Origin of the sequence: Collinsella ihumii (assembly GCF_030385545.1) — a bacterium.
Classification (GTDB): Bacteria; Actinomycetota; Coriobacteriia; order Coriobacteriales; family Coriobacteriaceae; genus Collinsella; species Collinsella ihumii.
The window spans coordinates 230,303-286,522 of the sequence record NZ_JAUEIQ010000001.1; the positions used below are offsets into that span (position 1 = coordinate 230,303).

56 protein-coding genes (1 of these 56 running past the window's edge) are annotated in these 56,220 nt (G+C 63.8%); 43 read left to right on the forward strand and 13 right to left on the reverse strand.

Features of this window, described 5'->3' with window-relative positions; all coding sequences use genetic code 11:
- Positions 1–171: 171 nt before the first annotated feature.
- Both QVN30_RS01010 and QVN30_RS01015 read right to left on the reverse strand, forming a co-directional pair.
- A complete protein-coding gene (locus QVN30_RS01010; RefSeq protein ID WP_289835076.1) occupies positions 172–1,914 on the reverse strand; it encodes a DUF2075 domain-containing protein in 1,743 nt (580 codons plus the stop codon).
- Positions 1,915–1,916: 2 nt separating this feature from the next.
- The gene (locus QVN30_RS01015) at positions 1,917–2,264 is read right to left on the reverse strand and encodes a nucleotide pyrophosphohydrolase (RefSeq protein WP_289835077.1); all 348 of its coding nucleotides are present in this window, start codon (positions 2,262–2,264) and stop codon (positions 1,917–1,919) included.
- 536 nt (positions 2,265–2,800) lie between these two features.
- On the opposite strand from QVN30_RS01015, the gene QVN30_RS11485 reads away from it, so the two are divergent.
- Complete coding sequence (locus QVN30_RS11485; protein WP_435051627.1) at positions 2,801–4,171, forward strand: zinc-ribbon domain-containing protein; 1,371 nt, start codon at positions 2,801–2,803, stop codon at positions 4,169–4,171.
- A 216-nt stretch (positions 4,172–4,387) separates the two neighbouring features.
- Positions 4,388–4,786: a DUF3592 domain-containing protein gene (locus QVN30_RS01020; protein WP_289835078.1), complete on the forward strand. Its 399-nt coding sequence runs from the start codon at positions 4,388–4,390 to the stop codon at positions 4,784–4,786.
- A gap of 68 nt (positions 4,787–4,854) precedes the next feature.
- Here QVN30_RS01020 and QVN30_RS01025 read toward each other — a convergent pair whose 3' ends face one another.
- The 5 genes from QVN30_RS01025 to QVN30_RS01040 form a co-directional block, all read right to left on the reverse strand.
- Positions 4,855–5,184, reverse strand: a complete 330-nt coding sequence (locus tag QVN30_RS01025) for a hypothetical protein (protein ID WP_289835079.1) — start codon at positions 5,182–5,184, stop codon at positions 4,855–4,857.
- Between the two features lie 703 nt (positions 5,185–5,887).
- A complete protein-coding gene (locus QVN30_RS11435; RefSeq protein ID WP_353738951.1) occupies positions 5,888–6,094 on the reverse strand; it encodes a KTSC domain-containing protein in 207 nt (68 codons plus the stop codon).
- 232 nt (positions 6,095–6,326) lie between these two features.
- On the reverse strand, positions 6,327–6,530 hold the full coding sequence (locus QVN30_RS01030) for a zinc ribbon domain-containing protein (protein WP_289835080.1): 204 nt from the start codon (positions 6,528–6,530) through the stop codon (positions 6,327–6,329).
- A 654-nt stretch (positions 6,531–7,184) separates the two neighbouring features.
- Positions 7,185–8,513, reverse strand: coding sequence for a hypothetical protein (locus QVN30_RS01035; protein ID WP_289835081.1), 1,329 nt, complete (start codon positions 8,511–8,513; stop codon positions 7,185–7,187).
- 33 nt (positions 8,514–8,546) lie between these two features.
- Positions 8,547–9,530 (reverse strand): restriction endonuclease, encoded by a 984-nt coding sequence (locus QVN30_RS01040; protein WP_289835082.1) that lies wholly within the window; start codon positions 9,528–9,530, stop codon positions 8,547–8,549.
- 297 nt (positions 9,531–9,827) lie between these two features.
- Between QVN30_RS01040 and QVN30_RS01045 the strand changes: the two genes are divergently transcribed.
- Together QVN30_RS01045 and QVN30_RS01050 are read left to right on the forward strand one after the other, a co-directional pair.
- Positions 9,828–10,175, forward strand: coding sequence for a nucleotidyltransferase family protein (locus QVN30_RS01045; RefSeq protein ID WP_289835083.1), 348 nt, complete (start codon positions 9,828–9,830; stop codon positions 10,173–10,175).
- A 92-nt stretch (positions 10,176–10,267) separates the two neighbouring features.
- Positions 10,268–10,492 carry a DUF3791 domain-containing protein gene (locus QVN30_RS01050; protein ID WP_289835084.1) on the forward strand — a complete coding sequence of 75 codons (225 nt, stop codon included), beginning with the start codon at positions 10,268–10,270 and terminating at the stop codon, positions 10,490–10,492.
- A 53-nt stretch (positions 10,493–10,545) separates the two neighbouring features.
- Here QVN30_RS01050 and QVN30_RS01055 read toward each other — a convergent pair whose 3' ends face one another.
- Positions 10,546–10,980, reverse strand: coding sequence for a hypothetical protein (locus QVN30_RS01055; protein WP_289835085.1), 435 nt, complete (start codon positions 10,978–10,980; stop codon positions 10,546–10,548).
- A gap of 351 nt (positions 10,981–11,331) precedes the next feature.
- Between QVN30_RS01055 and QVN30_RS01060 the strand changes: the two genes are divergently transcribed.
- Complete coding sequence (locus tag QVN30_RS01060) at positions 11,332–12,156, forward strand: HAD family hydrolase (RefSeq protein ID WP_289835086.1); 825 nt, start codon at positions 11,332–11,334, stop codon at positions 12,154–12,156.
- Between the two features lie 338 nt (positions 12,157–12,494).
- A complete protein-coding gene (locus QVN30_RS01065) occupies positions 12,495–14,297 on the forward strand; it encodes a DUF6020 family protein (RefSeq protein WP_289835087.1) in 1,803 nt (600 codons plus the stop codon).
- A 276-nt stretch (positions 14,298–14,573) separates the two neighbouring features.
- Here QVN30_RS01065 and QVN30_RS01070 read toward each other — a convergent pair whose 3' ends face one another.
- The gene (locus tag QVN30_RS01070; RefSeq protein ID WP_289835088.1) at positions 14,574–15,227 is read right to left on the reverse strand and encodes a helix-turn-helix transcriptional regulator; all 654 of its coding nucleotides are present in this window, start codon (positions 15,225–15,227) and stop codon (positions 14,574–14,576) included.
- A 278-nt stretch (positions 15,228–15,505) separates the two neighbouring features.
- On the opposite strand from QVN30_RS01070, the gene dpaL reads away from it, so the two are divergent.
- The 6 genes from dpaL to hydA all read left to right on the forward strand — a co-directional run bounded on the left by dpaL (position 15,506) and on the right by hydA (position 22,946).
- Positions 15,506–16,720, forward strand: a complete 1,215-nt coding sequence (gene dpaL, locus QVN30_RS01075; RefSeq protein ID WP_289835089.1) for a diaminopropionate ammonia-lyase — start codon at positions 15,506–15,508, stop codon at positions 16,718–16,720.
- A 75-nt stretch (positions 16,721–16,795) separates the two neighbouring features.
- Positions 16,796–18,202: a YgeY family selenium metabolism-linked hydrolase gene (locus QVN30_RS01080; protein WP_066834042.1), complete on the forward strand. Its 1,407-nt coding sequence runs from the start codon at positions 16,796–16,798 to the stop codon at positions 18,200–18,202.
- Positions 18,203–18,343: 141 nt separating this feature from the next.
- Entirely contained in the window at positions 18,344–19,546 is a 1,203-nt protein-coding gene (gene ygeW, locus QVN30_RS01085) for a knotted carbamoyltransferase YgeW (protein WP_066834338.1), read from the forward strand.
- A 267-nt stretch (positions 19,547–19,813) separates the two neighbouring features.
- Complete coding sequence (arcC, locus tag QVN30_RS01090; RefSeq protein ID WP_289835090.1) at positions 19,814–20,758, forward strand: carbamate kinase; 945 nt, start codon at positions 19,814–19,816, stop codon at positions 20,756–20,758.
- A gap of 105 nt (positions 20,759–20,863) precedes the next feature.
- Positions 20,864–21,475: a nucleotidyltransferase family protein gene (locus tag QVN30_RS01095; RefSeq protein ID WP_289835091.1), complete on the forward strand. Its 612-nt coding sequence runs from the start codon at positions 20,864–20,866 to the stop codon at positions 21,473–21,475.
- A gap of 103 nt (positions 21,476–21,578) precedes the next feature.
- Positions 21,579–22,946: a dihydropyrimidinase gene (gene hydA, locus QVN30_RS01100; RefSeq protein WP_289835092.1), complete on the forward strand. Its 1,368-nt coding sequence runs from the start codon at positions 21,579–21,581 to the stop codon at positions 22,944–22,946.
- Positions 22,947–23,028: 82 nt separating this feature from the next.
- Here hydA and yqeC read toward each other — a convergent pair whose 3' ends face one another.
- Positions 23,029–23,736 carry a selenium cofactor biosynthesis protein YqeC gene (yqeC, locus tag QVN30_RS01105; RefSeq protein ID WP_087202018.1) on the reverse strand — a complete coding sequence of 236 codons (708 nt, stop codon included), beginning with the start codon at positions 23,734–23,736 and terminating at the stop codon, positions 23,029–23,031.
- A gap of 90 nt (positions 23,737–23,826) precedes the next feature.
- On the opposite strand from yqeC, the gene yqeB reads away from it, so the two are divergent.
- Together yqeB and QVN30_RS01115 are read left to right on the forward strand one after the other, a co-directional pair.
- Positions 23,827–24,609: a selenium-dependent molybdenum cofactor biosynthesis protein YqeB gene (yqeB, locus tag QVN30_RS01110; RefSeq protein WP_289835093.1), complete on the forward strand. Its 783-nt coding sequence runs from the start codon at positions 23,827–23,829 to the stop codon at positions 24,607–24,609.
- Positions 24,610–24,731: 122 nt separating this feature from the next.
- Positions 24,732–25,760, forward strand: coding sequence for an XdhC family protein (locus QVN30_RS01115; protein ID WP_289835094.1), 1,029 nt, complete (start codon positions 24,732–24,734; stop codon positions 25,758–25,760).
- A gap of 193 nt (positions 25,761–25,953) precedes the next feature.
- Here the strand turns inward: QVN30_RS01115 and QVN30_RS01120 are convergent, their stop codons facing one another.
- Positions 25,954–28,236, reverse strand: coding sequence for a 5'-nucleotidase C-terminal domain-containing protein (locus QVN30_RS01120; RefSeq protein WP_289835095.1), 2,283 nt, complete (start codon positions 28,234–28,236; stop codon positions 25,954–25,956).
- A 486-nt stretch (positions 28,237–28,722) separates the two neighbouring features.
- Between QVN30_RS01120 and QVN30_RS01125 the strand changes: the two genes are divergently transcribed.
- The 26 genes from QVN30_RS01125 (at position 28,723) to QVN30_RS01250 (ending at position 47,190) form a co-directional block, all read left to right on the forward strand.
- Complete coding sequence (locus QVN30_RS01125; RefSeq protein ID WP_289821092.1) at positions 28,723–29,331, forward strand: ABC-2 transporter permease; 609 nt, start codon at positions 28,723–28,725, stop codon at positions 29,329–29,331.
- A 235-nt stretch (positions 29,332–29,566) separates the two neighbouring features.
- Entirely contained in the window at positions 29,567–29,713 is a 147-nt protein-coding gene (locus QVN30_RS01130; protein ID WP_289835096.1) for a helix-turn-helix domain-containing protein, read from the forward strand.
- A gap of 117 nt (positions 29,714–29,830) precedes the next feature.
- Positions 29,831–31,042, forward strand: a complete 1,212-nt coding sequence (locus QVN30_RS01135; RefSeq protein WP_289835097.1) for a MalY/PatB family protein — start codon at positions 29,831–29,833, stop codon at positions 31,040–31,042.
- A 499-nt stretch (positions 31,043–31,541) separates the two neighbouring features.
- Positions 31,542–32,099 (forward strand): 50S ribosomal protein L5, encoded by a 558-nt coding sequence (rplE, locus tag QVN30_RS01140; protein WP_204571071.1) that lies wholly within the window; start codon positions 31,542–31,544, stop codon positions 32,097–32,099.
- 88 nt (positions 32,100–32,187) lie between these two features.
- Positions 32,188–32,373, forward strand: a complete 186-nt coding sequence (locus QVN30_RS01145) for a type Z 30S ribosomal protein S14 (protein ID WP_039910329.1) — start codon at positions 32,188–32,190, stop codon at positions 32,371–32,373.
- A 120-nt stretch (positions 32,374–32,493) separates the two neighbouring features.
- On the forward strand, positions 32,494–32,892 hold the full coding sequence (rpsH, locus tag QVN30_RS01150) for a 30S ribosomal protein S8 (protein ID WP_289835098.1): 399 nt from the start codon (positions 32,494–32,496) through the stop codon (positions 32,890–32,892).
- Between the two features lie 33 nt (positions 32,893–32,925).
- The gene (gene rplF / locus QVN30_RS01155; protein WP_273358499.1) at positions 32,926–33,462 is read left to right on the forward strand and encodes a 50S ribosomal protein L6; all 537 of its coding nucleotides are present in this window, start codon (positions 32,926–32,928) and stop codon (positions 33,460–33,462) included.
- Positions 33,463–33,534: 72 nt separating this feature from the next.
- Positions 33,535–33,897, forward strand: coding sequence for a 50S ribosomal protein L18 (rplR, locus tag QVN30_RS01160; RefSeq protein WP_066834071.1), 363 nt, complete (start codon positions 33,535–33,537; stop codon positions 33,895–33,897).
- A 13-nt stretch (positions 33,898–33,910) separates the two neighbouring features.
- A complete protein-coding gene (rpsE, locus tag QVN30_RS01165; RefSeq protein WP_066834072.1) occupies positions 33,911–34,435 on the forward strand; it encodes a 30S ribosomal protein S5 in 525 nt (174 codons plus the stop codon).
- 2 nt (positions 34,436–34,437) lie between these two features.
- On the forward strand, positions 34,438–34,620 hold the full coding sequence (rpmD, locus tag QVN30_RS01170; protein ID WP_066834081.1) for a 50S ribosomal protein L30: 183 nt from the start codon (positions 34,438–34,440) through the stop codon (positions 34,618–34,620).
- A 3-nt stretch (positions 34,621–34,623) separates the two neighbouring features.
- Positions 34,624–35,073, forward strand: a complete 450-nt coding sequence (gene rplO, locus QVN30_RS01175) for a 50S ribosomal protein L15 (RefSeq protein WP_066834090.1) — start codon at positions 34,624–34,626, stop codon at positions 35,071–35,073.
- On the forward strand, positions 35,067–36,359 hold the full coding sequence (gene secY / locus QVN30_RS01180; protein WP_289835099.1) for a preprotein translocase subunit SecY: 1,293 nt from the start codon (positions 35,067–35,069) through the stop codon (positions 36,357–36,359). Before rplO ends, secY begins: the two co-directional genes overlap by 7 nt.
- Before the next feature lie 17 nt (positions 36,360–36,376).
- The gene (locus QVN30_RS01185) at positions 36,377–37,003 is read left to right on the forward strand and encodes an adenylate kinase (RefSeq protein ID WP_066834102.1); all 627 of its coding nucleotides are present in this window, start codon (positions 36,377–36,379) and stop codon (positions 37,001–37,003) included.
- Positions 37,000–37,788, forward strand: coding sequence for a type I methionyl aminopeptidase (gene map / locus QVN30_RS01190; protein ID WP_066834105.1), 789 nt, complete (start codon positions 37,000–37,002; stop codon positions 37,786–37,788). The genes QVN30_RS01185 and map overlap by 4 nt, the downstream gene beginning before the upstream one ends.
- A 602-nt stretch (positions 37,789–38,390) precedes the next feature.
- Positions 38,391–38,609 carry a translation initiation factor IF-1 gene (gene infA / locus QVN30_RS01195; protein ID WP_009141477.1) on the forward strand — a complete coding sequence of 73 codons (219 nt, stop codon included), beginning with the start codon at positions 38,391–38,393 and terminating at the stop codon, positions 38,607–38,609.
- Between the two features lie 157 nt (positions 38,610–38,766).
- Complete coding sequence (gene rpmJ / locus QVN30_RS01200; RefSeq protein ID WP_006363204.1) at positions 38,767–38,880, forward strand: 50S ribosomal protein L36; 114 nt, start codon at positions 38,767–38,769, stop codon at positions 38,878–38,880.
- A gap of 15 nt (positions 38,881–38,895) precedes the next feature.
- Positions 38,896–39,270 carry a 30S ribosomal protein S13 gene (gene rpsM, locus QVN30_RS01205; RefSeq protein WP_289835100.1) on the forward strand — a complete coding sequence of 125 codons (375 nt, stop codon included), beginning with the start codon at positions 38,896–38,898 and terminating at the stop codon, positions 39,268–39,270.
- 16 nt (positions 39,271–39,286) lie between these two features.
- Positions 39,287–39,697 (forward strand): 30S ribosomal protein S11, encoded by a 411-nt coding sequence (gene rpsK / locus QVN30_RS01210; RefSeq protein ID WP_066834110.1) that lies wholly within the window; start codon positions 39,287–39,289, stop codon positions 39,695–39,697.
- Positions 39,698–39,719: 22 nt separating this feature from the next.
- A complete protein-coding gene (gene rpsD, locus QVN30_RS01215) occupies positions 39,720–40,313 on the forward strand; it encodes a 30S ribosomal protein S4 (RefSeq protein ID WP_066834113.1) in 594 nt (197 codons plus the stop codon).
- 32 nt (positions 40,314–40,345) lie between these two features.
- Complete coding sequence (locus QVN30_RS01220) at positions 40,346–41,287, forward strand: DNA-directed RNA polymerase subunit alpha (RefSeq protein ID WP_087199937.1); 942 nt, start codon at positions 40,346–40,348, stop codon at positions 41,285–41,287.
- Between the two features lie 34 nt (positions 41,288–41,321).
- On the forward strand, positions 41,322–41,801 hold the full coding sequence (rplQ, locus tag QVN30_RS01225) for a 50S ribosomal protein L17 (RefSeq protein WP_087199935.1): 480 nt from the start codon (positions 41,322–41,324) through the stop codon (positions 41,799–41,801).
- A 119-nt stretch (positions 41,802–41,920) separates the two neighbouring features.
- Positions 41,921–43,588 carry an ABC transporter ATP-binding protein gene (locus QVN30_RS01230; protein WP_289835101.1) on the forward strand — a complete coding sequence of 556 codons (1,668 nt, stop codon included), beginning with the start codon at positions 41,921–41,923 and terminating at the stop codon, positions 43,586–43,588.
- On the forward strand, positions 43,585–44,391 hold the full coding sequence (locus tag QVN30_RS01235) for an energy-coupling factor transporter transmembrane component T family protein (protein ID WP_289835102.1): 807 nt from the start codon (positions 43,585–43,587) through the stop codon (positions 44,389–44,391). The genes QVN30_RS01230 and QVN30_RS01235 overlap by 4 nt, the downstream gene beginning before the upstream one ends.
- Before the next feature lie 78 nt (positions 44,392–44,469).
- Entirely contained in the window at positions 44,470–45,288 is an 819-nt protein-coding gene (truA, locus tag QVN30_RS01240; RefSeq protein WP_289835103.1) for a tRNA pseudouridine(38-40) synthase TruA, read from the forward strand.
- 197 nt (positions 45,289–45,485) lie between these two features.
- Positions 45,486–46,547 carry a glycosyltransferase family 2 protein gene (locus QVN30_RS01245; RefSeq protein WP_204564047.1) on the forward strand — a complete coding sequence of 354 codons (1,062 nt, stop codon included), beginning with the start codon at positions 45,486–45,488 and terminating at the stop codon, positions 46,545–46,547.
- A gap of 205 nt (positions 46,548–46,752) precedes the next feature.
- Positions 46,753–47,190: an arginine repressor gene (locus QVN30_RS01250; protein WP_087199907.1), complete on the forward strand. Its 438-nt coding sequence runs from the start codon at positions 46,753–46,755 to the stop codon at positions 47,188–47,190.
- A 257-nt stretch (positions 47,191–47,447) separates the two neighbouring features.
- On the opposite strand, the gene QVN30_RS01255 is transcribed toward QVN30_RS01250, so the two are convergent.
- Positions 47,448–49,697 carry a transglycosylase domain-containing protein gene (locus QVN30_RS01255; RefSeq protein WP_289835104.1) on the reverse strand — a complete coding sequence of 750 codons (2,250 nt, stop codon included), beginning with the start codon at positions 49,695–49,697 and terminating at the stop codon, positions 47,448–47,450.
- A 171-nt stretch (positions 49,698–49,868) separates the two neighbouring features.
- On the opposite strand from QVN30_RS01255, the gene QVN30_RS01260 reads away from it, so the two are divergent.
- The 3 genes from QVN30_RS01260 to tyrS all read left to right on the forward strand — a co-directional run bounded on the left by QVN30_RS01260 (position 49,869) and on the right by tyrS (position 55,258).
- Positions 49,869–51,959, forward strand: coding sequence for a U32 family peptidase (locus tag QVN30_RS01260; protein WP_289835105.1), 2,091 nt, complete (start codon positions 49,869–49,871; stop codon positions 51,957–51,959).
- Between the two features lie 237 nt (positions 51,960–52,196).
- Complete coding sequence (locus QVN30_RS01265; RefSeq protein ID WP_289835106.1) at positions 52,197–53,891, forward strand: hypothetical protein; 1,695 nt, start codon at positions 52,197–52,199, stop codon at positions 53,889–53,891.
- Between the two features lie 152 nt (positions 53,892–54,043).
- Complete coding sequence (tyrS, locus tag QVN30_RS01270) at positions 54,044–55,258, forward strand: tyrosine--tRNA ligase (protein WP_273358489.1); 1,215 nt, start codon at positions 54,044–54,046, stop codon at positions 55,256–55,258.
- Positions 55,259–55,555: 297 nt separating this feature from the next.
- Here the strand turns inward: tyrS and QVN30_RS01275 are convergent, their stop codons facing one another.
- Positions 55,556–56,220 carry the 3' portion of a hypothetical protein gene (locus QVN30_RS01275; RefSeq protein WP_289835107.1) on the reverse strand. The gene runs 361 nt beyond the window's last position, so only the last 665 of its 1,026 coding nucleotides appear in the window; its start codon lies off the right edge, out of view; the stop codon is at positions 55,556–55,558.

A 56,220-nucleotide genomic window follows, 5' to 3' on the forward strand; every position in this document is an offset into this window, starting at 1 on the left:
TATCCTGGGCTTGCAGACATCAGGATTAACGCTTTGTGGTAGGTCGGTTTTTCGCAGAACATTCTTGTGGCAGGTCAATGCTCTGCGCCCAAGGGGTTTAGGACACGATTTCGGACGAGTTCGTGCGTCCGAAATCGTGTCCTAAACCCCTTGGGCGCAGATGAAAAGACATCAAATTATGGGGATGAACCTCTGGAAATATCTCTTCACGCCAGGATTGCAAATGTAGATGTACGTGCCTTTCATGCCGCGCGTGAGCAGTACGTAGTATGCATTAATGATGACCGACTGAAGCAGATCTTCATCGTTAGCTGCGGTCTTTTTTGCTCCGGAGTCCATGAACGATGCCTTGTTGGCAATAAGTCGGTCGGTTGCGGGGTCGTACTTCAAATCGTTGCCGATGATGATGAAGCCGTAGTTCAGGTCGTATCCTTGGACGGTGTGAATGGAGCCGACCTCTTCGACGGCGTTTTCTGAATTAACCCAGTTACCTGACTTGGAACTATTCCAGCGTTTTCTGATTCCCTCAATCTCAATGTCGTATGCGTCGGGATCGTTCTTCGTCTCCCATTTCCATGCGTACCCTGCGGCCATACGAGAGAGACCACACTGGACCTCCTTCCCTCGTTGCAGTTTGCAGAAGTCTGCGAACGAATCGACGATTGCGAGTTCGTACAGAGGGGGAGTGCCGCTTTCAGACAGTCGTGTTCGCTGCGCATCTGTTTGAGGGGTAGAAGAGAAGAGCCGATTGAAGACCTTGGCAGTCGCTTCAGCGGTGGGGCCGCCCGTCAGGATGTCGTAGATGAAGTCGAGATATTCGTCTCCGCCCTGCACGCGCATCTGCGTGGACAATTCGAATGTGGAGACGCTGACATGCTCCCGCTCGAGCTCTCCGAGCTTGCGGTTTCGTTCCGATATACCTAGCCCCGTGGCGCGTACCTGCTGCTTAGGATCGAAGAAGAAGATTGCGTTCCGCGCTTGGGCAAGAATCCAATCCCATTGGGTTGCGGAGCTGTCCAAGCCAAGCGCTGCGCAGGTCTTGCGATAGTTTGGAATACTCATGGCGCCCTTTTCGCCATGCATTCTATGGGCCTCGTCTACGAGCAGGATGTCGTAAGGGCCTTTGGTCGCCACGTCCGAGGGGCCGATGATATCTCCTGCGCGAAGCCCATCTACGGAGCGAGCGAGCTCCCTGTAGGTTCTCTTGAGCCGCTCCATGGGCGATACGAGGGCGACATGCAGCTTTGAGTATTCAGGGTCGGTTCTAAGCTTGAAGAGCAGGCTGATGGCGAGAATGGATTTTCCGGTTCCAGGGGCTCCATTTACAAATGTGCAGGTGCGCTTATCGGCCTTTACGAGTTTGAGGATGCCCTCAATTGCCTCGTATTGATCGGGAGTGAGTCCCTTGAACGGAGAGTACTTATACAGGTCGGAGTTCTCGATCTCTCCGATAGGGTGCGTCGCGTATCCGCAGTCTTGCAAGTGGCTCCAGAGCATGCGGAATTGCTGGCGATACTGAGGGCGCTGGTAGTAGTTGAAGGCGCAGTAGCCGTTGTTCTTGTTGGTGACGCGATACGTTTCATCTGCGAGAAACAGCTCAATCAGGCGGTTCTCGAAGTCAAAGGTCGACGATTGATTGAACGTGGGGCTATCGATCAGCAGAGTCGAGTCGAAATCCTTTTCAGGATTGTCGCGATGCTGGGCCATGCGGCGCCTGTAGTTGGTGGTCTCACCAATGTATGCGCTACGGTTTTTGCTGTTGGTTAGGATGTAGAGCACGGGCCAGCTTGATGCATGCTGAAGCGCAGCAAGGGAGCTTGGGGCTTCATGGGATGCCCGCTCCTCATAATCTGCTGGCAGGGGGAAGGGGAGCCTCTGAAGTCTGAAGTTGTCGCGATCGAGCAGAGCGTCCATCGTTAGACCTTCCTGTTGGATCCGCGAGACACATCGACAGGATACTTCATGGCGTTCTTCCCGATTTTGCGATTAAGCTCTTCAGCAAGGTCGAAGCCGTAGAGATCCGCGAAACGGAGCAGGAAGTATAGCTGATCAGCCAATTCGTCACCGATTTTCTCCCGGGTTTCGCCGTCTTCGAGCATCTTGTTCATTTGTTCGGAATCTTGGAATCTGAACAGCTCAAGGAGCTCGGACGCTTCGGTGGCCATTCCGATAGCCAAGTCCTTTGGATTGTGGAATTGCGCCCAATCCCGGTCATCACAAAACATGCGAACGGATTGGCTAAGATGTTCAAGAGACGTGTCCATGGTGCTCCTTGGCAATTCGGTATCAAACTCAATGATAGCTTTGAATACTTGGGCATGTCAGTAGAGAGGCGGAAAGACGGGGCTTTGGACCGAACGATCTCCAGTCCTCAGGCTTCAATATCCTTGTTAAGGAAATGGGGCCGGTTTGACTGTGCTGCTTGAGAGCGGAGTTTCCTCTCATATGTCACTCGAGTTCAGTAAGCTTTTCGCAACGCCCGCTTTATTGCTAAATCTGTGAGGCTGTGTACAAAGGTTCTGTAGGGAGCTTCGATGAGGATGGTGGAGGCGCTGCAACTATGAGCATTCGTGGGACGCATGGGGAGTTTCTTGATGAAATGGAGAAAAAGAATCCTGCCGTTCGAGTCGTAGGCAGGTATTCAAGAGCAAATGATCCCGTGTTGGTGGAGTGCAAGCGGTGTGGACATCGGTGGCTAGGGCGACCTGCGAACTTGCTAGGTAGTAAGAACAAGGCGCCATCAGGTTGTCCAAAGTGTGCAAACAATCTCAAGGGAAATACTGATGGCTTTGTTCATGAAATGAAAGAATTGCATCCAACCATTGCCGTGCTCGGCAAGTATCGCGGAAACAAATTTCCGATTCAGGTCCGTTGCGAAGTGTGTGGAGCGGTCTGGAACCCAACCCCCAATTCTCTCCGTAATGGCCATGGGTGTGGAGCTTGCTATCATGCAAGACACGGGAGGCAAAGTCGAAAGAGCGAACGTGAGCTCATCGATCAGCTCCGTAGCGTCAATCCAGATATCGAACTGATCGGGCACTACGAGGTCGCTACGAAAAAAGTTCGCGTCAGGTGCGGCCACTGTGGTCATGAATGGGAGGCCGTTCCTGGAAATCTGCTTAATGGAAGCGGGTGCCCCGGCTGCAATCGATCATCGACTTCTTTCATGGAGCAGGCGATTGGCGAGGCGTTCAAGCTCGTCCTTGGAGAGGACAAAGTAGTATGCAGGGATTCCAGCGCTATTGGAATGGAGCTTGATATATACATTCCGGAGCTGCGCTTTGCCGTAGAGCCAGGTTCTTGGAGGGCATGGCATCGAGATAGGGTCGAAAGAGATGCGTTGAAGCGCGATAAGTGCAAGCGGGCCGGGATTAAATTGATTACTGTATATGACAACTGTCCGGACTCGGAATGTCCTTTTGATGAAAATAGCTATAGCTTTCCGATGGACCTTGCTTCGCAAAAGGATCGTATTGCACTTAAGCAGCTAGTGGCGAATCTACTCCTTGATGCTGGCTTGAAGGATGCTCTTTCGGATGATGACTGGAGAGGGATTGAAAGCCGCGCGCGCAGTCAATCTCGACGCCGCGGGCACGAATGGTTTGTAGAATCGATTCGAGAGAGGAACCCGAATATTGAGGTCTTGGGGGAGTATCAGGACTGGTATACACGGGTGTTCGTTAGGGACATGCGTTGTGGGCACGGTTTTATGGGTGATCCCGCTTCGCTCATGAGCGGTCGTGGTTGTCCTAAATGTCGATATATAAGGGCCGCCCAAAGCAACAGCTTGAGCAATGAGCTGTTTCTCCGACGCGTTGCTTCCCAAAAGCTTCCAATTACTCCGCTTGAAGAGTGTAGGGGTGCTAATAAGCATGTTAAAGTCAGGTGTCAGAAGTGCGGTTACATATGGTTACCAACGCCTCATAATCTGTTTTCTGGTCATGGTTGTCCTCGCTGTGCAGGGTGTGAACGTTACGACACAGTTAGCTTCACGGAGGAAATGGCCCGAATCAATCCGTCAATCGAGGTGGTCGGCGAGTACAAGAACAACCGGACTTCTATTGAGTGTCGTTGTAGAGAGTGTGGCATGAACTGGTGCGCATTGCCAAAAAGCCTAAAGAGGGGGTCGGGCTGCCCTGCATGTGCGCGGCGTAAACGAGCGGAGGGGTAAAGGCTGTCACACAATGATTATGTGGCGAGGCTATATGAGAAGAATTCTAATCTCAAGTTACTTACACAATATGAATCACTGGAAAAGAGCGTTACCGTTCGCTGTTCGGTGTGCGGGAGCGAGTTTCAGGTTGCCGCCGGAGAGCTGCTGCATCGTGCATATAGGAGGCATCTTCATGTATAGGCGGTTTCTTAATGGAGATTGGCGGGGGTGCCCATGAGCGACGGCATCATGATCCTGCTGGTTTTCTGCCTGATCGCGCTTCTCGGCGGCGGCACGACGGTGCTGGTGCTTCTGATTGCCAAGCGAGTCCGACAGAAGAAAGAGCGGGAGTACACGGGCGAGGCCGTCGGCACGGTCGCGCGGGTCCGGATGGGCGGCGTCGACCGACCCTCTTTCGTGTGCGTGCGCTACGAGGTGGGCGGCCGGACATACGAGTGCCGCGAGACCGTGAAGCTCGAAAGCGAGCTCATCAAGATCGGGCCTGTGCCCGTAGGCCAGCGCAAGCGCGGCAAGGTCGCCTCGCGCGTGGGCAGCAAGGTGCGGGTGGCGTACCTGCCGAGCGACCCGTCGAAGGCGATCCTTGCAGACAACACCGGATTGATGAACGAGTAGGGTGACCATGGGGCATCGCTGCGGAACGCTGCTTTGCCGTCTGCGTGAACCCAGGTAGCCCTGCAGCGTCATTCCTCGTCTTCGAACAAGCCTGCAAGGAAGTTGACAGCGGAGCCGTAGTCACCGCTTCCCTCTATGCGAAGGGCGCGGTCCAAATCGGCCATGCACTGGAGGAATGCGGACTCGTATTTCTTCTTGAATGAGCAGAACACCACGACGTATTCGAAGTCAGGGTGGTGGAACTCATGGTCCTCAAAGTCGGCGGGGATTTCGGACCTGATGAAGAGCTGGTCGGCTCTGTGCTCCGGGGTGTCAAGATAGCAATATGAGCAGCTGCCAGGCATGATGGTATCGATCTTGATGTTGTTATGCTTGCCGTATTCTGTGGTGTCGGACAATGCGATCTCCTCCCGAACGAGAAGCTTGCTTGAGTATGGTGCCTAGGGTACGGATTCTAAGTGATGCGGTGTGTTGTTAAAGGCTACTTAGGGATGGTCTTCGGCGAAATGCGAGCCCTCGATGAGTCCTTTGGTATGCATCTCGGGGTGCCGGCGCTAGTACCGCCAAGCCTTCGTTGCTACATCTTAAGGCTGACAGTGCTCCACAGACGGCCTGCCTTGTGATGTCAAAGATCCTGGCATGCTCGACTGCGCGGTTCGATTTCGAGCTCGTGAGCTGTTTAGAGCCGGTCCTCTGGTGCCGATGGTTGAATTTGGACTACGGGGCGAACATCGTCGAGGGCGGGCGGGTTCGTCGCTAGAAGCGGTCGAGTGTGTCGCAAATCTGGTCCTCGCTCCTTTTGAGGTTCAGCTCACGGAACATGCCGTTGAGACGTGTGGCGTACGGATAGGAACATTGTGCAGGTCGAGCCGTCTGACGCGACCCACGAGATTCAGTTGTACGTTATGTTGCGGCTGGCTAGGCGGCGTGAATCTGCTCCAATTTCATCTTCAACCCGTGAGATATGACATTCGAGGGAACCTGGCCACCTTCATCCGCGACACGGTGGAGGCGGCCAGGTTGTGGACTGCTGGCGACGTGCGGGTGCAAGCTATGGCGAGCGTTGCCAATACGCTGCTGCATGTCAATCGCCATCGATGCCTAGCGAATCCGGATGCAGGGGAACTTGCCCTTGATGAAGGCTTGGTAGAATCGGCCCTTTGACGCGGAGAAGAACAGCTGGGAAGCGATTGACGCCGGTACACCGTCGTACTGGTAGGCTCCTCCACCCCTGAACTCGATTACGAGCTTACCGTCCGCATACCCAGCGGAGGCAATGCTCCTCGACGCGAAGTTAGCCATCTGCATAAGAACCACCTCCCTCAATGGTCTTTGTTTACCGTCTGCGCGCCCCCGCCTAGCAATCGAGGTGGAGGGCGGTTGCCGGAAACGAGAGTCGATGCCTTTCAGGTGAAGGCAATATCGAAGCTCGAAGGCCTTGACGCCGTGGCGAACAAGCTGAAAGGGGTGCCAGAGAATCCGGGTAAGATCGTCCACATCTTTCGTGAGCTCTGCGGGGATGCGGGCTGCTGGGAAAGCGTTAGAAGTTGGTCCAGTCGAAGGTGACTTCTGTCGTCTTTCCACAAGCCGGGCAGGTGTTCAGGCCCGATGACGCGTGCATGGGTGAGCCGCATGCGGGGCATTCAATTTCCAAACCGCCCCGCTTGATTTTTTCCCTCGCGATGCCCTTGACCTCTCGCTCGAGATCGCGCGTGAAGCGCCTCATATCTGACTTCTTGCCCAAGTCATAGCTTTTAGCCATTTTGATCCTTTCAGTAGATGGTTAGCGGTCGGTCGGGGACGTCCTTGGGCTAGATAGTATCAGAGAGAATGGCACAATATAGTGTGGTCATTTGAGAGTACCTATACTATATATTGTGTTTTCGCAGCTCAGAGAAGCTGTGTAGTGGCTGAGAAATATGAAGGTTTACGGGAATGCCGAGGTGAACAGATGTTCGGTCTTCACAAGTTCGAGCGATGAACAGCCGAACGCGAATTGACAAACAACATCTTGTGTATAGGGGACAAATGAGAACTGCTCGGAGCCTTTGATTGCTAAGAAGAGGGCGAGCAAGGGTGCGTTTGCGCGGCAATGAGATAGAAAGAGCTTCTTCGCATCTTCTCATATTGGGATTGTCAGAGAGGAAGGACTCCGTGGTGCTACTCCTATCGTGACTGACCTTAGCGGCCCCTGGACGGGTGGAGCGACGAGCCTGTCTGACGTGTCGGTCGAAGGGCTGAAAAGGGCGACCGCTGATGACCCAAACCAACAAGATGATCCATGCGGATGATGCGCATGAGCGCTAAACCTAATTAGTGCCGGTGATTGACGGACGGGTAGAGCGGATGTAGGCACTCAGGTTCTGCTCAAAGATTCTAACCGCGACCGAATTTGGTCTTACTTCTTGCCGAACGGGAGCTTGATGGGAATCGCGTCAAGCACTTGGGACACATCGACGTTGTTGAGCGCTTCGCCGAGGGCCTTTGCGCCCTCGGATGCGCCCGCGCCCAGCTCGGCTATGCCCTTACCGGCAGCCTCGCCGAGCGTTCCCGCGCCGTCCGCGATGGCGCCTCCGAGTACCTGTGCGCCATCGGCCATCTTGCCGCCCAGCTCGACAGCATTCGCCGCCGCGCCTGAGGCGACCTCTACAATCGCCTCGCCGGCAAGTTCATTCCAAGCTCGTGCACGCTCGATGGTCTTTTGACTGATCTCGATATTGAGCTGCTCCGCGAAGCCGTCAATATCTTTGACGGCGGCATCGATGATCTCCAGCGACCGATTGACGATGCGCGGGTGGAACAGCTTCTGGTCGCGCAGCCGCTGGGCGGTTCCCTCCAAACTCTGGCGGAACGCTCCGATACCGTTCTGGACGTTTGTGAGCCTGTGCTTGCGCGCCTCGACGATTGCCGCCCGATGCTGCTCGAGCACCTCCGGAAGTTCGGCGTAGGCCCGTTCGAGTTCGATGACGGAGAGCCTGTCGCGCGTTTGAATCGAGCGGGCGATAACATCGAGCCATGCGCGGGTCTCGTCGGGCAGCTTCTCGACCGCATGCCCGACGTCCTCGATGCTCTTCGCGCGCTCCGCCTTGTCGGAAAGGCCCTTGAGTTTGGTGAGTGCGTACGCCAGCGCCCTGCTCGTGGTCTGCGCGCAGGGGGAGACCTTCGACCATGCGGTATCGCTGAGTGTGCCCGTGGCATCGCGAACAGCGGCCGCCTCGTCGACCTCGAGCGCGGCGCCCATGAGGGAGGCGATGGTCGTGTCCTTCTGGTCCTGAAGCAGGTCGTCGACCTTCTCGTCTATGGCGGCCAGGTAGTCAGTGATTTCTTGGATGGCCTGCTCGAGCGCCATCTGGGTCATCATGCCGCCGACGCCTGCCGCCATGGCGGGCGTGAACAGCTGGCTGGGGTTGTAGAACTCCAGCCATTTGATGGCGCGCCCCTTGGCGTTTTGGGCGACGCCCTTCTGGATGGTCCCGGGTTTGCCGTACTTCTTGACCAGCTCGGCGGACTCTTTGGTGAGCTTGACCCATCGGCCGGATTGTTGCTTGGCTTCACCGAGAGAGCCCAGGGCATCTCCGGCGGTCTTGATGGCCTTGGTGGTGAACTGTTTTGAGGTCAGCCCCTGCTCATCGAGCCAGCGTTTGATGGCCTGGGGATCTCCCAGAAACAGCAACCCCTGGCCGTCGTTGACGACTGTGATGTCCTGGCGGGTCTCATTCTCTTCCACGATGGCTCCTTTGGCACGCGACTACAGCTCGTCCTACTCGTCCTTCGGTACGGGGATGTACACCTTCTTCAGGGGGATCATCCGTCGGTACTTGCCGTCCAGCAGCTCGTAGTACTTGAGGATGAGATCCACCAGCTCGCTGCCGCTCACGCCGCGGATGATGGGCGTGTTCTCGAGGTACTTCCGGGCGTTCTTGGTGTAGTTGGACAGGGTGACGAACAGGCCGTAGTCGCCCTCGCGCATGGCGCCCTTGAGCGACTGGATGGTGCTTTCCTTGATGTCGCCGCCCCCGCTCTTCACCTGGACGAGGATCCTCGGGGGCAGCTCGTCCTTGTAGGCAGTGATGTCGATGCCGCTGTCGCCGCCCTGGGGCGAGACGGTGGTGCGGTAGCCCATCGCGTCGAGCAGGTTCGCCACGAACTCCTCGAGGGCGTACCCCTTGAGGTTCCGGCTTAGCTCCTTCAGGATGAAGTCGCGCGTCGACTCGATGATCTCGTCCGCCGTCGTGCCGACGGTCTCGTCGACGTCGTCATCCATCAGGTGCTTCGCGCTGAAACCCTTCTCGATCGCGCCGAGGAACTCGTCCGCGTAGTTCTTCACCTGAAAGAGGCTCAGCACGCATCCCAGCTCGTACAGGGCCCCTTGGGAGAAGGAGAGGCGGGGGATGTGCTTGAGCCATTTCACCTTGCGGCGGTTGGGGTAGAGGACACCGTCGCCCGCGTATTCGTATTCGCCCTCGATGATGCCGATGTTGATGTTTCGGTCCGACTTCGACGGGAAGACGACGTAATCTCCGACGTTGACCTCATGTGCGAAGCGGTAGAGCACGCCGGCGCAGGTGGCAACCTGCCCCTTGCTGGCATCCGGGTGGGTCTCGACGTAGTGCTCCTTGAAGGCGTCGCGCGTGGCGGTGAGGGAGGAGAGGTTGCCGAAGTCCTCCCATCCGATTGTCATGACGTTTCCCTGCAGCATGAGCTTTTCATCTTTGCAGTGGATTCCCCACACGGTGTTCGACATCGATGAAGCCTTTCTCGAAAGGATCCGCGGCCAACGCGGCATGAGGCGGTTTGTTTATTCCCATGATAGCGAATGGTCTCTCAACCGAACTCACTGCGGTCATTTGCGGTGCGTTGCTGCTTGGAGGATGCGCGATTGCCCTTGTCGATGAGCGCAATTCGCTACTGGGATACTGATGGTGTTGAGAACGTTTAGCTCAAGCGAGAGGCGACAAACGGATGTTGAAGTGGTGGGGCTGTCTTCGGCTCGAGCATGGTATAAGTACGATGTGACGAGGTAAAAGGACGGGGGATCAAGATGAGCGCAGCGGATGAAGTTTCCATGAGGGAGCGAGCGCATCGCGCCATAGCCGAACTTATCCGACCCGTGTGCGCTTCGCATCCGTGCGTTGAGAAAGTGTACGTCTACGGTTCGTATACGCGCGGCGACTTCAACGAGCTGTCCGATGTCGACCTCTGGATCATTCTCGACAGGGATAACTTCGATATCCCCATGACGGAATACGTGGACATCCAGACGGAATTAAGACATGCGCTGAAGTGTCCCACCGATTGCGTGACTGCCGTTGCCCCAGATCAGCTCGGAAAACTGTTCCGTCCGATTATGAGAGACAAGGTGCTCGTTTATGACCGCACGGCCGATTGAGGCTGCCCTCAGTAAAGGTTTCAGAGACCTCTTTTCTGATGGGATTCTTAACAGGCTGGTGTAATGAACAGACGGGCTGCGGAGGAGACTATATGGCCCAGAGCAAAAATGATGCGATCTTCTTCGTCGTCTGGTTGCTCAATCATGTTGCGAGGGAATGGGGTAAATCGACCGTTGAAACGTACCGTCTCCTTGAAAGCGTGGACATCGTGAGCGGATATCTGTATCCGAGTTACGATGTGCTTCACGCCATGGGTAGGGAGGCGCTTGTCGAAGACGTCACCCTTCTTGCGCGGAAGAGGGGCCTTTCGGTTTGAGGCTTCGCCGTAGGGGATGGTCGAGGATCCATCAAGCCCGCCCCATTGCGTACCTACTTCGCCGGCGCGATCCCGACCGAATACGCAGCGCCGATGATGAGGAACACAGGCGCCGCGTAGACGCCGGCGTAGGAGAGCAGAAGCGTCGGCATGGAGTAGCCGGAGGTCGGGCCAAGCGCGATGACGGGGGCGATGCCGGCGATCATGAGCGCGAGGATAAGGCTCGCCACGATGAACGCGTGCGATTTGAGGGACTGGTTGATGCGGAGCTTGCCGATCTTGATGACGACGAGGCCGATGATGGCGCCGATCGCATAGAGCAGCAGGGGCGTGGCGGCGATGGTTCCGACGAGCGTCCAGCTCGATTCGGCGGCAGCGGCGGTCACGGTGGAGACGTCGGTCGTGTAGTACCACGCGGCAAAAACGCCGCACACGGCGGCGATGGCGATCCAGAAGATGAGGTTGCCGACGAACGTGGACGTTTTCATGACAGGCCGCCTTTGCGCATTCGGGGACAGATTCATACATGATGGATGATACGCAACGACATGGTAGCGCTCATTGTTCTGCATACCAAGTTTCTTGCGCCATGCACCCGGGGTGTCTGCCTGACGCACGCGCGCTCGGACGGCGTCGGCGTGGGCCCGCTGCGTCCACCTTGTAGCGCAGGTGCATCGGCTCCTTCGTAGAGTCGCGGCGCGCGGGGACACTCGACCGCATCTCCCCAGGCCGTGTTTCGACTTATGTGCGCAGAAGGGGAGAGCCGTGCGTTGCCGTACAATGGCCGTGGCCATTCGCGGATGGCCACCTAAGAATTACCGGGAAAATGCAGGTGAATCATGCAGGCCAGCGCCATCAAGCTCATCCTTTCCGATATCGACGGCACGATCATGCCCGCGGGCGCATCGACGGTGCCCCCGCGCACCGTCGCCGCGTTCCGCGCCGCGCTGGACTCCGGCATCATGGCCGGTCCTGCGAGCGGGCGCGGCCTGGTGCAGATCGCGCCGTTCTTCCGAGGGGACGCCGCGTGCTGCCAGACGGCGATCGCCACCAACGGCCTGGAGGTCTACTGCGCGGGCGAAAAGATCTGCGAGCAACGTCTGCCGATCGCCGCCCTCGAGCGCGCGCTCGACATCGTGCGCGACACACCGGGCGCGGGCCTGCTCGCCTTTGACGGCACGACGCCGCAGCTCGTCGCCGGCGACCTCGACGTGCTCGCCCGGATCACCCCGGCGTACGCCCGCGCATGCGTGCCCGTGGGTGCGCTGCCGGCCGAGGATGTCCTCAAGGCGAACATCTTCATCGATGCCGACATGGCGGGGACCGAGGCGTTCGTCGCCCGCTTGAACGACGAGGTCGATGGGCTTGATTTCGATATCCCCATGGTCGGGTACGCCAACATCATGCCGACAGGTTGGAACAAGGGTAGCGCCCTGCTCACCCTGTGCGACCATCTCGGCATCACTCCCGACCAGGTCGTGGTCTTCGGCGATGCGGGCAACGACCTGACGATGTTTTCGGTTGCCGGCCACGCGGTCGCCGTGGGCAATGCGACGCCCGAGGCGAAGGCAGCCGCCCGTTGGCATATCGGCCGTTGCGAGGACGACGCGGTGGCGGCGGCCATCGAGATCCTGGCGGCTGGGGGATGGCCGTTTAGCGAGTAGGTCGAGGGCTTCCTGTCCTCTGCGCGCCGTGCTCTTGTGTCCATCCCGTCGTTTATTCATGAAAATGCATGGGGTCAAACAATAGATACCTGGGGAAACGCTCGTTCGGCCCCTCTGTAATTCATGAAAAAGTGGAGGGCGGGGGTGCGGCAGGAATCCTGGAGCGCCGGGGCGGCAACACCAGATTGCCGCCCCGGCGCCGGTGAGCGCCACGGGGGTGGGCGCGGCGACAAGCAGGACGGGGCGAGCTGCCTGCGAGCTTCGTGCGAACTGCGGCTGGACCTCGCCCAATGCTATACTGCAGCGCAGATTACCTCTGCATATCGTCAAGGATGCCCATGGCCGAGATACAACGCAAGTCCGATCAGCGCGCGCTTTCGTCGTGTGCCCAGCGCGCGCCTCGCTACGCACCGTGCGTGCTGCTCATGCTGGCGTTCATCGTCTTTGCGACGTTTCTTGGGGTCTATGCTTCCGCGCTTGCGTCTGACGGCTGGTTCCGGGGCTCGCTTGACGAGCTGGTGCCGCTTGCGACCGTGGGCATCGTGATCCCCGCGGCCATCATCGTTCCCCTGCTCGCGAAGGCTCTCAGGCGCGTCTCCCGTCCGCCCGCTCCCGCCCCACAGGCGGGCCTGCGCGCGGTTGCCTTCCGCCTCGCCGCCACCGTCGATCGCCTCGTGTTCTCCTGGCGCTTCCGCGCTGCCGTCTTCGCGGCGCTCATCCTCATGCTCTGCTGGTCGTTTTGGATCGTCGCGTTCTATCCGGGCTCGATGATCTACGACACCTACTACCAGATCACGCAGTTCTATCCGCGCGGGGACGAGGTGCGCGCCGAGCTGTGGGCGGTGCCCGGCAGGCGCGCCTATGCGCAGTTCAGCGACCACCATCCCATCTTCGACACGCTGCTGTACGGCTGGTTCGCCTATACGAGCGATCAGCTGACCGGCTCATGGAACACCGGCATCTTCATCTTCTCCGTGCTGCAGGCGCTGGGGACCGCCATCGCCTTTTCGGTCGCCTTCGCCTACCTGCGCCATATCGGCGCGCCGCGCGGCCTGACGATCGGGTTGTTCGCGACGGTCTGCGTGGTCCCGGTGTTCGGTGGCTATGCGCCTGCGGTGATCAAGGACATGCTGTTCTCGGGCATCTACGTCGCGTGGTTCACCATGGCGATCGCGGTGGTCCACACGCGCGGCGACGCCTTGCGGTCCGTGCCGTTCCTTCTTGGCAACATCGTGCTGGCGCTGCTGCTCGCCCTCACCAAGAAGACGGGAATCTACATCGTGATCCCGACCATGGTTATCTACGCGGTCGTGTACCGCCGCGTGTGGTGGAGAAGCCTGGTGCCCGCGGCGCTCTCCGCCGTCCTCATGTGGGGCGTTATGCCGAACCTGGTGTTCCCCACGCTCGACGTCGTTCCCGGCGGACGTCAGGAGATGCTCGGCACGCTGTTCCAGCAGACCGCGCGCTACGTCGCCCTGCATGGGGTGGAGATGGGCGCGAGCGAGCGTCGCGCCATCGACGACGTGCTGGTGGTGGACACGCTGAACGAGCGCTACCAGCCCGAGTGGGCGGATTCGGTGAAGTACGAGTACAACGCGAGCGCCACCGACGAGCAGATCCAGGAGTACCTCAAGGTCTGGGCCGCGCAGGGCTTGCGCCATCCCGAGGTCTACGTGGAGGCGGCGCTCTCGATGCTCTCGGGTTTCGCGTCCCCGTCCGAGCCCATCCAGTTGCGCATCGAGACATGGGACGAGGACCATGACGGCACGAGCCTGCTGCGCCAGCCCTGGCAGCTGGAGAGCCTGCGCGAAGCCGCTCGCGACGTCTGGGATGCCTGGGTGGACATCCCGGTCATCGGGCTGGCGATGACCTGCCCGTCGTATGTGATCTGGATTCCGCTGTTCGCCCTGTGGCTGTTCATCTGCCGCATGCGCCGCTGGCTGCCCATCATGATGCCGGTGCTGTTGAGCATGGCGAGCGTCGTGCTGTCGCCCATGTACGATGCGCGCTACGCCTGCGCGCTCATCTTCACCGCCCCACTGCTCATCGCGGTGCTCGGCGTCGCGTTCGCCGAGCGCGAAGCGGGTTTGGCGGGCAATCGGGCATCTGTTCGCGAGAACAAGAAGATTTGGTATCAATGATCGGGCCATTTCGGCCCCCGATCGTCCGCGAGGCGGGGGAGGGCGGTCCGGCGCATCTCGAGCGCATCATAAGAACCGCAGGTCAACGGCTGGTCCGTTTTGTCCAATCAGGCTGATATGCGCGAACTTGATACCAAATTGAAGCGCGCCGGGGCTCGGGTGCTCCTGGCTCGCCAACAATACCCCAATACCATGGTATGCGTACCAAAAGCAGGCGGGGGCGGGACTCATATCGAGCCCCGCCCCCGCCTGCTGCCGCGCATATGTGCGACATCGCTACTTCTGATCATCGTTTGAGGCGGCCTTGGCTTCGTCCAGGTAGCTGTAGAAGCTGTACTTGGAGATCCCGAAGAAGTCGCACGCCTTCTGGCTGGACTTGCTGATCAGGAACGCGCCGCGCTGGTCGAGGTAGCCGATGGCCCGCACGCGCTCCTCCTTAGTCATGAGGGCGGCAGGCTTTCCGATCATCTGCTCGCATTCGCTGAACAGGTCATCAAGCAGGTCGCCGATGTTTTTGGCGATGGGTTCCGGCTCGTTGTGATCACCGGTGCCGATGAGCGAGGCCAGCGTGCCGGAAAACGCCGTCATCAGCGTGATGTCGAAGTTGATGGCCAAGATCCCGCACGGCCAGCCGGCTTCGTTGCGGATGAAGATGGTGCTCGACTTCAGGAGCTTGCCGTCCGACGTCTTGGTGAGATACGGCGGGCGGTCCTCAAGTTTGTCGGGCGCGTCGTGGAGCGCCTCGAGGACTACATGGCTGGGGCCGTCACCCAGATGGCGCCCAGACACGTGTCCGTTCTCGATCGCCACGATGGAGTGGTCGAGATCGTCGGACTCCAAGTCATGGATGACGATCTCGCAGTTGGGGCCGAACTGAAGGGCAAGACCCTTGGCAAGACGGCGATAGAACTCAATCTGCGCTGGGGACATGTAACCTCCTTCCAAACTTTTTGTTAGGTATATCCTGACATAAATATAGTTAGAGCACAAATGCCCAAGGAATATACCGTTTACCGGCAGATTCCAACCGTTTATGAAACCAAACAATCTGTCTGGACTCAGCTTTATCCCCTGTGGTAAAACTAGGTCAGCAAAACTTTTTGTTTGGTGTTCAGATAAAAGTTCAGCCCAGTCGGCCACAACTGCCAAAAGGGCGAGCGCGTATCCCACACACCGGCAAAGTGAGCCAAAAAGGAGAGAACAACAGCATGGCCGATCAGATCAAATGGGTTGCGAACAAGATGCCTAAAAGCGATGACGCCCACCTGGGCATCATGTCGCTCGAGCACGTCAGCGCCGCCCGCTCGTTCCACCAGAGCTTCCCGCAGTACTCGGTGACCCCGCTCGCCAAGCTCGATGGCCTGGCGGCAGACCTTGGTCTTGCGAACCTTGCGGTCAAGGACGAGAGCTACCGCTTCGGTCTCAACGCCTTCAAGGTCCTGGGCGGATCGTTCGCCATGGCGAGCTACATCGCCGAGAAGACCGGCAAGCCCGTCTCTGAGATGACCTACGACTACCTCACCAGCGAGGAGCTCGCCCGCGACTTCGGCCAGGCCACCTTCTTCACCGCCACCGACGGCAACCACGGCCGCGGCGTGGCATGGGCCGCCAACAAGCTCGGCCAGAAGGCCGTCGTCCACATGCCCAAGGGTTCGGTCAAGAGCCGCTTCGACAACATCGCCGCCGAGGGCGCCCAGGTGACCATCGAGGACGTCAACTACGACGAGTGCGTCCGCATGGCCGCCGCCGAGGCCGATGCCTGCGAGAACGGCGTTATCGTCCAGGACACCGCATGGGACGGCTACGAGGAGATCCCGAGCTGGATCATGGAGGGCTACGGCACCATGGCCTCTGAGGCGGCCGAGCAGTTCGCCGCCGCGGGCGTCGAGCGTCCGACCCACGTGTTCGTCCAGGCGGGCGTCGGCTCCCTCGCCGGTGCCGTGGTGGGCTACTTCACCAACCTGTTCCCCGATAACCCGCCGATCTTCGTGGTCATGGAGGCCGACGAGGCCGCGTGCCTGTACAAGGGCGCGGTGGCCGGCGACGGCGAGCCCCGCATCGTGGACGGCGACATGCCCACGATCATGGCTGGCCTCGCCTGCGGCGAGCCCAACACGCTCGGATGGGACATCCTGCGCAACCACGTGTCCGTCTTCGTGGCGTGCCCCAACTGGGTGGCCGCCAAGGGCATGCGCGTGCTCGGCGCCCCGCTCTCCGGCGACCCCCGCGTGATCTCCGGCGAGTCCGGTGCCGTGGGAGCCGGCCTCATCACGACGCTCATGGAGTCCGATGAGTACGCCGACCTGCGCGAGGCCATCGGTCTCACCTCCGAGAGCTCCGTGCTCATGTTCTCGACCGAGGGCGACACCGATCCGGTGAACTACCGCAAGGTCGTCTGGGACGGCGCGTATCCCGCCGAGTAGTGCAAACCAGATGGGGGAGAGGCCCCATCGAGAAGGCAAGTCGTGTATCAACTCATGCGAGAGAGGATTTCTGCAATGACCAAGGAACTCGATTTCGACGCCATCAAGAAGGCTGCTGAGGCCTATGGCCCCGACATGACCGCGTTTCTGCGCGCCATGATCTCCCATCCGTCCGAGTCCTGCGAGGAGGGCGAGGTCGTCGCCTGCATCAAGGCCGAGATGGAGAAGCTGGGCTTCGACAAGGTCGAGGTCGACGGTCTGGGCAACGTCATCGGCTGGATGGGCGAGGGCGACAAGATCATCGCCATCGACTCCCACATCGACACCGTGGGCATCGGCAACCGCGACAACTGGACCCACGACCCCTATGAGGGCTACGAGGACGACGAGGTCATCTACGGCCGCGGCGGCTCCGACCAGGAGGGCGGCATGGCTTCCGCTACCTACGCAGCCAAGATGATGAAGGACATGGGCCTCATCCCCGAGGGCTACAAGATCATGGTCGTCGGCTCCGTCCAGGAAGAGGACTGCGACGGCATGTGCTGGCAGTACATCGTCAACAAGTACTTCGACGGTCCGGAGGACGCTCGCGAGAAGATCGAGTTCGTCATCTCCACCGAGCCCACCGACGGCGGCATCTACCGCGGTCACCGCGGCCGCATGGAGATACGCGTCGACGTGCACGGTGTCTCCTGCCACGGCTCCGCTCCCGACCGCGGCGACAACGCCATCTACAAGATGGCCGACATCATCTCCGATGTCCGCGCCCTCAACAACAACGGCTGCGACGAGTCCACGTCCATCAAGGGCCTCGTCAAGATGCTCGACCCCAAGTACAACCCCGAGCACTACATGGACGCCCGCTTCCTGGGCCGCGGCACCTGCACCGTCTCCCAGATCTTCTACACGAGCCCCAGCCGCTGCGCCGTCGCCGACTCCTGCGCCATCTCCATCGACCGCCGCATGACCGCCGGTGAGACCTGGGACTCCTGCCTCGACGAGATCCGCAACCTGCCGGCCGTCAAGAAGTACGGCGACGACGTCGAGGTCTCCATGTACATGTACGACCGTCCGAGCTGGAAGGGCACCGTCTACGAGACCGAGGCCTACTTCCCGACCTGGATCAACGCCGAGAACGCCGCCCACGTGCAGGCGCTCGTCGACGCCCACCACGCTCTGTACGGCGATGAGCGTATCGGCGTCGAGCAGTCCATGGACAAGCGCGCCGGCCGCCCGCTGACCGACAAGTGGACCTTCTCCACCAACTGCGTGTCCATCCAGGGCCGCTACGGCATCCCCTGCGTCGGCTTCGGCCCGGGCGCCGAGAGCCAGGCTCACGCTCCCAACGAGGTCACCTATAAGCAGGACCTCGTCACCTGCGCCGCGCTCTACACCGCCGCGCTGAACCTGTACGACGAGTCCAAGAAGATCGATGACGTGACCGTGTTCCGTGCCGGCGCCACGGACAACGACATCCAGTAAGACCCCATTTCGAGGAGTGTCCGCGCGGCTTCATCCCATGCTTCGCCGCGCGGGCCCTCCCGTGGGACGCATCCGCGCGTCCGCTTCCCTTCGTGTATCGGTCGCCCTGTCGCCAGGGGCGAAAAGAGAGAGGATATGACCATGGACCAGAAGTTCAACGAGCTGCTCGAGACCCTGTCCGGCCTCGACTACTCCGGCATGTACGAGAGCGACTTCCTGCTGACCTGGGAGAAGTCCGAGGAGGAGCTCCGCGCTCTGTACGCCACCGCCGACGCCCTGCGCAACCTGCGCGAGCGCGGCATCTCCACCCGCATCTTCGATTCCGGTCTGGCCGTCTCCCTGTTCCGCGACAACTCCACTCGCACCCGCTTCTCCTTCGCCTCGGGCTCCAACATGCTCGGTCTGCAGCTCCAGGACCTCGACGAGGGCAAGAGCCAGATCGCTCACGGCGAGACCGTCCGCGAGACCGCGACCATGATCTCCTTTATGGCTGACGTCATCGGCATCCGCGACGACATGTACATCGGCAAGGGCGACGCCTACATGCGCGAGGTCGCCAACTCCGTGGCCGAGTCCTATGCCGACGGCGTGCTCGACCATCGTCCGACGCTCGTGTCCCTGCAGTCCGATATGGACCACCCGACCCAGTCCACCGCCGACATCCTCTACCTCATCAACGAGTTCGGCGGCATCGAGAACCTGCGCGGCAAGAAGGTCGCCGTCACCTGGGCCTACTCGCCCTCCTACGGCAAGCCGCTGTCCTGCCCGCAGTCTCTGATCACCCTGCTGCCCCGCTTCGGCATGGACGTGACGCTCGCTCACCCCGAGGGCTACGACCTGATGCCCGAGCTCGTGGACATCGCCGGCAAGTTCGCCGCCGAGTCCGGCGCCACCTTCAAGAAGACCCACAGCATGGAGGAGGCGTTCGAGGGCGCTGACATCGTCATCCCCAAGAGCTGGGCTCCCTACGCCGCCATGGAGAAGCGCACCAACCTCTACGCCGAGGGCGACGACGAGGGCATCAAGGCGCTCGAGAAGGAGCTGCTGGCCCAGAACGCCACCCACCAGGATTGGTGCACCACCCGCGAGCTCATGGAGAAGACCGCTCACGGCCAGGAGACCATCTACATGCATCCGCTGCCGGCCGACATTTCCGGCCTGTCCTGCGAGCACGGCGAGGTCGACGCTGACGTCTTCGAGGATCACCGCGTCGGTATGTACAAGGAGGCCTCGTACAAGCCCTACGCCATCGCGGCCATGATCTTCCTGCAGAAGTGCAAGAACCCCGTCGAGACCCTCAAGGCTCTCGAGGCTGCCGGCAAGGATCGCTGGTACCAGGCGTAATCGCCCGTCTTATGGGACGGCTCCTGCTCAGAAGGGGCCGTCCCGGAACCCGCAATGCGGGTTTTACCTGCAAGGTTGTGCTCATTTGCCTCCCTCTCCGCCATGGGTTTGCTCCTTTCTCCCCATGCCTTCTCGATCTTGCAGGTAAAGCCCGCATGAAGCGGACATACCCTTTGTCCTCTCTCGTGGCCGCAGCGCCCGGGTGGTGCGCTCTGCCGCGCCCGGGCGCTGCTGCAGTTTTAAAGCACATCGTGAAAGGTGATATTCATGTCTCGTCGTATTGTTGTTGCCCTTGGTGGCAATGCGCTGGGATCCAATCTTCCCGAGCAGATGGCTGCGGTCAAGATCACCGCGCGCGCCATCGTTGACCTCATCGAGGAGGGCAACGAGGTCGTGATCGTGCACGGCAACGGCCCGCAGGTCGGCATGATCGCCAACGCGATGGCCGAGCTCACCCGCTCCGATCCCGAGAAGTACATCCCCTGCCCGCTGTCGGTGTGCGGCGCCATGAGCCAGGGCTACATCGGTTATGACCTGCAGAACGCCCTGCGCGAGGAGATGCTTGATCGCGGCATGAGCAAGGGCGTCGCCACCGTGCTGACCCAGATCCAAGTCGACCCCGCCGACCCGGCGTTCGAGAACCCGACCAAGCCCATCGGCCCGTTCATGAGCGAGGAGGAGGCCGACAAGCTCACGCGCGAGCGCGACTACGACTTCATGCACGACGAGAAGAAGGGCTACCGCCGCGTCGTGGCGAGCCCCAAGCCCGTCTCGATCGTGGAGCTCGACACCATCTCCGCGCTCGTCGAGTCCGATCACGTGGTCGTCTGCTGCGGTGGCGGCGGCATCCCCGTCATCCCGACCGAGGGCCATCACCTCAAGGGTGCGGCAGCGGTCATCGACAAGGATTTCGCGGCCGAGAAGCTTGCCGAGCAGCTCGATGCTGACTCGCTCGTCATCCTGACGGCGGTCGAGAAGGTCGCCATCGGCTTCGGCACCGACCACGAGGAGTGGCTGGACACGCTGACGCCCGAGCGCGCCAACGAGCTCGGCGAGGCCGGCGAGTTCGGCACCGGCTCCATGCTGCCCAAGGTCCAGGCTGCCACCGCGTTCGTCGAGAGCAAAGAGGGGCGCACGTCGCTCATCACCCTGCTCGAGAAGGCGGCGGACGGCCTTGCGGGCAAGACCGGCACCACGATCGCGCGCGCATAAGGTTCGGATACCTCTCCTTCCAATGGGATGCCCTGCGGGGCATCCCATTTTGCTATGGTGGAAGCGGGGCCTGACGGGACGGGCCGCGGCGGACGGAGGTGCAGGATGCGGATCGGGTGCGTGATCATGGCGTCGGGCAAGGGCAGGCGTTTTGCCGGGATCGCCGGCGCGGGGCGCAACAAGCTGCTCGCCGATGCGGGCGGGATGCCGCTGGTCGTGCGCACGGTTCGCTCGGTGCCCGCGGCGCGCTTCGAGGTCGTCGTCTCCACGCGCTGGCCCGAGGTCGCGCGCGTGCTCGACGGCATGGCACCCGGGGTGCCGGTGGCCCTGCACGAGGGAGGGTTTCGCAGCGATTCGGTCCGGGCCGGTTTGGCGGCGGGCGACACGCGCTGGGACGGCTGCCTGTTCGTTCCCGGCGACCAGCCGCTGGTGTCGCCTGCGAGCTACGAGGCGCTCGCGCGGGCGTTCGAGGGCGACCCGACGCGCGTATGGCGCCTGGCATGGCAGGGTGCTCCCGCGAGCCCGGTGCTGTTCCCGCGCGCATGCTTCGGTGCGCTCATGGGTCTTGCCGGCAAGGACGGGGGCTCCTCGCTGCTGCGCACCGGGGCCATGGACGTGTCTATGGTCGAGGCGGTGCGCGCCGAGGAGCTGATGGACGTGGACACGCCGGAGGACCTTGCGGCCGTCTGCCGCGCCCTGGAGGGCATGGCGGGATAGGGGGCTGGCGCTTCGGGCCGGTTGCCGGATGCGCGCTCGCGGACAGCGCGCATCCGGGAGCTGACACGGCATGCGCGAACCGAACAAGAAAGGAGCTTGGCACATGATCATCATCAAAGGCGGGGCCCTGGTGTGCCCCGAAGGCCTGCGGCGCGGCGACATCGCCCTCGATGGAGGCAAGATCGCCCGCATCGCGGCGAGCATAGAGCCCGGGGCCGACGATACGGTCGAGGACGCCGCGGGGTGCTGGGTCTTTCCCGGCTTCATCGACGCCCATACGCACCTTCAGTGCTGGACCGGCATGGATTGGACCGCGGACAGCTTTGAGACCGGTACGCGTGCGGCCGCCTGCGGCGGCACGACGACCGTCGTCGACTACGCCACGGCCGACCGCGGCGTGACCATGGACGAGGCGCTTGCGGAATGGCGCAGGCGCGCCGACGGCACGTGCACGGCGAACTACGGATTCCATATGGCCATCGCCGAATGGGGTGAGGACAGCGCGGCGCAGATGCGGCGCATGCGCGAGGCGGGCGTGAGCTCGTTCAAGACGTACCTCGCCTACGACCACCTGCGCCTGACCGACGCGGAGACCCTCCAGTGCCTGGAGTGCGTGCGCGATCTGGATGCCGTGCTGTGCGTGCACTGCGAGAACGGCGACATCGTCAACGAGCTGCAGCGCGAGGTGCTGGCGACGGGCGTCACGGGCCCGGAGGGCCACCCGCTGTCGCGTCCCGCCGAGGCGGAGGCCGATGCGGTGAGCCGCCTGCTGTATCTCGCGAGCATCGCGGGCGCCAAGGTCAACGTGGTGCACCTGTCCACGCGCCTCGGCCTCGACGCCATCCGTGCGGCGCGGTCCCGCGGCCAGCAGGGCATCTTCGTCGAGACGTGCCCGCAGTACCTCACGCTCGACGACACGAGGTACCTGGAGGAGGGCGACGACGGGTTCGCGGGGGCCAAGTACGTGATGAGCCCGCCGCTGCGCAAGCCGGCCGATATCGCCGCCCTGCGCGAGGCCGTGCTGGCGGGCGAGGTCGACTCCATCGCGACCGACCACTGCTCCTTCAACCTTCACGGCCAGAAGGATCGCGGGCGCGACAGCTTCACCCGCATTCCCAACGGGGGCCCGGGCATCGAGCACCGCCCCGCCGTCATGGCGACGAGCTTCGAGGGGCAGCTCGGGCCCATGGAGCTCATGCATCTCATGAGCGAGGGCCCGGCGCGGGTGTTCGGCATGTGGCCCGCCAAGGGACGTCTCGCTGAGGGCGCGGACGCTGACATCTGCGTGTGGGATCCCGCGGCGCGGTGGACCATCTCGGCGGCGACGCAGCAGCAGGCGGTCGACTACACGCCCTATGAAGGCGTCGAGGCTCACGGCCGCGCGCGCCTGGTGTACGTGAACGGCGTGCTCGCGGCGCGCGACGGCGAGCCGACCGGCGAGAAGCCGGGCCGATACGTCGAGCGCGGATAGCCCGGACGTGCATCATCGGGGACGTACCTGCCGCGTGCATCCGTCCCCGATGGCGGATGCGCCGGCTGAGGCCGCCTGACGCCTACGCGAGGCGGACGAGCTCGCCGTCGCGCAGGCTTCCGGCGAAGACCGGGCAGTCGATGAGCGGCGTGAGCGCCGCGGCGAGCGCGCGGGCATCTCGTTGGGCGCCCGGGCGCTCGGCCTGGTTGACGATCACGAGGTCGTCGGGCATGCCCACGAGTCCTTCGGCGACGATGCCCGCCGCGATAAGCTCGGGCGACGCCGGCTCGTCGATCGCCACGCCGAGCAGATCGCGGAAGAGCTGGGGGCGGTGCACGACGTCGTAGATGGGCAGGCCGAACCCGGTCGCGCCCGCGACGTAGATGACGCGGGCGCAGCCGCTCGGAATCTGGGGCTCGCGCTCGCTGTGCGCCTTGAACGGCAGACCGCGCGACCCGTCGGCCTCGACGAGAACGTAGTCGGCGGCCGCGGCGATCGAGTCCCAGGGCTCGGCCGGCGCGGTGAGCTTGCCGGTCGATGCCTCCAGGCATCCGAGTTGGATGAGCGGGGCCCTGCGCGCTTCCGGGGCGAGTTCTTCGAGCGTCGCGGCATAGGCGAGGCCGTCTACGGGAAGCATATGGGTCGAGGTAGCGAGCGCCACGCGGTGCCCGCGCTGCGAGAGGGCGCGCCCGCCGCGTGCGAGCAGCGTCGATTTGCCGCCGCCCCCGATCACGGCGGTGATGCCGCGAATCGGCTCCAGGATATCGACGAGAGTCGTGATGTCGCTCATGGGTCCTCCCTGCCTACGGGGTTTGTGGGACACGGTACCACGGATGCAACGGCGCGGGCGGCATCTGATAAGCGAAAGGACGAAACAGGCATGTTGACATTCATTCGAGGGGCGGGCGATCTGGCGACCGGCATCGCGCTGCGTCTGCACCGCGCCGGCATCTCGGTCGTCATGGCGGATATCGCCGAGCCCACATGCATCCGGCGTACCGTGGCGTTCTCCGAGGCCATCCGGTGCGGCAGCGCGTGCGTCGAGGACGTGCGCGCCAGCTTGGGCGCAACCCCCGACGAGCTGCGTGCGATCGTGGAGCAAGGAGAGGTCGCGGTCGCGGTCGATCCCGACGCCGAGCTCGTGGCGGACCTGGCGCCCGACGCGGTCGTCGACGCCATCCTCGCCAAGCGCAACCTCGGCACCACGATGGACATGGCGCCCATCGTCATCGGCGTGGGCCCCGGCTTCACCGCGGGCGAGGACTGCCATGCGGCGGTGGAGACCAAGCGCGGTCACTATCTGGGCCGCGTGCTCTACACCGGCTCGCCCATCGCCAACACGGGCGTTCCCGGCATCATCGCCGGCGTGGGGGCGAAGCGCGTGCTGCGGAGCCCCGCCGACGGCCCGTTCGAGTGCGTCCACGAGATCGGCGACATCGTCACGGCGGGCGAGGTGGTCGGGCGCGTTGCGGGCGAGCCTATGCTCGCCACGATCGACGGCGTGCTGCGCGGCCTGCTGGCGCCCGGCGTGCCCGCGTTCAAGGGGATGAAGGCGGGCGACATCGACCCGCGCGGAGACGCGTCGTTCGTCAAGACCGTTTCGGACAAGGCGACCGCCGTGGGCGGCGGCGTCCTGGAGGCCCTCTGCCACTTCCGTGCATGATGGGGACGTACCTTTCGCGTGCGTTATTGCACAAGGGGGACGTACCTTCGGCGTGCATGTTTGCACGAAGGGGACGTACCTTCGGCGCCGTTTCCGGGCATTCAACCGCAAAGGATAGACCTATGAACAAGATTGAGATCGTTGACCGCCTGCTGGGGGCGCTGGATGCGCAAGAGCCGGCTGAGCTGACGTTTGTCGCCCAGACGCACGGCTCGGCGCCGCGCTCGGCGGGCGCATGGATGGCGCTGTTCTCCGACGGGTCGGCTCTGGGCACGGTCGGCGGCGGCAGCGTCGAGAACATCGCGATGGCAGACGCGCGCGGCCTGCTCGATGCCGGGCAGAGCTGTCTGGTCCGCTACACGATCGGCGGAAAGAAGAGCGATACCGGCATGATCTGCGGGGGAGCAGTCACGCTGTGCCACGTGCTGGTCGATGCGTCTTTGCGCGACGTCCTCGTTCAGGAGCGACGCATCCTGGTCGAGCGCGGCGAGGGCGTGCTCTCGTTCGACCTTTCGGTGTTCGGCGAGGGGGCGGCAGGCTCCACGGAGCACGGCGAGGGGTCCAAACGCGCCGTCGCGGGTTCGGTCCCGGCGTCCATCGTGTTCCCGGAGCGCCAGGCCGACATCAAGGCGGGGATCTCCGGCGAGCGCTACCTCGAGCCCATCAGCCCTGAGGGCTACACCTACATCTTCGGCTGCGGTCACGTGGGCCGTGCGCTCGCCTCGACGCTCGCGGCGACCGGCTTTGCCGTCGTCGCCTGCGACGATCGGCCCGAGATGCTCGAGGAGGACCTCATGCCCGCGACGGTCGAGCGCCGCCTGGTCGATTACGGCCGCATCGGGGACTTCTGCTCCATCGGGCCGCGCGACTTCGTCGTCTGCGCGACGTCCGGCCACAAGAGCGACCGCGAGGTCGTGGTGCAGGCGCTGGCGTGCCATCCGACGTATCTGGGATGCCTCGGAAGCGCCAAGAAGACCGCGTTCGTGCGCGCCCAGCTCGCCGAGGTTGGCTTTTCCGACGAGGAGGTCGCACAGGTGCATATGCCCGTCGGTCTGCCCATTCAGGCCGAGACGCCTGAGGAGATCGCGGTGAGCATCGCCGCCGAGATGATCCTGCATCGCCGCACGGCGCTTCTGCCGCGCATCCATTAGGGGACGCCGGACGGCGTTTAGGGAACCACCGGTCAATTCATTCCGCGCCGGTCGGCCCCGTGGCGGGCGCCTGCCGCGAAAGCAATTGACCGGTGGTTCCCTAGGAAAGCGTCTCCAAGCACGGGGGCGCCCGCGACGAATCGCGGGCGCCCCCGTGCTGCATTTCGGATGCGTGCCGAACCGCGGGATGGCGTTACGCGTACAGAATGCCCGCGTCCGCGGCGTTTTTCATGAGGGCGGCCATCTCGGCGCGCGTGGCACCGCGCGCACCCTCGAGCGTGCGGGCCCCGTCGTGCTCCACGCCGTTGATGATGCCCTGCTGGATGGCCCAGGCGACGGCGGGCCGCGCCCAATCCGAGACGCTTTCGGCGTCGGCGAACTCGTTGAGCACGGTCTCGTCGACATGCGCCAGGTCGGCGCCCGTGGCCTTGGCGATTACGGAGCAGAACTGCTCGCGGGTGAGCGCCTCGCCCACGCCGAACAGGTTCGTGCCCTCGTAGCCGGTCATGACGCCGTGCGCCACCGTCCAGTTCACGGCGTCGGTATACCACTCGTCCGTGACGTCGGCCAGTCCGGAGTCCGGCGCGCCCGGCTCGCCGCCCAGATAGTTGTAGAGCACCGCGGCGGCCTGCTCGCGCGCGAGCGGGTCGTCCACGCCGAAAGTGCCGTCATCGTAACCGTGGAAGACGCCGTTTTCGGCCGCCCAGACCACGGCCTCGTAATACCATGCGGTCGGGTCCGCGTCGGGGAAGACGCGCTCGGTGTAGGTGATCGTTCCGGTGAGGTCGTCTACCTGCTGCTCCCAGGAGGCGTCGGCGACCAGCGCGCGCAGCGCCTGCTCGCAGCTGCCCCATTCCTGCGCGAGCCGCATGGTCGCGAAGGCTGGGTACTCGTCGGTGGCACCGGGCAGATAGCTGTTCATGGCGACGGTGTAGGTGGCATCCGGATCGAACGCGCTGCCGTCCGCCATCTCGATGGATACGATGCGCTCGCCGTCCGCGGCGTCCCAGTCGATCTCCATCGTGGCGCCGCCCACCACCAGCACGCTGCCGGAGTTGCTCGGCCAGCTGTACTGCATGGGGTCTTCGCCCGATTCGAGCGCCTCGATCTGCGCGGCTAGGACGTCGCGGCAGGCCTTGGAGATGGACAGGGAGTGCTCGATGGTCGCGAGGATGTCCGCGCCGGTCAGCTCATAGGTTGCCAGCGTGTTCCCATAGGGCGAGATCGAGATGAGGTCGCCTGCGGTGACGTCGCCCGCCGGCACGCCCCCGCGAATGCCGCCGGCGTTCTCGAAGGCGAGGTCGGCGCCCGTAAGCGCCAGATACGAACCGGTCACCACGTGGCCGATGGGCATATCCTCGGTGCGGATGCGCTCCCAGCCGCCCGGCAGCTCGGTGGTGGAGTAGGCGTACTCGGTGCTGCTCGTGCCCACGACCTCGTCGAGGATCTCGGCGTTGCGGGCGGCGAGCTCGTCGGTAAGGGCCTCGACGCCCTCGTCGGCGAGGGCGTACTGGCCCGCGGTGTCGATCTGCTCGCTTTCGCTGCCGGCGACCGACCAGGTGCCGTCGGCGTTTTCGGAAACGGCGAGGGCGAGCACGCCGATGGACCCGAAGTACTCGCCGGACGGGCTCGAGGGCTCCTCGACCACGGGGACCTCGCGGCCGTCCGCGGCGGTCACGACCTCGTCGATCAGAACGTGCTCGTGCCCGGCGACGACGGCATCGATGCTGCTCACGTGGGAGGCGAAGCCCTGCGGGTCGGTGCTGTGCGTCAGGCAGACGACGATGTCCGCACCGGCGGCGCGGGCGGCCTCGGCGGCGTCGACGGCGGCGTCGACGGGATCGGTGAACGCCAGGCCCTCGACGTTCGCCGCGGGCGTCGAGGTGTAGAACGACTCGTCGATGACGCCCACGATGCCGAGAGTCAGCTGCTCACCTGCGACCTCGAGGTCGACAAGCTGGTACTGCTGCTCGAAAAACGGCGCGCCGGTGTCCGCGTCCACCACGTTTGCCGCAAGCACCGCAAAGTCATGGTCGGCGTCGAGCTCCGCCAGGCGGTCGGCCCCGTAGCTCCAGTCGTGGTTGCCCGGCGTGGTGGCGGCTACGTTCGCGGCGTCAAGGAGCTCGGCGATGCTTGTGCCTTCGCTCACCGTGGCGAACGAGTCCCCGTGGAACGTGTCGCCCGCGTCCAGGACGACGGTGGACGACGCATCGGACATGAGGCCCGCGAGCACCGCGTATGCGTTGACCGGCGTGCCCTCCTCATCATCCTCGTCGGCATAGTGCGTGAGCTCGTAGTGACCGTGCGTGTCGTTGACGTGCAGGATCTGGATGACGCCGGATGCGGTGCCGTCCGCCGCGAGCGCGCCCTGCGGCAGGCACGCGATGGCAAGCGCTGCGGCGCAGAGCGCCAAGGCGAGCCGTCGCGCCAACGGGATCCGTGCGCCGGCCCTCCAGGTGAGGTGTGCATCTCCCATAGGGAACCCTTTCTGCGTGCGCGCCGTGCGGCGCGCGGTGGGTACGTACACGCTCAATATATGGTGGACGGGGGAGAGGGGGGCAAGAATATTAGGCCGAGCGCTCGATTTCGTGTTCGAGCGGCGCCCCCGCACCTCACGAATGCGCGCGTCTCGCCCGGGGAGAGGCTCCTCGCTTCGCGTTGCGCTCGCGCCTCCGCGCCGGGCGCCTGCGGGCTCGGGCTGCACCGGTATGGTTCACCTGCGCTTTCCTTGCTTCCGCATGTCTACGCCGTCGCAGTGCCGTTCGCGAGCGGGCGGCATGTTGGGCGGAGGCGTCGCCTTCTCCTCTAGGTGCTCTTGCCTGCTGCAGAGGGTTCTCCCGCGCGCCATGCGGCCTGCCCCGGCATAAAAGGACGGGAGCCGCGCCCGCTCTTATATAAATGCGCGGTCGATGTCGTGTACCATGTGCGGGTCCTCTTCGACGATCTGAAAGGGGTTGTCTTCATGGAGTATGTCGTCTTGTATCTGCTCGTGAACATCGCGGTCGGCGTCGCCGCGTGCTTCTACGGCAAGAAGCTGTTCTACCTCATGCTCGGCGCGCTCGTGTTCTTGGGCGTGCTGAATATCGGCCTGTCGTCGACCGACGGCTCATCGGTCTCGTTCGTGATCGCCGTGGTGCTTGGCGTCGTGGCGGCCCTGCTGTCCAAGTTCGTCTATAAGGCGGGCGTCTTCCTGGTCGGCGCCGTGTCCGGTGCGGCTCTTGGTTTTGTGATCGGCATCTTGCTTCCCCAAGAGGCCAGCGCCTACCTGGGCGTGGTCATCGCCCTCGGCGCGCTGCTCGTGGGCCTTGCGGCGCTTCGCTGGTGCGACCTGTTCGTGCGCCTGGGCACCGCCTACGCCGGCTCGACGTTCGTGGTCTCCAACGTGCTCGCGGCGGTCTTGGCCTTTGGGAGCCTGGGCACACTCGCCGTTCCCGGGGACGCCATGGCCACGTTCACCGCGCTTTCCGATTACATCGGCGGGGAATTCTCCGCGGCGCACGGAACGTCCATCCTCATCGGCACGGTCGTGCTCACGATCGTCGGCGCGCTGGTCCAGAAACGGCAAGATTAGAGTCGCTGACGCGCTGATGTAGTGACTGATGCCCGCCCGCGCCGCAGGGCACTTCCCGCGCGTCCCGCAGCGCCGTCCGAATCGAGAGTACGCTATAGGCACGCCGCCCCATCCACGGTACGGCATAGGCACGTTTTTCGCCCAAAAGTGTGCCTATGGCGTACCGTCGACAGGGCGGCGTGCCTATAGCGTACTCTCGATGGGTTGAAACGAACCCGTCTCCAACCAGCCCCGCATGAGCTGCATGGAGCGAATCGAAGTGCTGCGCAAGATCTATAACGAGGGCGTATTCCTTATGAAAGGCGCCGTGCACGTGGTTGCCGAGGAGATGGGCATTTCGGTGCCGACCCTCTATAAGTACCTGCAAGCGGTGAAGAGATAGCGCCGTTGGGATGACGGCCGGTCATCCCAACGGAGGGCGCCAGGTAGAGACACCGCTCCAAACGTCTCGCCACATCGGGGTATCATTGCGAACGGACTTCTATGAAAGGACGGACGCATGAGCTTCGATTTCACCTCAATCATCAACCGCCACGGACAGGATGCAATCGCCGTCGACGGCATCGGCATACCCGGTGGCGCTGCCCCCGCCGCGCCCCAGGACGGCTTCGACTTCATCCCCATGTGGGTCGCCGACATGAACTTCCCGGTGGTCCCCACCATCCAGGACGCCATCATCGAGCGCGTGAAGCAGCCGCACTTCGGGTACTTCGCGCCCCGCGAGGAGTATTTCTCCAAGATCATCGAGTGGCAGAGCCGCCGCAACGACGTCGTCGGTCTCGAGCCCAAGCACATCGGCTACGAGAACGGCGTGCTGGGCGGCGTCATCTCCACGCTCAACGCCTTCGCGGCACCCGGCGACGAGGTGCTCGTCCACAGCCCGACCTATATCGGCTTCACCAACTCGCTCACCAACGCGGGCTTCCGCATCGTCCATTCGCCGCTCAAGCTCGATGAGAGCGGCGTCTGGCGCATGGATTTCGAGGATATGGAGCGCGTGCTGTCCGAGCGCACCATCCACGCCGCCATCTTCTGCTCGCCGCACAATCCCACGGGTCGCGTGTGGGAGCGCGAGGAGATCGAGCGCGCCATGGAGATCTACGCCAAGCACGACTGCGTGGTGATCTCGGACGAGATCTGGTCCGACATCATCCTGCCCGGCCACAAGCACGTCCCGACCCAGTCGGTGTCCGAGGACGCCCGCAATCGCACCGTGGCCCTCTACGCCCCCTCCAAGACCTTCAACCTGGCCGGCCTCGTGGGCAGCTACCACATCATCTACAACGACTACCTGCGCGACCGCGTGCTCGCTCAGTCGTCCAAGCCGCACTACAACGAGATGAACGTGCTCTCCATGCACGCGCTGCTCGGTGCCTATGAGCCCGAGGGCTACGCGTGGGTCGACGAGCTGCGCGAGGTCATCGCGGGCAACGTGGACTGGGCGTGCGATTTCATCGCCACGCATTTCGACGGCGTGCGCGTGTCCAAGCCCCAAGGCACCTACATGCTCTTTCTGGATTGCACCGAGTGGTGCGAGCGCTGCGGCCGAGACATCGACTGGATTCTGAACGCCGGCTGGCGCGTGGGCGTGGGCTGGCAGGACGGCCGCCCCTTCCACGGCCCGTGCCACATTCGCGTGAACCTCGCGCTGCCGCTCGCCCGCGTGAAGGAAGCGTTCGAGCGTCTGGACCGGTACGTGTTCAACGCGTAGGGGAGGCGCCGATCGGCCTGCCGTCCGCCTTGTGAACATGCGCTCAAACACGAAAGCAGGGGGTCAATGACACAAACTGGGCAGAATAGCACGCTAAAGGAGGTCAACAAAGGCTCTTAGCGTGCCAAATTGCCCAGTTTGTGTCATCGACCCCCTGTTGTGCCCTTCTCGGCGGAACGAAGCGGCGGAACGAAGCGGCGGAACGAAGCGACAGAAGCAGGCAGCCCCGCAACGGCGAATGAGGCCGAGGGACGAGCGGGGCGTCCACGCCGCAATTGTGGATTTCCGCAGCACACAAGCTTTTACTGGCAATCTCGGGCGCATGCGCGTATCATACCGACTCGTATTGCCCGGCTCCTGCCGGTTTTTCATTGTGCCGGTACGCCATAACCGACACGATCGCGGCAGGAGGCACGAGGACAGCAACGCGCGAGGTCGAGCATACCGGCCATCGAAGCGCTGCGCACCGCCCCGTGCTTAAAACCCCAAAGGAGTTGACATGGCAGAGGAGAAGTACGTTCCGCGTCTGAAGACCAAGTACCTCAACGAGGTCAAGAAGCAGATGCAGGACAAGTTCCAGTACGAGAACGTCATGATGATCCCGAAGTTTGAGAAGATCGTCGTGAACATGGGCGTCGGCGAGGCCGCGACCGATTCCAAGGCCATCGAGGGCGCCGTCCGCGACCTGCGCGTCATCACCGGCCAGCAGCCCATGGTGACCCGTGCCCGCAAGTCCATCGCCTCGTTCCACCTGCGTGCCGGCATGCCGATCGGCGCCAAGGTCACCCTGCGCGGCGACCGCATGTGGGAGTTCTTCGACCGCCTGACTTCGGTGGCCATCCCCCGTATCCGCGACTTCCGTGGCATCTCCCCCAAGAGCTTCGACGGCCGTGGTAACTTCTCCATGGGCGTCACCGAGCAGCTCATCTTCCCCGAGGTCGACTTCGACTCCGTCGATCGCACCCGTGGTATGGACATCACCATCGTGACGACCGCGAAGACCGACGAAGAGGCCAAGGCCCTTCTGGACGCCTTCGGGTTCCCGTTCAAGAAATAGGTTCATCTGCTCCGACAACGCGGGCGGCAGGCAATCCGGCCTGCCGCCCGCGCGGAGCGAACAATACTCAGTAGTGAGGAGGAAATAAGTGGCTAAGACATCGATGATCGTCAAGTGCAACCGCAAGCAGAAGTTCTCGACGCGCGAGTACACCCGCTGCCAGCGCTGCGGCCGTCCGCATTCGGTCTACCGCAAGTTCGGACTGTGCCGTGTCTGCTTCCGCGAGCTTGCGCTCAAGGGCGAACTTCCCGGCATCAAGAAGGCCAGCTGGTAAGTCACTGCCAGCGCACGCGGATGCGTCCGCGTTGCACGGAAGATCGTGTCAAAGGGCTTGCTCGCTACGGGTGGGCGAGAACCGGTGGCACAGGTTCATCAAGAACGAAGGAGAATCTGCATGAACGTCACAGACCCGATCGCAGATATGCTTACGCGCATTCGTAACGCGAATTCTGCGAACAAGGCCGAGGTCTCCATGCCGAGCAGCAAGAAGCTCGTGGAGATCGCGCGCGTTATCTACGAGGAGGGCTACATCGAGAGCTACTCGGTCGAGGACACCGCTCCCCAGAAGACCCTCCACATCACCCTCAAGTACGGCCCCAAGAAGACCAAGATTATCAACGGCATCAAGCGCATCTCCAAGCCTGGTCTGCGCAAGTACGCCGGTGTCGCCGAGCTGCCCCGCGTCCGCGGCGGCCTCGGTACGGCGATCATCTCCACCAGCCGCGGCGTTATGGCCGACCGCGACGCCCGTGCCACGGGTGTCGGCGGCGAGATCATCGCTTTCGTTTGGTAACGTACTCGGCGCGTAGAAGGAAAGGATACACCCGTGTCTCGTATCGGTAATAAGCCTGTCCAGATTCCCGCCGGAGTCGAAGTGGCAGTCAACGGCACCCATGTTGCCGTCAAGGGCCCCAAGGGCACCCTTGAGAATGATTTCTATAGCAAGCTGACCATCAGCGTCGAGGACAACGTGCTGACCGTTTCCCGTCCCGACGACGAGCGTGAGACCCGCGCCATGCACGGCCTCACCCGCGCCCTGATCCACAACATGGTCGTGGGCGTCTCCGAGGGCTTCCAGAAGCAGCTCGAGCTCGCCGGCGTCGGTTACCGTGTTGCGCTCAAGGGCAACACCCTCGACCTCTCCCTCGGCTACTCCCACCCCGTGACCTACGCCGCTCCCGAAGGCATCACCTTCGAGGTGCCCGACAACACGCACATCAACGTCAAGGGCATCAGCAAGCAGCAGGTCGGCCAGGTTGCCGCCGAGATCCGCTCCAAGCGTCCGCCCGAGCCCTACAAGGGCAAGGGTATCCACTACGTCGGCGAGCACATCCGTCGCAAGCTCGGTAAGGCCGCCAAGTAGTAAGCACCTGCGCATAACGGTTAAGACCATCACCCCGTCAGGTGTTGGCACGTTACTTCTAAGGAGTATTTCATGGATAAGCACAAGGCGAAGAGGGAAGGCCTCAAGCGCCGTCAGCGTCGCGTCCGCGGTAAGATCTTCGGCACCCCCGAGCGTCCTCGCCTGCGCGTGACCCGCACCAACGCGAACATTTACGCTCAGATCGTCGACGACACCAAGGGCCACACCCTCGTGTCCGCCTCGACGCTCGAGAAGGAGTTCGAGGGCATGCACACCTCGAACAAGGAGGCTGCCGAGAAGGTCGGCCAGCTCGTTGGCAAGCGCGCCATCGAGGCCGGCATCGAGGCTGTCACCTTCGACCGTGGCGGCCGTATCTATCACGGCCGTGTTAAGGCCCTCGCCGATGGCGCCCGCGCCGCCGGCCTGAAGTTCTAGGAGGTATGTAGCTATGGCTCGTAATCAAAAGCAGCAGCGCGAGGCCTCCGAGTTCGAGGAGCGCGTCGTCTTCATCAACCGTGTTTCCAAGACCGTCAAGGGCGGCCGTCGCATGTCGCTCGTGGCTCTGGTCGTCGTCGGCGACGGCAAGGGCAACGTCGGTCTGGGCATGGGCAAGTCCGCTGAGGTGCCTCTGGCCATCTCCAAGGCTTCGCTCGACGCCAAGAAGAACATGTTCCACGTGCCTGTGACCGAGGAAGGCACCATTCCTCACGAGGTCATCGGCCACTTCGGTGCCGGCCGCATCATCATCAAGCCCGCTGTCGAGGGTACCGGCGTTATCGCCGGTGGCGCCGTGCGCCCCCTCTTCGAGCTCGCCGGCATCAAGAACGTCCTGTCCAAGTCCCTGGGTACCGACAACGGCCTGAACATCATCAAGGCTGCTGCCGAGGGCCTCAAGGAGCTCTCCAGCCCTGAAGACGTCGCAGCCCGCCGCGGCCTCACCGTTTCCCAGCTGTTTGTCGGGAAGGAGAAGTAGGCATGGCTAAGACTATCAAGATTATGCAGGTCCGCAGCACCAACGGCTGCAAGGAGGACCAGAAGAGGACCGTCCGCTCCCTCGGTCTGCACCGCATCCGCGAGGTGCGCGAGATCGTCGACAACGAGAGCGTTCGCGGCATGATCTTCAAGGTTAAGCACCTTGTCGAGATTGTAGAGGAGTAAGCAATGCAGCTTCATGATCTTAAGCCCAACGCGGGCTCCACGCATAAGCGTAAGCGTGTCGGCCGCGGTAACTCTTCCGGTGGCGGCACCACCGCTGGTCGCGGTCAGAACGGCCAGGGTTCCCGCTCCGGCGGCACCAAGGGTGCCGGCTTCGAGGGTGGCCAGACCCCGCTCGCGATGCGTCTGCCGAAGCTCCCCGGCTTCAAGAACCCGCGTCGCATCGAGTACACCGCTGTGAACGTCTCCACCCTCGAGCTCAAGTTCGAGAACGACGCTGTCGTCGACGGTGCCGCCCTTAAGGCTGCCGGCATCATCAAGAAGGAGTTCGAGCCCGTCAAGGTGCTCGGCAACGGCGATCTGACGAAGAAGCTCACGGTCAAGGTCGACAAGGTCTCGGCTTCTGCCAAGGCCAAGATCGAGGCCGCTGGCGGAAAGGTCGAGCTGCCGTGCTAACTGGTCTTAAAAACGCATTCCGTATTAAGGAGCTGCGCGGCAAGATCACGTTCACCATCGCCATGCTCGTGCTGTACCGTCTCGGTGCGCACGTACCTGTGCCCGGCATCCCCGTCGCGGGGATGGCGGGCCTTTTCGGCCTGAACGGCGACAACACGGTCGCCGAGAGCGCCATGGCCCTGTTGAACCTCTTCTCCGGCGGCGCGCTCTCTTACGTTTCTGTCTTCTCGCTGGGCATCATGCCCTACATCACGAGCTCGATCATCCTCCAGATGCTTCAGAGCGTCGTCCCGAGCCTGCATGAGCTCGCGCGCGAGGGCGAGGTCGGCCAGACCAAGATCACCCAGTACTCGCGCTACCTCACGCTGGCGCTTGCCATCCTGAACGGCATCGGCTACCTGTTCCTGTTCAAGAGCTTTGGCATCCAGTTCAACGGTGCCGGTGCGCCCGAGGTCATCTTCGACATCATGATCGTGGGCACGCTCGTGGCGGGTGCCATGCTCATCATGTGGATCGGCGAGCTCATCACCCAGCGCGGTATCGGCAACGGCATGAGCCTGATCATCTTCGCCAACATCATGGCGGGCCTCCCGCAGGCCGTGTTCGCGTCCGTCTCCGATGGCGGCACCGCGAACATCATCCTCACGCTGGTGATCGTGATCGTGATCCTGTGCGTCATCCCGCTCATCGTCTTCGTCGAGCGCGGTCAGCGCCGCATCCCGGTCCAGTACGCCAAGCGCGTCGTCGGCCGTCGCATCATGGGTGGCCAGTCCACCTACCTGCCGATCAAGGTCAACACCGCGGGCGTCATCCCGATCATCTTCGCGAGCGCGCTTCTGTACTTCCCGGCCCAGCTCGCCGTGTTCTTCCCCGGCATCGACTGGATTCAGGCGTTCGCCGGCGCGCTGTCCTCGGGTTGGATCAACTGGGTGCTGAACGTGGTCCTCATCGTGTTCTTCGCGTACTTCTACACCTCCATGGTGTTCAACCCCGATGACACGGCCGAGAACCTCAAGCGCCAGGGCGGCTTCATCCCCGGCGTCCGTCCGGGCCGCGCCACCGCGAACTACATCAAGAACGCGCTCAACAAGATCACGCTTCCCTCCGCGGTCTTTCTGGCCATCATCGCCATCGTGCCCTCGATCGTGTTCTCCTTCACGGGCAACTCGCTCATCCAGGCATTCGGCGGCACCTCCATCCTCATCATGGTTGGTGTTGTGATGGACACGATTTCCAAGGTGGAGAGCCAGCTCAAGATGTACGATTACGACGGGTTCTTCAAATAAAGGGTTAGGAGACAACCATGAACATCGTGCTTTTGGGTGGTCCCGGTGCCGGTAAGGGCACGCTGGCCCAGCAGCTCGTCGCCGAGTACGGCGTAGCCCACATCTCCACGGGCGATCTTCTGCGCTCCGCCGTCAAGAGTGGCAGCGAGCTCGGCGTCCAGGCGAAGAAGTACATGGATGCCGGCGAGCTCGTTCCCGATCAGCTCGTCATCGATCTGGTCAAGGAGCGCCTTGCTGCCGACGACGCGCAGAAGGGCTTCATCCTCGACGGCTTCCCGCGCAACACGATGCAGGCCGTGACGCTCGACTCCGAGCTGTCCGCTCTCGGCCATGAGCTCGAGTGCGCGCTGCTCGTCGACGTTGCCGCCGATGTCATCATCTCCCGTCTGTCCTCTCGCCGCGCCTGCCGCGATTGCGGCTACACGGGCACCAAGGCCGATGAGGTCTGCCCCAAGTGCGGCGGCGAGATGTATCAGCGCGACGACGACAAGCCCGAGACGATCGCCAACCGTCTGGACGTGTACGAGAAGAACACGGCTCCGCTGGTTGAGTACTATCGCGGGCAGGGCAAGCTGAAGATCGTCGACGGCACCGGTGCCATCGACGACGTCTACGCCCGTGCGAAGGAAGTCCTCGGTCTATGATCAAAATCAAGTCTGCAGAAGAAATCGAGCAGATGAAGAAGGCTGGAGCGCTGTCTAAGATGGCGCTCCGCCGCGTTGGGGCCATGGTGCGCCCCGGCGTCTCCACCTTCGAGCTCGATCAGCTCGCCGAGCAGATCATCCGCATGCACGGCGGCATCCCGGCCTTCAAGGGCTACGGCGGATTCCCCGGCACGATCTGCGCGAGCATCAACGATCAGGTCGTCCACGGCATCCCCAACCCGGATGTCATCCTGCGCGACGGCGACATTGTGTCCATCGACACGGGCGCCATTGTCGACGGCTGGGTGGGCGACAACGCGTGGACCTTCTATTGCGGAACGCCTTCCGAGGAGGTCCGCACGCTGTGTGAGATCACGCGCGACTGCCTGAAGGCCGGCATCGAGCAGGCCGTTCCGGGCAATCATCTTGGCGACATCGGGCATGCGGTCCAGACGCTTGCGGAGGATCACGGCTTCGGCGTGCTCCGCGACTACGTCGGCCACGGCGTGGGCCGCAACATGCACGAGGACCCCAACGTGCCGAACTACGGCAAGAAGGGTCGCGGCGTGAAGCTGGCAGCCGGTATGGTCATCGCCATCGAGCCGATGATCACGCTCGGCACTAATCACGTGACGACGGGTACTGACGGTTGGGTCGTTACGACGAACGACCATCTGCCTGCCGCCCACTATGAGAACACCATCGCGATTACGGATGACGGTCCGGTTATTCTGACGGTCGATGAGCGTGGGCCTTGGTGCTCTATGCAGGGTGGGGTTATGTAGCTCGGGTTCTATCCCGGGTGGCCTTGGGAACCCCCGACATGAAATCCTTTGCGCTGCGGGCAGTCCTGGCTCGCACGAAGGCGCCACTGGCGCCTTCGGCTCGTGCGGAACTTGCGCAAAAGATTTCATGTCGGGGGTTCTGCTGCAATGGGGGAATGTCCCCATAAAACTTTGCTTCTTGCGCCAGATGTTCGGGCACGTTCCGTGCCGCTCACATCTGGCGGTGCGCGGGCGGTGCCCGCGCACTCCTCCATTCCATTCGGTGACTGGGGGAGTAGCGACCCGTACATTCGCTTTAGCGGCCCGGGAGGTGCGCTCGATGCGCACCTCCCGGGCTATCCAGCCCTAAAGCAGTGGCGAGTGGCCTCGTGGGGGTCACCCTAGGTCCCTGGCTGGAGCCCTCGGTTCGCGCAAGTTCCGCACGAGCCGAAGAGCCTAGTGGGCTCTTCGTGCGAGCCCAGGACTGCCCGCAGCGCGAACCGAGGGCAGAACAGACGACCGGTGGGCATGGAATTGTGGAGCCATTACGAAATTGACCACCTCCACATGCTTTTTGTTATTATTCTCAGTTGCTGTCGTTTTCTAGAGAAAGTGATGCTGCGTTGAAGAAGGAAGATGCTATCGAACTCGAGGGTACGGTCACGGAGCCGCTGCCCAACGCCATGTTCCGCGTTGAACTCGAGAACGGTCATTCGGTTCTCTGCTCCATCTCGGGCAAGATCCGCATGAACTACATCCGCATTCTCCCGGGCGATAAGGTCGTCGTGGAGCTGTCTCCCTACGATCTCACCCGCGGCCGCATTACGTATCGCTACAAGTAGCGACCGCATCATACGGCAATCGCACGATCGCGAGGTTCGCTCAGCCTCTCGATCGCGTTTGCATGTATAGGCCAGCCTTCAGTTATTCACGCCTGCGGCTGGGCGAGTAGATACATTCCATTGTTTTGTAGTTTGAGCACTACCGAGAGGAAGAACGATGAAGGTACGTCCTTCGGTCAAGAAGATGTGCGATAAGTGCAAGATCATCCGACGCCACGGCAAGGTTCTTGTCATCTGCGAGAACCCCCGTCACAAGCAGCGTCAGGGCTAAGAGAGGAGACCAACGTTGGCCCGTATCAATGGTGTCGACCTTCCGCGCGAGAAGCGTGTTGAGATCGGTCTGACCTACATCTACGGCATCGGCCGCACCACCGCCACGAAGATTTGCAATGATTGCAACATCAGCGTTGACACGCGCGTCCGCGACCTCACCGACGAGGAAGTCGACGCGATCCGTAAGTACATCGACGAGAATCAGATCATGGTCGAGGGCGACCTCCGCCGTGAGCGCAACCAGAACGTTAAGCGTCTGATGGACATCGGCTGCAACCGCGGCCTCCGTCACCGCAAGGGCCTCCCTGTTCGTGGTCAGCGCACCCACACCAACGCTCGCACCCGCAAGGGCCCGAAGCGTCAGATCGGTGCCAAGAAGAAGAAATAAGGGAGACTGACTACCAATGGCTACTGCTAAGAACAAGCGTAATGCTCAGGCCGGTCGTATCAAGCGCTCCGACCGTAAGAACATTTCCGTGGGTCAGGCCCACATCCGTTCCACGTTCAATAACACGATCGTGTCCATCACGGACGCCCAGGGCAATGTCATCGCCTGGAAGTCCGCTGGCACCGTCGGTTTCAAGGGTTCCCGTAAGTCCACGCCGTTTGCCGCCCAGATGGCTGCCGAGGCTTGCGCCAAGATCGCCATGGAGCACGGCATGCACAAGGTTGCCGTCTTCGTGAAGGGCCCCGGCTCCGGTCGTGAGACCGCCATCCGCTCCCTCCAGGCCGCCGGCCTCGAGGTTTCGAGCATCCAGGACAAGACTCCCATCCCGCACAACGGCTGCCGCCCCAAGAAGCGTCGCCGCGTGTAACTCCTGAAAGGATCGATAAACTATGGCAATCGATAGGACTCCGGTTCTCAAGCGCTGCCGTCAGCTCGGGATCGATCCCGCTGAGCTGGGCTACAGCGGCAAGGAATCCAAGCGTCAGCCCAAGCGTCGCCGCAAGGAATCCGAGTATGGTATGCAGCTTCGCGAGAAGCAGAAGGTCAAGTTCATCTACGGCGTGCTCGAGAAGCAGTTCCACGGCTACTTCGTCCGTGCCCGTAAGATGAACGGCATCACCGGCGAGAACCTCATGAAGATTCTCGAGACCCGTCTCGACAACGTGGTCTTCCGTCTGGGCTTCGCCCGCACCCGCAAGGAGGCGCGCCAGACCGTGCGTCACGGTCACTTCACCGTGAACGGCCGTCGCGTCGACATCCCGTCCTACCTCGTCAAGCCCGGCGACGTCATCGCCGTCGGCGAGAAGTATCGTGACCTCCTCCCCATCAAGGAGGCCCTCATCCAGTCTGAGCGTTTTGAGGTCCCCGGCTGGCTCGAGGTTGATATCGAGAAGCTGTCCGGCAACGTGCTGTCCTACCCGGCGCGCGAGCAGATCAGCGGCGACATCAACGAGCAGCTCATCGTCGAGCTCTACTCTAAGTAGTCCTTTTGGGCTGCTGAAGCTGGAGGTAATACATGTCAGAATTCATTAGGCCCCAGGTTCAGGTCGAGGAAATCAACGAGACGTCCGCCCGCGTGTCCGTCGAGCCGCTTGAGCGCGGCTACGGCGACACGCTGGGCAACTCGCTGCGCCGTGTTCTGCTCTCCTCTCTGGAGGGCGCCGCGGTCGAGGCTATCCAGATCGATGGTGCTCAGCACGAGTTCATGACCATCCCGAACATGGTCGAGGATGTCACGGACATCGTCCTGAACGTCAAGGGTCTGGTGTTCCGTTCGCTCGGTACCACGGACGAGGGTACCGCGACCATCTCGGTTGACGGCCCTTGCGAGGTCACCGGTGCGGATTTCTTCATCCCGTCCGAGTTTGAGCTCGTCAACCCCGACAAGCACATCGCCACCCTCAACGAGGGCGGCCATCTCACCATGAGCATGCGCATCGGCTATGGCCGCGGCTACGTGTCCTATGAGGGCAACAAGCGCGACAACGATCCCATCGGCGTTATCCATGTGGACTCGCTGTACTCGCCGGTCCGTCGCTGCGCCAAGCTCGTCGAGGCGTGCCGCGTCGGGCAGCACACGGACTACGACCGCCTGGTCCTCGAGATCGAGACCAACGGCGCGCTCTCGCCGCGCGAGGCCGTCGTCCAGGCTGCTAACATCATCAACCAGCACATGGCTGCCTTCATGAACCTCGCGGACGCCCCCGAGGCTGAGGAAGAGGTTTCGATCTTCGCCCCCGAGACCACCAGCGACAACGCTGAGCTCGACAAGCAGATCGAGGATCTCGACCTCTCGGTGCGCTCGTACAACTGCCTGAAGCGCGCGAGCATCCACTCCGTGCGTCAGCTTGTCGAGTTCTCCGAGAACGACCTGCTCAACATTCGCAACTTCGGCGTGAAGTCCATCGAGGAAGTCAAGGACAAGCTCGAGTCCATGGGCCTGAGCCTGAAGGCTTAACGCGCCGTCATCTGTACCAGAGGAGACCATACCCATGCGTCATAACAGGAAGAAGGGCCTGAAGCTCGGCACCGACGCGAGCCACACCAAGGCCATGAAGAAGAGCCTGGCCCAGGCGCTCTTCACCAACGACCGTATCAAGACCACCGTTCCGCGCGCCAAGGCGCTCCGTGGTTTTGCCGAGCCCATCATCACGTGGGCCAAGCGCGGCGACCTGCACTCCCGTCGTCTTGCTATCGCCAAGCTCGGCGACAAGCAGCTCGTCAAGGAGATCTTCGAGAAGGCCGCTCAGGGCATGTGGGCCGACCGCGACGGCGGCTACACCCGCATCATGCGCCTCGGCACCCGTAAGGGCGACAACGCCGAGATGTGCATCATCGAGCTCGTGACCGAGCCCTGCGTGAAGAAGGCCCCCAAGAAGGCCGCCACGCCGAAGCAGGCTCCCAAGAAGGTCGAGGAGGCTCCCGTCGAGGAGACCGCCGAGGCTGCCGAGACCGAGGCTGCTGCCGAGTAACTTCGGGTGCATTCTTGATATTGCATGAAAGGGCTCGTCGCGAGACGGGCCCTTTTTCGTTTGTATAGGATTGGGTTTCGCGGCGTCGCCGCATTGCCGATACGGGAGGAGGAACGCGCGTGATCGAGGTTCGCGGTGCTTGCGTGAGCTACCGGGCGGATGAGCCGCCCGCCGTCGCTGACGTGACCTTGGATTTCGAGCCCGGGCGCGTGGTATCGCTTGTCGGCGCCAACGGCTCGGGAAAGTCGACGCTGGCTTCGCTTCTGTGCGCCATGCGCCTGTGCGATGGCGGTGCGGTGAGGGTCGACGGCATCGATCCCGCCGATGGCGCCAGCGCGCGACGCGAGGTGCGCCGGCGCGTGGGCCTGGTGCGCCAGCATCCCACCGAGCAGCTCGTCTCCACTGTCGTGTTCGATGAGGTCGCGTTCGGCCCCCGCAACCTGGGCCTGGGGCCCGACGAGGTGCGCCGCCGCGTGACCTCGGCGCTTGCGTGCGTGTGCCTCGACGGCTACGACATGCGCGACACCTCGTCGCTGTCCGGCGGCCAGCAGCAGCTGCTCGCCATAGCCGGCGTGCTGGCCATGGAGCCTTCCTATCTCGTGCTCGACGAGGCGTCCTCCATGCTCGATTCGTCCGCACGCCCTGCCTATCGCGCGCTCGTGGGGCGCCTGGCGTCCGAGATGGGGGTCGGGGTCGTCCAGGTGACCCACGATCCGCTCGAGGTGCTCGCGTCCGATCGCGTCGTGATCATGGACCGCGGCGGCGTCGCCTTCGACGGCACTCCTCTGGACTTGCTGATGGGGCAACCCGCCTTGTGGGATGCGACCGTGCTCCCGAGCGCGTCTGTAGAGGCGCTGAGACGCGTCTGTGCGCTTGGTTTTGACGGTCGCCCTTCTGCTACCCCGGAGGCCGCCGCAGCGTGGCTTGTGCGCGGGCTCGCGGCCGGACGCGTGTCTGCCGACGACGTTCGGGGGACGCTCGATGCGCTTGCAGGCGCGCTTCCGCGTGCCCTGTCCTCTGGCTCGGGTGCCGCCGCGGGGCTCTCGCTGTCGCACGTCACCTATGGATACGACAAGGCGTCTTACGTCCTGCGCGACATCGAGCTTGCGGTGGCGCCCGGAGAGGTCCTGCTTGTGGCGGGCCGCTCCGGATCGGGAAAGTCGACGCTGGCATCGGTCGCGGCGGGCCTGTTCGAGCCTGATGCGGGCGCGGTCTCCGTGCGCGGACGGGCCCCGCGGCCCGGGGACGCAGGTATCGCCTTCCAGCGGCCCGAGGACCAGCTCTTCTGTGAGAGCGTCCGCGACGAGCTCGCCTTCGCTCCGCGCAACATGGGGGCGGACGAGCCCGAGGTCGCCCGCCGTATCGAGCATGCGGCGAAGATGGTCGGTCTCGATGAGGCGCTGTTCGATCGGTATCCGTTCGACCTCTCGGGCGGGCAGGCGCGGCGCGTGGCCATCGCGTCGGTTCTGGCGCTCGACGCCGCGGCCTACCTGTTTGACGAGCCCACGGCGGGTCTCGACGCGGCGGGGCGCTCCCAGATGCATGCGCTGGCGCGCGCCTGCGCGGACGACGGCCGCGCCGTCATCGTGATCAGCCACGATCTCGAGGAATGGATGGCCGAGGTCGATCGCGTGGCGCTCCTGAGCGACGGGCGCATCGCATGGATGGGGACTCCCGGGGAGCTTTCGCGTGATCGGGACGCCTTCGGGGCGGCATCGATGGAGCCCCCGCTCAACATCGCGCTCGCCCGGCTCCTTGAAGATGCGCTGCAGGGAGGTGCGCGATGATGAAAAAGCCCCTCTCGCCGCTCGGCTCGTTCGTGGCCCGCGATACGCCGGTCGCGCGCATCGACGCGCGCGTCAAGATCGTCTTGCTGCTCGCGCTGACCGTGGCCGTGTTCGCCACGGGGGCGTCACCGGTGTTCGCCCTGTGGGCGGTGCTGCTCGCCGCATCCGTGCGGCTTGCGCGCATGGACGTTGCCGCGCACCTGAGGGCGCTCAAGCCGGTCGCCTTCATCTTGGCGTTCACGCTGCTGGCGAATGCGGTGGCGCTCGACGGCCACGGTGACATCGCCCTGTGGGGCGGCTTCGGGCTGGACACGGCGGGCGCCCTGCGCGGTTTTCTCGCCATCGCGCGCATCGCGCTGCTGCTGGGGTTCTCGCTCGTGGTCTCGGCCTCCTCGACGCCGCCACAGCTGGCCGACGCCTGCGTGAGCCTGCTGTCGCCCCTGGGGCGCCTGGGCGTTCCCGTGTCCGATGTGGGCCTCATGCTCTCGCTGGCGCTGCGCTTCATCCCCATCGTGTCCGAAGAGTTCTTTCGCGTGCAGCTTGCGCAGCGCTCGCGCGGCGTCGACTTTTCGGGCGGAAGCATCCTGCATCGGATACGGGCGTGGGCGTCGGTGCTCACGCCGCTGGTTGTGAGTCTCTTTCGGCGCGCCGACCGGCTGGGCGAGTCCATGTGCGCCCGATGCTATGCTGAAGGGGGCCAGATCAGCGTGGAGATGCCGCCGGTGCCGGCTCGCGACCGCCTGGTGCTTGTCTGCGGCCTTACCGTCTGCGCGCTGGTACCGACTCTGGCGTGGCTGCTGTAGGGGGGGGGCGCAGCGGCGCCCATGGCCCGCTGGACCCTCGACGATATGACCGATACTCACGATACGCGGGGAGGCCGCATGGAACCGATGGATACCGCCGAAGATCTGCGCGCGGGCACGCTCGTGTTGCGTCTGGGATACGACGGAAGCGCCTATTCGGGGTTCGCCGAGCAGGTTGAGCAGAAGACCGTGGCAGGGGAGGTCCGTCGTGCGCTCGAGACGTTTCTGCGCCGCGAGATCGACCTGACCTGCGCGGGCCGCACCGATGCCGGCGTGCACGCGATCGGCCAATACGTCAGCGTCCCCGTCGACGCAGCGGAGCTCGAGGTTACCCGAACGCGCTGGATGCGCGCGTTCGCGGCGCTTCTGCCGCACGACATCGCGGTGAGCGAGGTGTACCACGCGGCACCCGGCTTCTCAGCCCGCTTCGACGCCCGTGCACGCACGTATACCTACCGCATCGCCACGGGGGACGCGCCGCCGCTGCTGACGCGCTCGGTCACCTGGTGGCACCGGTGGTCGCTCGACGTCGACGCCATGGACGACGCGGCCCAGCGCCTGGTGGGGGAGCGCGATTTCAAGAGCTTCTGCAAGACGGCGTCGGCGGTGGGCAAGCCCACGTGCCGCAACGTCATGGACGTCTCGTTTGCCCGTGAGACGAATCTGGGCGAGGAGTGCCTGGCGTTCACGATCAAGGGGAACGCGTTTCTGCATTCCATGGTGCGCACGATCGTGGGGACGCTCGTCGAGGTCGGCTGCCATCGGCGCGAGCCCGCGTGGATCGATGAGGTGCTCGCAGCCTGCGACCGCGCCGCCGCGGGCCCCACGGCTCCTGCGTGCGGACTGTGCTTCAAGGGTGTCGACTACGACAAGGACGCCCTCGTCGTGTGCCCGTAAGGGGTGTTCGGCTATCGGGCCGGCCGCCGGTGCCCGTCCCCGATGGCCGGCCCTTCCTCCATGGATCGCCCCAAATTGCAGAAAGTGTGGCGGCGCGATGTGCGCCATTTGAAGCTTGGCCGTCCTGGCCGTCATGGCCTCTCGGCTCGCATTACGGGTGGTACCATGACCAAAAGATTGTTCTCCAGGAGGCTGACGTGGGTCATCGTGCATCCAGGCGTCCCAATGTATCCGTGGTTCTGGCGGCCAGCGATGGCGCCGATCATCTTGTGCGGGCCGTGGAGAGCGTTCTCAACCAGTCGTATTCCGACTTCGAGCTGCTGACGGTCGACTGCGCGTCGCATGACCGCACGGCCTCCATCCTTTCCAGTTTCCATGATCGAGATATCCGCGTCGAGGTCATCGAGCGCGATGATTCCGCGCTCGCCTCGGGTGTTGTCGAGGCGCTCGACCGCGCACGCGGTGCCTACGTGATGTTCGTGCGCCCCGAGGACTGGCTCGCCCCCAATGCGCTGGGCAACCTGGTGGAATTCGCCGAGGAGCATCGCCTCGACATCGCGGCTCCCATGCGTTCCGATGACGTCTGGGACGCGAGGGACCGCTCCTCGAGCTCGCAGCACCGTCGCGCTGCCGCCTGCGTGCTCGATGGTCGCGACGAGGTTCGCCATGGGATGTCGGACCTCTACGAACAGGGCCTGCTCTCTCAGGCGACCGGTCTTTTGATCGAGCGGATGCGCGCCGTCGATCACCGGCTCGCGCTTGCCACCGACGATGAGGGCCTCGGCTTCGTCATCGCCTGCCTTGAGGATGCCGAGCGCATCGGCGCCTGCGACACGGCGTGCTATCATCGCGTCGCGTTCGGCAAGAAGGGCCAGCGCACGTTCGACCCCGCCTTCATGTCCCGCTGCGCCAACGAGCACACCCAGATGATGGGGCTCGTGCGCCGCTGGGGCCTCGATTGCGACCCCGACGTCGTGGTTCCGCTCCATCGCCGGCATGTGCGCCGTCTGATCGAGTGCATCGACAACACGACGGTCGGAAAGAGCCGCGTGTCGTCCATCGAGCGCCTGGGCCGTGTGCAGGAGATGCTCAACGCGGAGGACGCGCGCGCCTCGCTGGCGGCGGTCAAGCCGGCGGCGAGCGACTTCGGCATCATGTACAAGCCGATGACGCAGGGCAATGCGGCGGCGTGCTGCATGGGTTCCCATCTGCGCGAATTCGCGCGTCAATCGCATCTGCCGCTGTTCGCCCAGCGCTGAGAGGCGCTGCGGCGCGCCTGTCTCAGCGCCCTTATCGATATGCGTAAAATCAGGCTAAAGTCGCGGAACTATGCATCAAAACGCGTAATCCCGCCGTTATATGGAGTATTGAGTCATAACGGTTAATTCGCGCGCCGCCCGTCTCTCATGGACGTGCATACGACTAGAGTAGTTATGCGAGAACATGAGTAGAGGGGACGGCTTCATGGCAAAAAAGCGCAACGGGCGTCAAGACGCGATCCGAGAGATCGTCCGCAACAAGGAGGTCAGGACGCAGCGCAACCTGGTCGAGGAACTGAAGAACGCCGGGTACGAGTGCACGCAGGCGACGGTTTCGCGCGATATCGCGGATATGGGCTTGAGAAAGCTGCCCGAAGGCGTCTACGTGCTCGCTGAGGATCTGCATCTGCAGCGCATGGTGTCCGAGCTCGTCGTCGACGTGCTTCGCACCGGAAACCTGGTGCTCGTGAAGGCGCAGCCGGGCACGGCGTCGGGTATCGCGGCGGCGATCGATGCGGCGGAGCTGCCCGACGTGCTGGGGTCTCTCGCCGGCAACGACACCATTCTGGTCATCGCGCAGACCGCTGAGGACGGCGAGCGGCTCGAGGGCATGATCTCCAAGCTGAGGAGCGTGCGCAAGTAGATGATGGTCGCAGCCTTCCATATCATCCTGTTCGCACTGCTCATCCTGCTTCCCGTGGCGCTTGTGGTGCTGCTCGTGTGCTACTACAGGCGCACGCACTGAGGGTGAGCTTCGGGGGTCGCTTCCTGCAGCTCAGGCATCCAGGCGTCCGTCATGGGATCGATCGCCGCGAGAGCAAACAATCGGCGTTTCCCTAGTCAAAAGAACGAAAAAGAGCGGGGCCCGACGAATCGCTTCGTCGGGCCCCGCTCGCGGTTCTAAGCCGTTGTCGAGGGCGTGGTCGGATCGGGATCCGGCTCGGGTTCAGGCTCGGGCTCGGGTTCCGGTTCGGGCTCCGGCTCCGGATCGGGGGTCGTCGGGCTCGGCGGCGTCGTCGGCGGCGTGGGCGTCGAGGGCGAGCCGGTGTTCGGCGTCGACGGGGACGACGGAGATGACGGGGACGACGGCGAGGAGGGCGACTCGGGGGAGTCGGCGGTCTCCGGCGTCTCGGGCGTCTCTGCGGTCTCCGGAGTCTCGGCGGTCTCGGCCGTCTCGGCGGTATCGGTGCCGCTGACGTTGCCGCCCACGAAGTCCCAAGAGCTTGCGGGCTTGTAGTCGGGGGTGTCGCCGGTCGGGAACTCCTCGCGCGCAACGCCGGCAAGCGCGGTGTTCATGAAGGTGCGGAAGATCGGCAGCACGGTGTTGTAGGTGTGCAGCGACGAGGGCAGAGGCGAATTGGACTGGGAGTTGCCGATCCACACGGCCACGGAGAGCTGCGGGGTGTAGCCGACGAACCACAGGTCGGTGGCCTGGGAAGACGTGCCGGCGGTACCGGTCTTGCCGGCAACGGGCTGGTTGATCTCGTACGGGTAGCCGGGGGCGCCGGAGCCCTCGCCGACCATGACGCCCTCGAGAACGCCCGTCACGGCCTCGGCCTCGCCGGCGGTGAGGACCTCCTCGGGGCTGTCCTGGTGCTGGTAGAGGATCTCACCGTCACGGTTCAGGATCTCGGTGACCGCCACCGAGTTGCGATGTTGGCCGCCGGCCGCATACGTGCCGAACGCCTCGGCCATCTCGAGCGTGGAGCAGCCGACGGAACCGCCGGTGAGCGTCATCGACGGCGCGTGGGAATCGAGTCCGGCCTCCTCGGTGTTGATGCCGAGCTGCTCGGCCATATCGATGATCTTGTCGTTGCCGATGGCGAGGGCGACCTGCACGTAGCCGGTGTTGGACGACACGGCCGTCGCGCGCGCCAGCGTGGAGACGCCGTAGGAGTAGCCGCCGTAGTTCTGCAGCGTGTAGTCGTCGGTGATCTTCATGGGCGAGCTGCAGTTGATGAGCGTGTCGGGGCTCATGCCCTCGTTGATCGCCGCGGCCAGCGTGATGCCCTTGAACGACGAGCCGGTGGAGCGGCGCAGCGTGGCGTAATTGATGTGGTTCTCGTCGGCATAGTAGTCACGGCCGCCGACCATGGCCTTGATGTAGCCGGTCTTGGGATCGATGACGGTCATGCCCACGTTGAGCTCGTCGACGCCCAGCTCGTTCACGTACTCGAGCGCGGCCTGCTCGGCCTGCTGCTGGATGGTCGGGTCGATGGTGGTCTTGATGGTGAGGCCGCCGGCGAACAGCACGTCGGTCGCGAACTCCTCGGTGAGCATGCCGCGCACGTACTCGACGAAGTAGGGGTAGGCGTACATGCCGTTGTCGGGCTGCTCGGTCACGTTCAGCGCGAGCTGCTCGGCCGCGGCGGCGTCGGCCTCCTCCTGGGAGATGACCCCGTTTCTCACCATGCGCGACAAAACGATGTTGCGGCGCTGGATCGCGAGGTCCGGGTTCACGGTCGGGTCGTACTGCGAGGGCGCGTTGGGCAGGCCGATGAGCAGCGCCGCCTCGGCGAGGGTGAGGTCGGAGGCGTTCTTGGAGAAATAGGTCTGGGCGGCCGCCTGAATGCCGTAGGCGCCGTGGCCGAAGTAGATGGTGTTGAGGTACATGGTGAGGATCTCCTCCTTGGAGAAGATCTTTTCCATCTGCAGCGCGATCCACGCTTCGCGCACCTTGCGCTCGATGGTGTTGTCGAACTGCTCCTCGGACAGGATCGTGTTGCGCACGAGCTGCTGGGTGATGGTCGAGGCGCCCTCGGAGCCGCCGGTGAGCTGAACCACCACGGCGCGCATGATGCCGACGACGTCGACGCCATGGTGCTGGTAGAAGCGCTCGTCCTCGGTGGCGACGGTGCCCTGGAGTACGTAGTCGGAGATCTGGTCGTACTCGACGATGTCGCGGTTCTGTACGTACAGGCTCGCGATCTCGTTGCCGTTGGCGTCCAGGATGGACGTGGGCTCCGACACCATGTAGTTGTCCGCGTCGGTGTAGTCGGGAAGATCCGACAGCCACCTGGAGACGTTTCCGACCATGCCCACGCCGAACGCGACGCAGAAGATCAGGAAAAAGGCGAAGAAGGAGCCGAAGATGACGGGAAGCGTATGCGTCTTGGCGCGATGACGTGTTTGGCGCTCGCGAGGACCCATGTGATGACCTCCAACCGAAATGGCTTAGCATAGATGCTCATACATTACCGCAAGACCCTGGCGGGTGCTGTCGTGTATCCTGAGCGGTGTCAAATTCCAGACCGTTTGCATACTGCCTTAAGGCTGGCAGACGTGCTGCTTCAACCTGTTGTCGAAGGAGGGGCGAACGACGTGAGAAGACCCGTGCCCGAGCTGCTGGCCCCTGCGGGGTCGGCCGATGCGCTGTTCGCGGCGGTCGCCGCCGGTGCCGACGCCGTGTATACGGGGCTCGGCGCCTTCAACGCGCGCGCCGCCGCCCGCGATATGGATCCGGCCACGTTCGCGCGCGCCTGCCGGGTTGCCCACGACCACGGCGTGCGCGTCTACGTGACCGAGAACGTCTATCTGCGCGAAGGGGAGCAGGCGGCCGCCGTCGACCTGGCGCGGCGGGCCTTCGCCGCGGGCGCCGACGCGCTGATCGTGGCCGATGCGGGGCTGGCCCGCCTGGTGCGCGAGCAGGTGCCCGGGCTCGAGCTGCACCTGTCGACGCAAGCGGGCGTCATGTCCGCGGCGGGCGCGCGCCTCGCCGCCCGGGAGCTCGGGGTCGAGCGCGTGACGTGCGCCCGCGAGCTCTCGGTGGCCGAGATCGCCGGGCTGTGCGCCGAGGGCGTGCCGGTCGAGGTGTTCTGCCACGGCGCCATCTGCATCTGCTATTCGGGGTCGTGCTCCTTCTCGGCCCTGCGCCGCGGGCGCTCCGCCAACCGGGGCGACTGCACGCAGCCCTGCCGCCTGTCTTATCGCCTCGAGGACGGGCGGGGGCTCCCCGTGGCGCAGGACGTCGGCGAGCGCCTCCTGTGCCCGCGCGACTACTGCTCGATCCGCCATCTCGCCGAGCTCGCGGACGCCGGCGTGGCCGCCCTGAAGATCGAAGGGCGCATGAAGAACCCCGACTACGTGTACAACGTCGTGCGCACCTACCGGACGGCGCTCGATGCGCTGGCGTCGGGGGAGGCGCTCGACGATGGCGCCCTGGACGAGCTCGAGGTCCAGCTCGGTCGCTCGTTCAACCGGGGGTTGACCGATGCGTACCTGCGCGGCACCTCCGGCGCGGAGCTCATGAGCTTCGAGCGCGCCATCAACCAGGGCGTGCGCGTGGGGACCGTGGTCGAGCGCGGCCACCACGAGGTGGTCGTCGAGCTCACGCAGGCGGTGGAGGCGGGCGACACGCTCGAGATCCGCACCGTTCTGCCCCCGGACGCCCCCGCCGACGTGCCGCGACGCTTTCCGCTCGTGCCCTGCGAGGTGTCGGGCGCGGCAGGCGATCGGATCCGCGTGCGCTGCAAGCGGCGCGTGGGCACGGGCAGCCCCGTCCACCTGACCGCGAGCTCCCGCGTGCTGAGCGAGGCCCAGGCTGCCGTGGCGGCGCTGCGCGCCGAGGCAGGGCGCCTCGAGGCCCCCGTACCGGTGCCGCAGCGGGAAGGCGGCCCCGTCGCGGCCGTGCGCGAGCGCCCGTCGGGCGCGGGCGGCGGCGCGCCCGCGCGGATCGTGGCGGCGGCGACGCCGGAAGACGCGCGCGCCCTGCTCGCCGACGGCGGCGTCGACGAGGTCGCGGTCCACGCGTATCGGATCGCCGAGGATCCCGGCTGGGAGGAGCTGCTGGACAGCTTGACGGTCGTGCTCGACGAGCCGTGCCGCGTCTCGGACGAGCCCCGCGTGCGCGAGCTGTGCGCGCGGGCGCGGGCGGTGGTGTGCCGCAACCTGGGCGCCATCGAGCTTGCGCGCGAAAGCGGGGCCGCGTTCGAGGTCGCGGCGCCGGTGTCGGCGACCAACAGCGCGACGGTGCGCTGGCTGCTCGATCTCGGCGCCCGGCGCGTCTGGCTTCCCGACGAGCTTGCGGACGACCAGGTGCGCGCGCTCGTGGACGCGGCCCCCGCCGGCTCGTGCGGCGTGCGCGTCGCCGGCTCGCCCGAGCTCATGATCTGCGAGCACTGCCTGCTCACGGCCGAGGGGCCCTGCGACGGCGACCATGCCGCCTGCGCGCGCCGGTCCGCTGCGCGCTATCTCGTGGAGGCGGACGGCACCCGTCTGCCCGTCGCCGTGGACATCTGGGGACGCACGCGCATCTTCGATGCCTACCCGCAAGATCGCCGGGGCCTGGCGCACACGCTTGCCGCCCGCGGCCTCGGCGCCGTGTTCGTCGACACGGTCCCGGTTTCTGGATGGGTTGAAACGAACACGTTCCCAACCAACCCAGAAACCGTCACTTCGTCAAGAATGGGTTGAAACGAACGCGTCCCCAACCAACCCATCACCCGGTGGAGTTGCAGCGCATCGTGCGTCCGGGGTGCCCAAACCGCTCGATTCCGCGCGTTTTGCCGGACCGGAACTGGCAAAATGCATCAACGGTTCCCTATGATTCTCGAATCGTGGTCAATTTACCCATCGAACCGGGAATCATGAGGCTCGAGGGGCGTTCTCGCGGCCTCTGATGTCCTTCTTCAAACTGACAAAGGAGACAAGATGGCCATAACGACAGATTCAACGAGGGGAGATTCCGTCCAAACGGGCGCCTCGACCGCCCCCGCGCACTTCAAACGCCCCGAAACGCCCCGGTTCGATGGGCATATTGACCACGATCTCGAAATCATACCGCCCGACGCCTCGGGTTCGGCCCCTCGCCTGGGATGGCGCGCCGTCTACCTGGCGTCGGCGGCGGCGCTGGTGGTCCTGCTCGTCGCCGCGCTCGTGCCGCTTCTTGCCATCTGTCCGTACAACCACAGCTTCGCCGACGACTGGCACTACGGTGTCGATGCGCATCTGGCGCTGCAGGCGGGCGGCAGCGTGATAGACGCGATCGGCGCCGCGCTGCAGGAGGCGCACGACACGTTTTTCTCCTGGCAGGGCACCTATTCGGCCATCGTGCTCATGGCCTTGCAGCCCGGCGTGTTCAGCGAGGCGCTCTACGGGCTCGGCGCGGTGGGGATCCTCGCCGCGCTCATGCTCGCGACGTGGTACTTCGCCTCGGTGCTCGTGCGCGACGTGCTCGACGCCGGCCGGCTGCCCCTGGTCGCGTTCGCCAGCCTCATCCTGTTGCTGCAGATGCAGCTGCTCCCGAGCCCGGTCGAGGGCATCTACTGGTACAACGCCGCGATCTACTACACGTTCTACCACGCCCTCATGCTCGTGATGGCGGGCCTCTCGGTGCGCCTGGTCCGCGGCCGTACGCGCAAAGGCCCGCTTTCCGGTCGGGGCTCTGCGGTGCGCGCGGTCGCGCTGGTGCTGCTTGCGTTCGTGGTCGCCGGCGGCAACTTCGTGACGGGCATCGTGTCGGCGCTCCTGCTCGGCGGGGCATGCGTCGCCGCGGTGCTCAAGGCGCGCGGGAGGCTCAAGTTCATCGTGCCGGCGTTCGTGGTGTTCGTCGCGGGCTTCGCGGTGTCCATGGCGGCGCCCGGCAACGCGGCGCGCCAGGCGTCGCAGTTCGCTGGCGACAACCTCGGCGTCGTGCTCACGCTTGCCAGCAGCGCCCTGTCCGGCATGGAGTACGTCGTGCTGTGGTCGAACGGCTGCCTCGTCTGCGCGCTTGCGGTGGCCCTTCCCTTCATGGTGCTTGCCGCCAAGCGCTCGACCTGCTCGTTTGCGCGTCCTCTGGCGGTCGCCGGCCTGTCGCTCGCGCTGTTCATGGCGAGCTTCACGCCCACGTTCTACTCGATGGGCAACGTCGGGCCGGGCCGCGTCCAGAACATCCGCTACGACCTGTTCGTGGTCCTCGCGTTCATCTGCGTTATGTGGGCGGTCGGCCGCATCGTCCGCCTGGCCGAGGCGCGCGCGGCGGATACGGGGGAGCGCGCGGCGTGGCCCCGCCTGTTCTCCAGCCCGCGGGCGTATGCGGCTTACGTGCTCGCCTGCCTGCTTCTCATCGTCGGCTCGGTCGGCGCGCTCGCGCTCGACAGCCGCCATGCCGACGACCTGACCTCGGTTTCCGCCGCCCGCTCGCTGCTCTCCGGAGAGGCCGCCGCCTACGACCGCGAGGTCTGGGAGCGCTACACCATCATCGAGTCGAGCGACAGCGACGAGGTCGACGTGCCGTATTACACGGTCGGCCCCAAGGTGCTCTTCATGGGCGACATCTACGACAACATGGACAACTACATGAACTATCGCCTGGCGCAATGGTTCGGCAAGAAGTCCATCCTCGCCTACCACGGCCAGCTGTGACGTCCGCCGCGCGTCGGGTGTGATAGGTTGACGTATTTGCGCCCCCGTTCGCGCAACTCCGCTACACTGAAACGGTTGCATGCGAATGAGCACCGCCTGAGGTGGCCGCCGGTTGCCGGGCGAGGGTGCTAGAGACTTAGGAGGACGCAGGTATGCTGCCAGTTGATGAGCAGATGCGCATCATCACCTCGGGCGCTGCACAGATTGTGCCCGAATCCGACCTCAGAAAGAAGCTCGAGCGCGGGGTGCCCTTGAACATCAAGCTCGGTGTCGACCCCACGAGCCCCGATCTGCACCTCGGCCACGCCGTCCCGCTGCGCAAGATGCGCCAGTTCCAGGACCTCGGCCACAAGGTGACCCTCATCATCGGCAACGGCACCGCCATGATCGGCGACCCGTCCGGCAAGAACACGACGCGCCCGCAGCTGACCCAGGAGCAGGTCGAGGCCAACGCCGCGACCTACGTCTCGCAGGCCATGAAGATCCTCGATCCCGAGAAGACGACCATCGTCCACAACGGCGACTGGATCCTGTCGCTCGACCTCAAGGGCATGCTCGAGCTGTGCTCCAAGTTCACGGTCGCGCGCATCCTCGAGCGCGACGACTTCACCAAGCGCTACCAGAGCCAGACGCCGATCGCCCTGCATGAGTTCCTCTACCCGGTCATGCAGGCCTTTGACTCGGTGAAGATCGACGCCGACGTCGAGATGGGCGGCACCGACCAGCTGTTCAACCTGCTCGCCGGCCGCGAGCTCATGGAGAAGATGGGCATGGAGCCCCAGGTGGCGCTCACCATGCCGCTGCTCGAGGGCACCGACGGCGTGCGCAAGATGTCCAAGAGCTACGGCAACTACATCGGCCTGACCGACGAGCCGGCCGATATGTTCGGCAAGACGATGTCGATTCCCGACGAGATGATCGGCAAGTACTACCGCCTGGCGAGCTCGCTGTCGCCCGACGAGGTCGACAAGATCGAGGCCGCGCTGGCCGACGGTTCCGCCGACCCCTATGAGCTCAAGCGCGCGCTCGGCCGCGACCTGTGCGACACCTACCACGGTGCCGGCGCGGGCGAGGAGGCCGAGGCGGCGTTCGACCGCGTGTTCAAGCAGTCCCAGCTGCCCGAGGACATCGCCGAGATCCATGTCGACCTCGAGGTGAACGACGAGGGCAAGGTGTATCTGGCGGGCGTGCTGAAGGATGCCGGCCTGGCTCCTTCCGCCGGCGAGGCGCGCCGCCTGATCGACGGCGGCGGCGTCAAGATCGACCAGCAGCCGGTCGCGCCCAAGTCCTACAACGTCGACCCGGAGCTGCTGCACGCCGGCGTCGTGCTGCAGGTGGGCAAGCGCAAGTTCGCGCGCCTGGTGTAGCAGCGCGGCGTCAAGTCCGCCGACAAGCTGAATCCCTGGAGCGGGTGCCGAGAACAATCTCGGCACCCGCTTTTTCATAACTAGCACAAGCATGCAAATTCGGGGACGTACCTTCCGCGTGCACTTTTGCAAATTCGGGGACGTACCTTCCGCGTGCACTTTTGCAAATTCGGGGACGTACCTTCCGCGTGCACTTTTGCAAATCGGGGACACCCCTTGGGCGTGAACGTTTGCATGGGCCGCTGTAAGACCGTCGTGGATACGTCGGTTCCTGCGGGCCGGGCAGCCCGGCCGGCGTCATCCCAGCAGCGCGATGGAGGCGATGGGGCCCAGCAGCAAGAGGGCGAAGGGGACCAGGTACTTGCGGGGATGGCGCCACAGATCGCTTTCGGCGGACCAGCCGCGCACCGGGCGGAAGCGCTCGAGCGCGGCGCTCGCGCAGGCGGCGGCGCCCGCCATGAGGGCGGCGAGCACGGTAAAACGCGCATCGAGCCCGTGTGCCAGCGCCCATGAGGCAAGAAAGAGGCCGTCGGTGGCGAGAAAGACGCCAAAGAGCATGCCGGCGTAGGGGATGAAGAACATCCGGCCGGAATCGGGCAGCATGGCAAGCTCGTCCGAGAGATCGGGCTCGCCGGATGCGACCGTGCACAGGGGCGTGTTGATCGACAGGATCGCGAGGCCGATGGGGACGCCCATCACGGGTCCGATATCCCCGAGCAGCAAGGGGAGCGCCAGGGCCATCACGGCGAATCCCGCCGTGTTCGCCAGGATCGAGCCGCTGGACATCAGGCGGCGCGCGATGAGGACGCACGCGCTGCCCCGTGAGGAGCCCGGCGCGCTCGCCGCGAGCGCGCGTCGCGTCCGGAGGGAGAATCCTCGCAGCGGGCAGCCGAGGGCACCGCGGATCGCGGCGATGCCGAGAAACGTGGCGCCGCCGACGACCGTGCCGATCCCGCACCCCG

What these genes read in the sequence shown, in the direction of transcription:
- QVN30_RS01095 (WP_289835091.1), top strand. Translation starts at nt 20,864, where the DNA reads ATGCGGATCGGGTGCGTGATCATGGCGTCGGGCAAGGGCAGGCGTTTT.
- QVN30_RS01040 (WP_289835082.1), bottom strand. Translation starts at nt 9,530, where the DNA reads ATGTCGAACACCGTGTGGGGAATCCACTGCAAAGATGAAAAGCTCATG.
- QVN30_RS01185 (WP_066834102.1), top strand. Translation starts at nt 36,377, where the DNA reads ATGAACATCGTGCTTTTGGGTGGTCCCGGTGCCGGTAAGGGCACGCTG.
- QVN30_RS01080 (WP_066834042.1), top strand. Translation starts at nt 16,796, where the DNA reads ATGACCAAGGAACTCGATTTCGACGCCATCAAGAAGGCTGCTGAGGCC.
- rpsD (WP_066834113.1), top strand. Translation starts at nt 39,720, where the DNA reads ATGGCAATCGATAGGACTCCGGTTCTCAAGCGCTGCCGTCAGCTCGGG.
- hydA (WP_289835092.1), top strand. Translation starts at nt 21,579, where the DNA reads ATGATCATCATCAAAGGCGGGGCCCTGGTGTGCCCCGAAGGCCTGCGG.
- rplQ (WP_087199935.1), top strand. Translation starts at nt 41,322, where the DNA reads ATGCGTCATAACAGGAAGAAGGGCCTGAAGCTCGGCACCGACGCGAGC.
- QVN30_RS01070 (WP_289835088.1), bottom strand. Translation starts at nt 15,227, where the DNA reads ATGTCCCCAGCGCAGATTGAGTTCTATCGCCGTCTTGCCAAGGGTCTT.
- QVN30_RS01250 (WP_087199907.1), top strand. Translation starts at nt 46,753, where the DNA reads ATGGCAAAAAAGCGCAACGGGCGTCAAGACGCGATCCGAGAGATCGTC.
- ygeW (WP_066834338.1), top strand. Translation starts at nt 18,344, where the DNA reads ATGGACCAGAAGTTCAACGAGCTGCTCGAGACCCTGTCCGGCCTCGAC.
- QVN30_RS01235 (WP_289835102.1), top strand. Translation starts at nt 43,585, where the DNA reads ATGATGAAAAAGCCCCTCTCGCCGCTCGGCTCGTTCGTGGCCCGCGAT.
- rpsH (WP_289835098.1), top strand. Translation starts at nt 32,494, where the DNA reads ATGAACGTCACAGACCCGATCGCAGATATGCTTACGCGCATTCGTAAC.
- map (WP_066834105.1), top strand. Translation starts at nt 37,000, where the DNA reads ATGATCAAAATCAAGTCTGCAGAAGAAATCGAGCAGATGAAGAAGGCT.
- rplR (WP_066834071.1), top strand. Translation starts at nt 33,535, where the DNA reads ATGGATAAGCACAAGGCGAAGAGGGAAGGCCTCAAGCGCCGTCAGCGT.
- rpmD (WP_066834081.1), top strand. Translation starts at nt 34,438, where the DNA reads ATGGCTAAGACTATCAAGATTATGCAGGTCCGCAGCACCAACGGCTGC.
- QVN30_RS01020 (WP_289835078.1), top strand. Translation starts at nt 4,388, where the DNA reads ATGAGCGACGGCATCATGATCCTGCTGGTTTTCTGCCTGATCGCGCTT.
- dpaL (WP_289835089.1), top strand. Translation starts at nt 15,506, where the DNA reads ATGGCCGATCAGATCAAATGGGTTGCGAACAAGATGCCTAAAAGCGAT.
- QVN30_RS01265 (WP_289835106.1), top strand. Translation starts at nt 52,197, where the DNA reads ATGGCCATAACGACAGATTCAACGAGGGGAGATTCCGTCCAAACGGGC.
- QVN30_RS01115 (WP_289835094.1), top strand. Translation starts at nt 24,732, where the DNA reads ATGAACAAGATTGAGATCGTTGACCGCCTGCTGGGGGCGCTGGATGCG.
- QVN30_RS01060 (WP_289835086.1), top strand. Translation starts at nt 11,332, where the DNA reads ATGCAGGCCAGCGCCATCAAGCTCATCCTTTCCGATATCGACGGCACG.
- QVN30_RS01220 (WP_087199937.1), top strand. Translation starts at nt 40,346, where the DNA reads ATGTCAGAATTCATTAGGCCCCAGGTTCAGGTCGAGGAAATCAACGAG.
- rplE (WP_204571071.1), top strand. Translation starts at nt 31,542, where the DNA reads ATGGCAGAGGAGAAGTACGTTCCGCGTCTGAAGACCAAGTACCTCAAC.
- QVN30_RS01065 (WP_289835087.1), top strand. Translation starts at nt 12,495, where the DNA reads ATGGCCGAGATACAACGCAAGTCCGATCAGCGCGCGCTTTCGTCGTGT.
- QVN30_RS11435 (WP_353738951.1), bottom strand. Translation starts at nt 6,094, where the DNA reads ATGCAGATGGCTAACTTCGCGTCGAGGAGCATTGCCTCCGCTGGGTAT.
- QVN30_RS11485 (WP_435051627.1), top strand. Translation starts at nt 2,801, where the DNA reads ATGAAAGAATTGCATCCAACCATTGCCGTGCTCGGCAAGTATCGCGGA.
- QVN30_RS01045 (WP_289835083.1), top strand. Translation starts at nt 9,828, where the DNA reads ATGAGCGCAGCGGATGAAGTTTCCATGAGGGAGCGAGCGCATCGCGCC.
- rpmJ (WP_006363204.1), top strand. Translation starts at nt 38,767, where the DNA reads ATGAAGGTACGTCCTTCGGTCAAGAAGATGTGCGATAAGTGCAAGATC.
- QVN30_RS01055 (WP_289835085.1), bottom strand. Translation starts at nt 10,980, where the DNA reads ATGAAAACGTCCACGTTCGTCGGCAACCTCATCTTCTGGATCGCCATC.
- rplO (WP_066834090.1), top strand. Translation starts at nt 34,624, where the DNA reads ATGCAGCTTCATGATCTTAAGCCCAACGCGGGCTCCACGCATAAGCGT.
- tyrS (WP_273358489.1), top strand. Translation starts at nt 54,044, where the DNA reads ATGCTGCCAGTTGATGAGCAGATGCGCATCATCACCTCGGGCGCTGCA.
- QVN30_RS01010 (WP_289835076.1), bottom strand. Translation starts at nt 1,914, where the DNA reads ATGGACGCTCTGCTCGATCGCGACAACTTCAGACTTCAGAGGCTCCCC.
- QVN30_RS01120 (WP_289835095.1), bottom strand. Translation starts at nt 28,236, where the DNA reads ATGGGAGATGCACACCTCACCTGGAGGGCCGGCGCACGGATCCCGTTG.
- yqeB (WP_289835093.1), top strand. Translation starts at nt 23,827, where the DNA reads ATGTTGACATTCATTCGAGGGGCGGGCGATCTGGCGACCGGCATCGCG.
- QVN30_RS01050 (WP_289835084.1), top strand. Translation starts at nt 10,268, where the DNA reads ATGGCCCAGAGCAAAAATGATGCGATCTTCTTCGTCGTCTGGTTGCTC.
- rpsE (WP_066834072.1), top strand. Translation starts at nt 33,911, where the DNA reads ATGGCTCGTAATCAAAAGCAGCAGCGCGAGGCCTCCGAGTTCGAGGAG.
- QVN30_RS01015 (WP_289835077.1), bottom strand. Translation starts at nt 2,264, where the DNA reads ATGGACACGTCTCTTGAACATCTTAGCCAATCCGTTCGCATGTTTTGT.
- rpsK (WP_066834110.1), top strand. Translation starts at nt 39,287, where the DNA reads ATGGCTACTGCTAAGAACAAGCGTAATGCTCAGGCCGGTCGTATCAAG.
- QVN30_RS01255 (WP_289835104.1), bottom strand. Translation starts at nt 49,697, where the DNA reads ATGGGTCCTCGCGAGCGCCAAACACGTCATCGCGCCAAGACGCATACG.
- yqeC (WP_087202018.1), bottom strand. Translation starts at nt 23,736, where the DNA reads ATGAGCGACATCACGACTCTCGTCGATATCCTGGAGCCGATTCGCGGC.
- QVN30_RS01125 (WP_289821092.1), top strand. Translation starts at nt 28,723, where the DNA reads ATGGAGTATGTCGTCTTGTATCTGCTCGTGAACATCGCGGTCGGCGTC.
- QVN30_RS01135 (WP_289835097.1), top strand. Translation starts at nt 29,831, where the DNA reads ATGAGCTTCGATTTCACCTCAATCATCAACCGCCACGGACAGGATGCA.
- truA (WP_289835103.1), top strand. Translation starts at nt 44,470, where the DNA reads ATGGAACCGATGGATACCGCCGAAGATCTGCGCGCGGGCACGCTCGTG.
- arcC (WP_289835090.1), top strand. Translation starts at nt 19,814, where the DNA reads ATGTCTCGTCGTATTGTTGTTGCCCTTGGTGGCAATGCGCTGGGATCC.
- QVN30_RS01130 (WP_289835096.1), top strand. Translation starts at nt 29,567, where the DNA reads ATGAGCTGCATGGAGCGAATCGAAGTGCTGCGCAAGATCTATAACGAG.